The sequence below is a fragment of the Embleya sp. NPDC001921 genome (assembly GCF_053594475.1).
The window spans coordinates 1-48,515 of record NZ_JBSFEO010000064.1; the positions used below are offsets into that span (position 1 = coordinate 1).

Below are 48,515 nucleotides of genomic sequence, written 5' to 3' on the forward strand. Positions count from 1 at the left end.
CCTCGCTCGGGGCTTCGTGTCCCTCCGCTTCGCTCCGGGCCACGAAGCCCAAAGTCTGCGGCTCCGCCGCTCTCCGCGCTTCGCGCGTCGATCACTGGGGTGGGACCGGGTCGGGGGCGCTGACGCGCCGGGGGTGGGCGGTCGAGGCGGTGATCGACGCGGGCGGGGTGGGGTGGGTCGGGGGATTGCGCTTGGGGGACGGGGGGTGGACGCGGGCGGGGTGGGGGTGGGTTGGGGGTGGTGATGTGTCGGGGGATTGCGCTTGGGCCGTGGGTGATCGACGTGCGCGGGGGCGCTGGGGTGGCGCGGGTGGGGCGGGGTTATGTGTGGGTGCGGACTACCTCGACCATGGCGGTGGTGAGGGTGGTCAGGTCTTCGGGGGACATCACGTAGGGGGGCATCGTGTAGACGAGTTTGCCGAAGGGGCGGATCCAGACGCCTTGTTCGACGAAGGCCGGCTGGATGGTGGACATGTCCACGGGGGTGGAGAGTTCGATGACGCCGATGGCGCCCAGGACGCGGACGTCGACTACGCCGGGGAGGTCGCGGGCCGGGGCCAGGCCGGTGCGCAGGCCTTCGGACAGGGTGGCGACGCGTTCGCGCCAGGGGCCGGAGAGGAGCAGGTCCACGCTCGCGCCCGCGATCGCCGCGGCGAGCGGATTGGCCATGAAGGTCGGGCCGTGCATGAAGGCGCCGCCCTCGCCGCGGGAGATGGTGTCGGCCACCTCGTCGGTGCACAGGGTCGCGGCCATGGTCAGGTAGCCGCCGGTGAGGGCCTTGCCCAGGCACATGATGTCCGGTGCGATTCCCGCGTGTTCGCAGGCGAACAGCTCACCGGTCCGACCGAATCCGGTGGCGATCTCGTCCGCGATCAGCAACACCCCGTGTCGGGTGCACAGTTCGCGGATCCGGCGCAGGTACGCGGGGGAGTGGAAGCGCATCCCGCCCGCCCCCTGCACGATCGGCTCCAGGATCACCGCGGCGATGGTCGAGCCGTGTCGCTCCAGGAGGTCCTCGACCGCCGCGGTGTCCGCGGCGGCCGGCTCGGTGTCGAAGCCCGAGGGTGGGATCGGTGCGAACAGGTGGGCCGGCAGCACCTCGGAGAACAGGTGATGCATTCCGCCGACCGGGTCGCACACCGACATCGCGCCGAACGTGTCGCCGTGGTAACCGCCGCGCACGGTGAGCAGTCGGGTGCGCTCGGGGCGTCCGCGTCCGCGCTGGTATTGCAGCGCCATCTTGAGCGCCACCTCGACCGCGACCGAGCCGGAGTCGGCGAAGAAGACCTTGTTCAGCGGCTCGGGAGTGATCTCCACCAGCCGGCGGGCGAGTCGCACGGCCGGGGGGTGGGTCAGTCCGCCGAACATGACGTGCGCCATCGTGTCCACCTGCGCGTGCGCGGCGGCGTTCAGCACGGGGTGGTTGTAGCCGTGGATCGCGGCCCACCACGAGGACATCCCGTCGATCAGTTCGCGTCCGTCGGCGAGCCGGAGCCGGACCCCGTCGGCGCCGACCACGGGGAACAGCGGCGCGCTGCCGTCGGTGCTCGCGTACGGATGCCAGATGTGCCGCCGGTCGTGGGAAACCAGTTCGTCGCCGTAGGCCGCGTCGTAGTGCTCCATAGGCGCAGCACGCTATCGGAGCGCGGGAGGCGACCCGGAATCGGCCGCCTCCCGCGGGTACCCGCGACGCCCGCCCGACCGCCCCGCCGGTCCGGGCGCCGACGTTCGTTCAGATGCCGCTGACCGGTACCGATCCGGCGGCCAGCAGGTTGCGCCGGCCCGCCTCGCTCAGTGCGGCGGCCAGTTCGTCGTTGCCGGTGTGGATGCCGATCGTGCCGACCGGGGCGGCGAACAGCAGCACCACGCCGTGCGTCTTGGCCGCGTTCAGCCACGCCTCGGGAACCTCCGCCGGGGTCTGCGCCTGCCACCACGCCTCGGTCCGCCCGCCCGCGCCCGGGAACAGCACCGCGGTCAGGTAGCCGTCGGTCATCTGCACGGACCAGCCGCCGAGCAGCGGCGGCAGCGTCTCGTCCGGGGTGGCGATCGGCGCGAACCCGCGCTCGCCGAGCAGCGACAGGAACTCGTCCTGCGCGCCGGGAGTGCCGGGACGGGCCACGGCCGCGCCCGGCTCGACCACCAGCGCCGCGTACGTCACGCCCGCACACACCACCATGCTGCCGGTGATCGAGATCGGCACCGGACCACCCGGCACCACCGTCTGCACGGCGAGGCCGGGGTTGGCCTGCGCCGCGAGCAGCGGCTCGACCGCCGCCTCGGATACCGGGATCACCTGCGAGGGGATGCAGCGCGTGTGCGCGAACGCGAGTACGGCGGTCTCCTCGGCCAGGTACAACAGCGCGCTGGTCTCCACGGAAGTGGTGTCGCCCTCGCCGCGGCAGGAGGCACAGGCGTAGGTCTGGGGACCGGTCTCGCCGGCCACCAATCGGGCGGCCTCGTCGTCGCCGATCTCGGCGCGGACCTCGGGGCTGACGTCGAGCAAGCGTGACACGGAAGGCTCCATCGGTAGGGGTGCGTGCGACAGTGGGGGATCGCCGTCTGCGTTCTCGCGCCGGGACGTTACCGCCTGGTGACGTTGTGTCACCTGGAGAACGCGGTAACGTCACCCCTATGGGGCATGTGCGCCCCGGCCGCGCCACGGCCATTCGGGGGACGGCGCCGGAGTGCACGCCCGTGTGCGACGGTGGACGTCGACGTTTCGGCGTCGGGTACGCGTTCGATGACCGATCGATGACCGAGAGGTACGAGTATGTCGATGTGATCACGTCATGATCACCGTGCGATCACGGCCGAAAGGTTGTGTGGAATCGGGTGATCGGTGAATCAATTCGGACATATAAGAACGCGCTGATGAGATGAGAATCTCCATATGTTTCTCATCCGAATCAGTCGGGCAAGTCACGCCCGGTAACAAATGCGGGATACAACTTTTTCGGGCCTGCCCCTGAAAAAGGCGTTCGACCCCGGACGTGCGCCGCTGCCGTGACGTTTTTGCGGCGGCCGTACTCCCGCATCCACAGCCCGCGGCGCCGGTGCCCTCATCACGGCGGTGCTCCGGCCCGGAATCGAAGTCAACGATTCCGTTTCCCGCGGCCCTAATGACGAGGTATGTGTGTCCAGACTCAAGGCCGAAGGCCTGTACAAGATTTTCGGCCGACGTGCCGATGACGCGGTCAAACGGCTCCGTGCCGGCGAAAGCCGCGACGATGTACGCAAGAGCAATGCCACCCCGGCCGTGATCGACGTTTCGTTCGAGGTCGCCGAGGGCGAGATCTTCGTGGTGATGGGCCTGTCCGGTTCGGGCAAGTCGACCCTGCTGCGGATGCTCAACGGTCTCCTGGACGCCACCGCCGGCGCCGTCTACATCGACGACCGGGATCTGACCTCGCTGCCCGCCAAGGAATTGCGCGACGTGCGCGCCCGGCGCGTCAGCATGGTCTTCCAGCATTTCGCGCTGTTCCCGCACCGCACGGTGCTGGAGAACGCCGGCTACGGCCTGTCCGTACAGGGCGTGCCGGCGGCCGAGCGGGATCGGCGTGCCCGTGAGGCCCTGGCCCTGGTCGGCCTGGCCGGTTGGGAGGAGTCCGCGCCGGGCGAGTTGTCCGGCGGCATGCAGCAGCGGGTCGGTTTGGCCCGGGCGCTTGCCACGGACGCCGACATCCTGCTGATGGACGAGTCGTTCAGCGCACTCGACCCGCTGATCCGCCGGGAGATGCAGGACCAGCTCCTGGAGCTCCAGGAGAAGCTGCACAAGACCATCGTGTTCATCACGCACGATCTCAACGAGGCGATGCGCCTGGGTGACCGGATCGCGGTGATGCGCGACGGCCGGGTGGTCCAGATCGGCACCGCCGAGGACATCCTGACCGACCCGGCCAACGACTATGTGGCGTCCTTCGTCGCCGACGTGGACCGCACCCGGGTGCTGACCGCCGGCTCGATCATGGAGGACTCGCGCGCCACGGTGACCTGTGGCGAGGGGCCTCGGGTCGCGATGCGCACGATGCGCGAGGCGCAGACCACGGCCGCGTTCGTGGTGGACACCCGCGAGAACGGCCGCCGGCTGCTCGGCGCGGTCACCGACGCGGCGGTCACCGAGGCCGCGCGTATCGGCGATCGCAGCATCCGGCCGGATCCGTCGCTGGATGTGGTGACGGTGACCCCGCAGACGCCGGTCGCCGAGCTGTTCACGCCCTGCGCGGAGAGCAGATTGCCGCTCGCGGTGGTGGACGAGGCGATGCGGCTGGTCGGGGTGATCCCCCGGGTGAGCCTGTTGGCCGCGCTCGGCAACGCCGCGCCGAGCGGATCGGGCGGTGCCGAGGGGGGCACGCTCGGTGTGACCGACACCGGCAGCGTCAAGATGCTGGTGCCCGCGGGCCCGGCGGAAAAGTTGCTGCCGACGGGTACGGCGGGCGCGCCGGAGCGGTCCGCCCCGACCGCTTCGCTCGTCCCGGCACCGGCCGGCGAGCCGGTCCTGGGCGAGGGCGAGGTGCGTGACGATGCCTAGGATTCACGTGGGCGACTGGGCGGAGAGCCTGGTCGACTTCATGCGCGACCACTTCTCGTGGTTGTTCGACTTCATCCAGAACGTGGTGGGCGGCGCGATCACCCATCTCGCCGACTGGCTGACCGACTCGCCGCTGCCGGCCGTGGTCGTGTTGTTCGCGGCGATCGGCTGGGCCGTGCGCGGTCCGGTGTTCGGGCTGCTCGCGGCGGTCGGATTCCTGCTGATCGACGGCCTGGACATGTGGCAGCCGGCGATGTCCACGCTGGCCCTGGTGCTGGTCTCGGCGGCGGTCGCGCTGCTGATCGCGATCCCGCTGGGCATCCTGACCGCGCGCAGCAAGGCCGTGGGCACCGTGGTCAAACCGGTGCTGGACTTCATGCAGACGATGCCGGCCTTCGTGTACCTGATCCCGGCGATCACGTTCTTCGGTATCGGTGAGGTACCGGGCGCCGTGGCCACCGTGGTCTTCGCGCTGCCGCCGGGCGTACGGATGACCGAGCTCGGCATCCGCAGCGTGGACGCGGAGATGGTCGAGGCCGGTGAGGCGTTCGGCACCAGCGAGTGGAAGATCCTCAAGGACATCCAGTTCCCGCTCGCGCTGCCGACCATCATGGCCGGCGTCAACCAGGTCATCATGTTGTCGTTGTCGATGGTGGTCACCGCCGGCATCGTCGGCGCCGGCGGCCTGGGCAGCGAGGTGTTCGGCGCGTTGTCGAACAACAACGTGGGCCTGGGGGTCGAGGCCGGCGTCGCGGTGGTCGTGCTCGCGATCTACCTCGACCGTACGGTCAGCGCCGCCGGGCAGCGGGTCGAGGCCCGGGCCAAGCGCGCCGCGACCGTGCGCGACACCGACGGCTTCACGCCCAAGTGGCTGCTGGACTGGCGTCCGCGCCCGGTCGTCGCGGTCGGCGGCGTGGTCGCGGTCGCGCTGGTGGCGGGGCTGCTGGGCGGCTTCGGGCTGGGCGCCTCGGACAGCGGTCGGAAGAAGATCACGATCGGCTGGATCCCGTGGGAGGAGGACGTCGTGGTCACCCACGTGTACAAGCAGTTGTTGGAGAAGCGCGGCTACGACGTCACGCTCAAGCAGCTCGACGTGGGCCCGATGTTCCAGGGCATCGCGCGCGGGGACATCGACCTGTTCCTGGACGCGTGGCTGCCCACGCTGCACAAGAAGTACATGGACGAGTACGGGTCCAAGCTCGAGGAGATCGGGCAGTGGTACGACAACGTCGATCTGCAACTCGCGATCCCGAAGAACCTTCCGTACAACTCGGTCGAGGAACTCAAGGGACACGAGAAGGAGTTCGGCGGTCGGATCGTCGGCATCGAGCCGGGCGCGAACCTCATGGACCTGACCGAGAAGAAGCTGATCCCGGAGTACGGGCTCGACTTCGACCTGGTCAAGAGCAGCACGCCCGCGATGATCGCCGAACTGGACCGACAGACGGCGGCGGGCAAGCCGATCGTGGTGACGATGTGGCGTCCGCACTGGGCGTACACGAAGTACGACATCAAGCCGCTGGCCGACCCGAAGCAGTCCTACGGCGCGCCGGGCTGGATCAGCTCGGTCGGCCGCAAGGGCTTCGCGAAGGACTTCCCGGAGCTGAACACCTGGGTGAAGAACCTCAAACTCGACGACTCGGTACTCGGGCCGCTGGAGAAGAAGGTCTTCGTCGACTTCGAGGGCAAGCCGAACGCCGCCGCCGAGGGGGTCAAGGCCTACCTGAAGGAGAACCCGGACGTCGAGCGGAAGTTTCTCGGCGGGCTCCCGGCCGCGGGCGGGGAGCAGCCGAAGCAGGACAAGGACGGTGGGCAGGACAAGGGCGCGCAGCCCCAGTCGCTGCCGGCCGCGGCTCGGGAACCGGAGAGTGTGAGCTGACGGTCCGTCGCTCACCTGGGTGACGCGATCGGCCGAGGCGACGCGTTGACGCGATCCGAGTGATCAGCCGAGTGATCGGCCGAGGCGATCGGTTGACCCGTGAAGAGGGTGCCGCACGATATTCGTGCGGCACCCTCTTCTTTCGTCTTTTTCGTCTTTCGCGTCGTGTCGGCCGCGGCCTGCCCCGACGGGCGCGGCCGGAGGGCCGATGGTGGATTCGCCCGGATCGGGTCGGGCACGTCGTGGGCGTCTCGCCGGGCGCCCGGGCACGGTGGCGTGCCGGGGTCAGCGGCGGATCTTCCAATCGGCGTCGGGGGCGATCGGTTCGCACTTGAAGCCCCACTGGGAGGCCCCGTTGGCGAAGGACTTGAAGAAGGTCTCGGTGGGCTGACCCAGGGTCAGGCCGGGAGGGTCCTCGCCGTTGTGCCGGCTGAGTTGGTAGGCGACGGTGTGGCCGTCGCACATGCCGAGCACCTTGCCCTCGACGGTGCCCGCGAGCTGGGCGTCGTTGGGGACGCCGCCGGTGGGCAACCGCTCGGACAGGACGGCGCGTTCGCCCGGGATCTCGGCGCCGGGGGCGAGGTAGCCGTGCACTATGGCGAAGGACAACACGCGCGTGCCGTCCAGGAACAGGTCGCAGCCCTGGATCGCGCCGGGGCCTTCGGGAGTCGCGGCCGCGGTCCAGCGCGCGCGCTGCTCACCGGCCGCCTGCGGGCCGAGCGCGGCGGGGTCGAGCATGCCGCACACGCGCGCGTCGGTGATCGGCTTCGGATCGTTCGCGGGCTTGATCTCGCCGGGGCGAGGGGTCGGCTCGGAGCCGCACCCGGCCACCTTGGCCACGCCGTTGGCGAGTTCGACGGCCAGGTCGGCCAACTGCTGCCGCTGGTCGGGCGCGTCCGGCGCGCCGGCGGGCCCGATGGTGCGGGCGCGCACCAGCATCGGCACCGGGTCCTTGACGTTCTGCACCTTGCAGTTCTGCACCAGCCACGCGTCGTCCGCGCCGGCCATGCCGTACAGGTCGTGGTCCTTGTCGCCCAGCGGCGCCGACCCGGTCGTGGTCAGCCCCGGCAACTGCACACGTTCGGCGCCCGCCATGTTGAACAAGTAGGCCGAGCCGACGAAGGCCCGGTCGCCCGCCGAGACTCGGCAGCGCAGCACCGGATAGTGCTCCAGCGGCGGCTGGTCCTGGCTGGTGTACGCGGGTTCCGCGGGCAGCAGCGCGGTCACCGACGAGGTCGGCAGGAGGCCGGCGCACACGGTCTCGCCGACGGGCTGGGTGTCCGATCCGGTGGGAGTGCCCGCGGAGGGCTCGGCGGTCGGCGAACCGGGACTCGCGCAACCGGCCACGAGCAGACCGGCGGTCACCAGGCTCGCCACGGACACGGCAGGGCGCAGCCTGGAGCGAAGCATGCGGCCAGGATATCCGGCCGTTCAGCCGCGGTTTCCCCTCACCCACCACCCGGTCAGCGCGCCCGCCCCGAACGTGCCGCCCAGGACGATCCACATCGGTGCCTCCAGCGTGGGGATCCAGAAGCGGATCGTTGCCGAGGCGGTGTTGGCCAGCACGAACCAGACGGCCAGGACCACGATCACGGCGATGCCGATCGTGCGGTAGGACACGCCGCCGAGGTTGCCGCCCGCGGCGCCGGGTCGAGGGGTCTTCGCCATGCCGTGATGCTATTTGCGTGACGGTTCGATCACGTAGAGGCGCGCCGACTTGACCATCTCTTGAAAGTTGCTTGCAGCAACAAAGAACGCTATGGTTGTAACAAGCAACGAGTGTCGGGGGTGGGGAAGCCGCGTCCGGGCGCAGAGGATCCGAGAGGTGGAAGGGGAAGGCATGACCAACGCACCGGCCGCGGAGGCGTCGGCGGAACCGATGTCGCACCGGCAGATCATGGAGGCCCTGTCCGGGCTGCTGCTGGGCATGTTCGTGGCGATCCTGTCGTCCACGATCGTGTCCAACGCGCTGCCGCGGATCATCTCCGATCTGCACGGCAGCCAGACCTCCTACACGTGGGTGGTCACCGCGACGTTGCTCGCGATGACCGCGACCACCCCGATCTGGGGCAAGCTCGCGGACCTGACCAGCAAGAAGCTGCTGGTGCAGCTCGCGCTGGTGATCTACGTCGCGGGTTCGGCGCTGGCCGGCCTCTCGCAGAACACGAGCATGCTGATCGGCTGCCGGGTGATCCAGGGCATCGGCGTGGGCGGCCTGACCGCGCTCGCGCAGGTGATCATGGCCGCGATGATCTCGCCGCGGGAGCGCGGCCGGTACAGCGGCTACCTCGGCGCCACCTTCGCGCTGGCCACCGTCGGCGGCCCGCTGATCGGCGGCGTGATCGTGGACACCCCGTGGCTGGGCTGGCGCTGGTGCTTCTACGTCGGCGTGCCGTTCGCGGTGGTCGCGATCGTGATCCTGCAGAAGACGCTCAAGCTTCCGGTGGTCAAGCGTGAGGTCACCATCGACTACCTGGGCGCGACGCTGATCAGCGCGGGCGTCTCGGTGCTCCTGGTGTGGGTCTCGCTGGCGGGCAAGAACTACGACTGGGTCTCCTGGCAGAGCGCGGCGATGGTGCTCGGATCGTTGCTGCTGATCGCCCTGGCGATTCGGGTCGAGGGTCGGGCGGCCGAGCCGATCATCCCGCTGTGGTTGTTCAAGGAGCGGACCATCGTGCTCGCCGTGCTCGGCAGCCTCGCGGTGGGCCTGGCGATGATGGGCTCGTCGGTCTTCCTCAGCCAGTACTTCCAGATCGCGCGCGGCAAGTCGCCGACCGTCTCGGGCCTGATGACGCTGCCGATGATCGGCGGCCTGGTGATCGCCTCGACCGTGGTCGGCAAGCTGATCACCGCGACCGGATTCTGGAAGCGCTACCTGGTCGCGGGCGGCGTCTCGCTGACCATCGGCCTGGCCCTGATGAGCACGGCCCGCGCGGACACCAACCTGTGGGTGCTCGGCGTGTACATGTTCCTGCTGGGTGCGGGCGTCGGCGCGCTGCAGCAGAACCTGGTGCTCGCGGTGCAGAACGCGGTGCCGGTCCACCAGTTGGGCGCGGCCAGTTCGGTCGTCGCGTTCTTCCGCAGCCTGGGCGGCGCGGTCGGTGTCTCGGCGCTGGGCGCGGTGATGGCGACCAAGGTCACCGGCTACCTGTCCGACGCCGGGCTCGAGTCCGGTGCGGGCGGCGGGTCCGGCATCCCGAACGTGCACCACCTGCCGGAGCCGGCGCGCGGCATCGTCGAGGCCTCGTACGGCCACGCGGTGGGCGACATCTTCCTGTTCGCGGCCCCGTTCGGCCTGCTCGCGCTGATCGTGGTGCTGCTGATCAAGGAGGTCCCGCTGCAGACCTCCCAGGCGGTGGTGGTGGCCAAGGCCGACCCGCAGGCGCCCGCGGCGGGTGCCGCGGGCGCGGAGCCGGGTTCCCGCTCCGCTCCGGTACGGCTCGACAGGGTCGAGGCGCGCACGCCGTAGCCCGCCGACACACACTTCGGGGCGGCCCCACGCGGGGCCGCCCCGAGGCGCGTTTCGGGAGCCGGGCTCAGTACTGGTAGAACCCGCGCCCGCTCTTCTTGCCGAGCAGCCCCGCGTCGACCATGCGCAGCAGCAGCGGCGGCGAGCTGTAGAGCTGCTCCTTGAACTCGTCGTAGAGGCTGTCCGCGACCGCCTTGATCGTGTCCAGGCCGATCAGGTCGGTCAGCCGCAGCGGGCCCATCGGGTGCGCGCAGCCGAGCACCATGCCGTTGTCGATGTCCTCCGCCGACGCGAAACCGGACTCGAACATCCGGATGGCGGAGAGCAGATAGGGCACGAGCAGCGAGTTGACCACGAAGCCGGCGCGGTCTTGCGAGCGGATCACCGTCTTGCCCAGCACCTCGCCCGCGAACGCCTCCGCGCGGGCGGCCGTGCGCTCGTCGGTGAGCAGCGAGGGCACCAGCTCGACCAGCTTCTGCACCGGCACCGGGTTGAAGAAGTGGATCCCGACGACCTGCTGCGGCCGGGTCGTGGCCATGCCGAGTTTCATGATCGGGATCGAGGACGTGTTCGACGCCAGGATCGCGTCCTCGCGCACCACGACCTTGTCCAAGGTGGCGAAGATCTGCGTCTTGACCTCTTCGAGCTCGGCCACGGCCTCGATCACCATGTCCCGGTCGGCGAAGTCGCCCAGGTCGGTGGTGTAGGTGATCCGGGCCAGCGCCGCGTCCCGATCGGCCTCGGCGAGCTTGCCCGCCTTCACCCCACGATCGATCGACTTGGTCACCCGGGCCTGCCCGGCCTCCGCGGCGGCCTTGCCGGTCTCCGCCACCAACACGTCCAGCCCGGCCTTCGCACAGACCTCGACGATGCCGGACCCCATCAGCCCGGCCCCTACCACCCCTACACGCCGTACATCGGACACCGCGTACTCCTCGCTCCACTTGCTGCCGTCAGCCTCCTCGGCATCCTCTCAGGTGCGGGTCGGCGGGCGTCGGCGCGCGTGACGGGTCGGCCGGCGAGTCCGGCGACGACTTCCTCCCGCAGGGGCTCGGGCGTCGGTCGCCGGCCTCGTCCGGCGGGGTCCGGGGTGTCGGTCGTCAGTGCGGGGCCGTCTCCATGTCCGGGAGCGGGTAGGGGAACTTGGCGCCGACCGCGCCGTCCACGGTCAGGATCTGGCCGCTGACGTAGCGGGAGAGGTCGCCGGTGAGGAAGAGGAGGGGGCCGGCGATGTCGGCGGGCAGGGCCACGTCGCGCAGGGGGGCGTTGGCGGCGTTGGCGGCGCGGCCGGGTTCGCCGAGGTAGGCCGATACGCGGGGGGTCCAGACCACGCCGGGGGCGACCGCGTTGACCCGGACGCCGCGGGGGCCCAGTTCCACCGCGGCGGAGCGGACCAGCGAGATCAGGCCCGCCTTGGCCGCGCCGTAGGCCGCGTGCATCGGGGCGCCGGTCTGGCCGGAGACCGAGGCGACGAAGGTGATCGCGCCGCCGCCGCGCGCGGCCAGGTGCGCGCCGCCCAGTTGCAGCGCGAGCAGCGCGTGCCGGAGCACGATGTCCTGGTGCCAGGTCCAGTCCTCGTCGGTGGTGGAGAGCAGGTCGGCGTACCGGCTCATGCCGATGATGTCGACGATCGCGTGTGCCCGGCCCAGCCGTGCCTCGACGTCGGCCCACAGCCGGGTCACGTCCGCGCGCGCGGTGGCGTCGCCGGACCACGCGAGGCCGTCGACCTCCTCGGCGACGTCCTTGGCCAGGTCCGGCTCGCGGTCCACCGCGAACACCCGCGCGCCGGCCTGGGCGAGCGCGTGCGCGGTCTGCCGGCCGATGCCCTGGCCCGCGCCGAGCACGACCACGCCGCGTCCGTCGAGCCGGAGCCGGGCCGGGTAGTCGGGTACCTCGGAGTCGTCGGTTCGGGTCATGGCGCCGACGCTAGGCAGGACCTGACGCACTGTCAATCATGGTTCGGGAGTTGGCCCGGCCTGGAACTGACGGTCTGTCAATCATCCTCTCGGCGTGGCAATGTTTGACCCAGGCAATAAAAATCCCGGATGAACGAGAGCGAAGGGGTTCGGCATGGGCGAGCACATGGGACACGGCGTGAAGCAGCGCGACCGGGTCCGGATGACCGAGCGGGAGATCGCCGACTTCCTGGCCGAGCGGCACTCGATGACCATGTCCACGCTCAACGCCGACGGCAGCATCCACTCGGTCGGCATGTGGTACGGCTTCATCGAGGGCGAGGTCGGCCTGGAGAGCAAGGCCCGCGCGCAGAAGGTGCTCAACGTGCGCCGCAATCCGACCATCACGTGCCTGGTCGAGGCCGGCGAGTACTACGAGGAACTGCGCGGCGTGTCCATCGTCGGCAAGGCCGAGGTGGTCGAGGAGCCGGAGCGGATCTGGGAGCTCGGGGTGAGCGTGTTCGGCCGCTACGCGGCGCCGTACACCGAGGAGATGCGCCCGGCCGTGGAGATGATGCTGAACAAGCGCGTGGTGATCAAGGTCGTGCCGGATCGTGTCGTCTCCTGGGACCACCGCAAGCTCGGACTGCCGTCCACGCGCCCGAGCTGACCGGCGCGTCCGCGCCCCGGGCGGCGAAACGGCGGCCGAAGGGTCGACGGCGCGGCGGGTGCGGCGTGGTGCCCGAGCGCGGCGGGCGGTGCGGCCGTCGGTGCGGCCGGTGGTGCGGACGCCGGTGGACCGGCGACTCGGACGCGGATCTGGCGACGCCGGATCCAGTCAGGTAGCCTGTCCGCTTACTTGATCGAGACAAGTATTGGTGAGGGAGTACACAGTGCCGATCGGATTCGCCACCGAACACCGGGCGTTCGCGGAATCGGTCGCCGGTTTCGTCGCTCGCCACGCCTCGATCGAGGCCACCCGCCGGGCCGCCGACGACCTGTCCGCCGGCGCGCTCCCGAACTGCTGGGATGCCCTGGTCGGCCAGGGCCTGACCGCCGTCCACCTCGCCGAGGAGCACGGCGGCGCCGGCGCGGGCGTCCTCGAACTCGCCGTCGCCCTCGAGGAGGCCGGCCGCGGCCTGCTGCCCGGCCCGTACCTGTCCACCGTGCTGGCCGGCACCGTCCTGGCCCGGCACGCCGGGGCCGAGGTCGGCAAGGCCCTGCTGCCGCGATTCGCCGAGGGCGCCACCGGCGCGGTCGCCGTCGCACCGAGCCTGACCGCGCATCAGACCCAGGTCGGCTGGGAGATCAACGGCATCGCCGAACCGGTCCTGGGCGCGGCCGGCGCCGACTACCTGCTGCTCGGCGCGCGCACCGACACCAACCCCGGCCGGGACGAGCAGATCTGGTTCGTGGTCAAGCCCGACAACAAGGAGACCATCCGGGTCACCCCGCTGGACCCGGTCGACCTCGCCCGCGGCGTGGCCCGGGTGCGCACGCATAACCTGGAGATCACCGCGTCCCAGGTGCTGACCGGCATCAGTACCGCCCGGGTGCGCGACCTGGCCGCCGTGCTCGCCGCCGCCGAGGCGGTCGGCGTGGCCCGCTGGTGCTTCGAGACGGCGCTCGCCTACGTCAAGATCCGCGAGCAGTTCGGCGTCGCGGTCGGCTCGTTCCAGGCGATCAAGCACAAGGCCGCCACCTTGTTCACCCGGCTGGAACTGGCCACCGCCGCGGCGTGGGACGCGGCCCGGGCCGCCGACGACACCGCCGAGGACGCCGACGAGCAACTGCGCCTGGCCGCCGCCGAGGCCGCCGTGGTCTGCCTCCCGCTCGCCCGCGAGGTCGCGCTGGACTGCATCACCATGCTCGGCGGCATCGGCTTCACCTGGGAACACGACATCCACCTGTACTGGCGCCGCGCGGTCTTCCTGGCCCAGTGGCTGGGCCCGTCGGGGGAGTGGACCGCACGACTCGGCCGGGCCGCGCTGGAGAGCGTCGGCGGCGGCCCCACCCGGCGCTTCGACCTCGAACTCGACGAGGGCGCCATCGCCGCCTTCCGGACCGAGACGGCCGCGCACCTGACCGAGGCGAACGCCCTCGCCGAGCCTGCCCGTCGGCGGCGCCTGGCCGAACTCGGCTACGTCTCGCCGCACTACCCCAAGCCCTACGGGATCGCCGCGAGCCCCGCCCAACAGGTGGTCATCCAGCAGGAGTTCGCCCGGATCGGGCTGACCCCGCCGAGCACGATCATCGGCGAGTTCGCGCTGCCCACGATCATGGCGCACGGCACCGACGCGCAACGCGACGCCTACGTGCTGGCCACGCTGCGCGGCGACATCGTCTGGTGCCAGCTCTTCAGCGAGCCGGGCGCCGGCTCCGACCTGGCGTCGCTGAGCACCCGGGCGACCAAGGTCGACGGCGGCTGGCGGCTGAACGGCCAGAAGGTGTGGAACTCCAAGGCGCACGAGGCGCACTTCGGCATCTGCCTGGCCCGCACCGACTCGGACGCGCCCAAGCACAAGGGCATCACGTACTTCATCGTGGACATGGCCACGCCCGGGATCGACGTGCGCCCGCTCAAGCAGTCCAACGGGCAGTCGGAGTTCAACGAGGTCTATCTCGACGACGTGTTCGTGGCCGACGACCAGGTGGTCGGCGACGTGCACGCGGGTTGGCGGATCGCCCGCACCACGCTGGCCAACGAGCGGGTGATGATCGCCGGCGGGCCGGGTATGCAGGCGTTCGGCAAGCTGCTCGCCGACCTCGGCGAGACCGGCGCGGCGTGGGCGGACACCGCGGTGGCGAGCCGGCTGGGCGGCTTCGCGGCGGAGCACTTCGCGCTGCGCGCGTTGACCCTGCGCTCGACTTTGCAGCAGTTGTCCGGGCTCAACCCCGGTGCCGCCTCCAGCGTGCTCAAACTCGCGGTCACCGAACACCAGCGGGCCGTGGTCACCGCGCGCCTGGACCGGATCGGCGCGGGCGGCACCCATCACGACGACCTCGGGGGCGAACTGCTCACCGCCTACCTCTCGCTGCCGGCGGTCCTGCTCGGCGGCGGCACCCGGGAGATCCAGCTCAACGTCGTCGCCGAACGCATCCTGGGCCTGCCCAGAGGCTGATCCGACGGCGCCCCGCCCGCGCCGGGCCGGCCCCGGCGATCGGCTTTCCGTCCCGGCAACCGGCGATCGACCACCGGCTGTCAGTGCTTTCCACGGCTACCAGGGAGACCACGTGCACATCGCCTACACACCCGAGCAGGAGGACCTGCGGCGGGAACTGCGCGAGTACTTCGCGCGGATCATGACCCCGGAGATCCGGGCCGAGCAGGCCGCGGGCGAGACCAGCCTGATGGGCAAGGACGGCGCGTACTGCCGCGTCGTCAAGCGGATGGGCGAGGACGGCTGGCTGGGCATCGGCTGGCCCAAGGAATACGGCGGCCAGGACCGCACGATGCTGGAACAGCTGATCTTCACCGACGAGGCCACCCTGGCCGGCGCGGCGGTGCCGTTCCTGACCATCAACACCGTCGGTCCGACGCTGATGGAGTACGGCACGCGGGAGCAGCGCGACTTCTTCCTGCCCAAGATCCTCGCCGGCGACATGCACTTCTCGATCGGCTACTCCGAGCCGGGCGCGGGCACCGACCTGGCCGCCTTGACCACCAAGGCGGTTCGGGACGGCGACGACTGGATCATCAACGGCCAGAAGATGTGGACGTCGCTGATCCACGTCGCGGACTACGTGTGGCTGGCCGCGCGCACCGACCCCGACGCGCCCCGGCACAAGGGCCTGACCATGTTCCTGGTGCCCACGAACGCCGAGGGTTTCTCCTGGACCCCGATCAAGACGATGGGCGGCCAGACCACGTCCCAGACGTTCTACGAGAACGTCCGGGTGCCCGCCTCCGCGATGGTCGGCGAGCTCAACGGCGGCTGGAAGCTGATCACCGGCCAGCTCAACCGCGAGCGGGTGGCGCTGTGTTCGGCCGCGGGCATCCAGCTCGCGCTGCACGAGACCCGGCGCTGGGCCGAGCGGGCGCTGTTGCCGGACGGCTCGCGGGTGATCGACCGGGAGCACGTGCAGGCCAACCTCGGCCGGGTGCACGCCAAGGTCGAGTTCCTCAAGCTGGTCAACTGGAAGATCGCCTGGTCGGTCGACCACGGCACCAAGGTCGGCCCCGCCGACGCCTCGGCGACCAAGATCTTCGGCACCGAGTTCGCCACCGAGGCATACCGGCTGCTGATGGAGTGCATGGGCGAGGACGCCTACCTCCAGCAGGACTCACCCGGTGCTCTGCTGCGCGGCCGACTGGAGAAGATGCACCGCACCGCGCTCATCCTCACCTTCGGCGGCGGCACCAACGAGGTACAGCGCGACATGATCGCGATGCTGGGCCTCGGCCTGCCGCGCCCGCCCCGCTGACCCGCCGTCACCACGCTGACAAGGACAGGTGAAATGGACTTCGGTTACACGGAAGAACAGCAGGACCTGGTGGGCCTGGCGGGGCGGATCCTCGGCGAGCGGGTCACCCACGAGGCGCTCACCGCGCTGGACAAGCGGGTCGAGGAGGGCGGCGAGCCGCGCTTCGACCGCGACCTGTGGGCGGAGCTGGCCAAGGCCAACCTGCTCGGGATCGGGCTGCCCGAGGAGTTCGGCGGCTCGGGCTACGGCGTCTTCGAGCAGTGCCTGATCCTGGAGCAGATCGGCCGCACGCTGGCGCCGGTGCCGTTCGGGCCCTCGATCGCGGTCGCCGCCTCGATCCTGAACCAGATGGGTACGGACGAGCAGAAGGCGGCCTGGCTGCCGGGCGCCGTGGACGGCTCGCGGATCCTGACCTACGCGCTCGCCGAGCCGTTCGGTCGGGACGGCGCCGCGCCCGCCACCAAGGCGGTGCGCACGGACGGGGTCTGGCACCTGGACGGGGTCAAGACCGGGGTGCCGGTCGCGACCGTGGCCGACCTGATCCTGGTGTCCGCGGACGTGGCGGGTCACGGCGGGGTGTTCCTGGTCGACCCGAAGGCCGAGGGTGTGCGGATCGAGCCCCAGTTGACCACCGCCAAGGAGATCGCCGGTCTGGTCACCCTGGAGCACGCCGTGGGCACCCCGCTGGGCGGCCCCGACGCGGCCCGCAACCTGCGCGACCGGGCCACCCTGGCGTTGTGCGCGACCCAGCTCGGGGTGACCGAGAAGGCGATGCGCGAGACCGCGAAGTACGCGAGCGAGCGGGTGCAGTTCAAGCGCCCGATCGGCTCGTTCCAGGCGGTCGGACACCGCCTGGCCGACGCGTACATCGACGTCGAGGGCATCCGGCTGACCACGTGGCAGGCCGCGTGGCAGGAGGCCGAGGGGCTGGACGCGGCCGAGGCGATCGCGACCGCGAAGTTCTGGGCGGCGGACGGCGGACACCGGGTCGCGCACGCCGCGGTGCACGTGCACGGCGGCATGGGCGTGGCCGAGGAGCACTTCGTACACCGCTACTTCAACCACGCCAAGCAGCTCGAACTCTCGCTCGGCGGCGCGACCGAGCAGGCGCTGCGGATCGGCGCCGGCTTCGCCGCGACCGCCGCGGGCGAGTTCGCCTGACCCGGTTTTCCCGAGCACGCCTTCGGCGCCGCCACGCCGGCGCCGCACCCCTGTGATTCCTGGAGACGAACAGACATGAGCGAACCCCACGCCCTGGTCGAGCGGGACGGCCACGTCCTGATCATCACGATGAACCGGCCCGAGGCCCGCAACGCGGTCACCGGCGAGATGATCGAGATCCTGGAGGCCGCCTGGGACGAGGTCAACGACAACCCGGAGATCCGGGTCGCCATCCTCACCGGTGCCGGCGGCGCGTTCTGCGCGGGCGCCGACCTCAAGGCGATGAGCCGGCGCGCGCCCGGCGACGCGTTCAAGGGCGGCGAAGGCAAGCCGGCCATGGACATGTCCGTGATGAAGTGGGTCCTCAAGGGCTTCACCCTCACCAAGCCCCTGATCGCCGCGATCGAGGGCCCCGCCATCGCGGGCGGCACCGAGATCCTCCAGGCCACCGACATCCGGGTCGCCGGCGAGTCGGCGCGCTTCGGCGTTTCCGAGGTCCGCTGGGGCCTGTTCCCGCTCGGTGGGTCGGCGGTGCGCCTGCGCCGCCAGATTCCGTACACTGTCGCCGCCGACCTGCTGCTCACGGGCCGCCACATCAAGGCGCCCGAGGCCAAGGAGCTCGGTCTGATCGGACACGTCGTGCCGGACGGCGGCGCGCTGGAGAAGGCGAAGGAGATCGCCCACCAGATCGCCGCCAACGGTCCGATCGCCGTTCAGGCAGTCCTGCGCGTTCTGCGTGAAACCGACCAGTTGACCGAGGAAGATGCGTTCAAGCTGGAGTCGCAGATCGGAATGCGGGTATTCATGAGCGACGACGCCAAGATCGGTCCGCGAGCCTTCGCGGAGAAGAAGACTCCGGAGTTCAAGGGCACGTGATGTGCCATCGGAAGACTTCGGCATGAAACGGGCCCGCCGGGTCAGGGACGGCAATCCCCCGGCGGGTCCTCATCATGTTCACGCGCGCGAGGTCACCCGGGTTGCGTCGGATGACGGAGAAATCTCGGCGCCGATTCCGGGACCCGGCGGGCGCGGATGTCCCGGGCGAGTTCGACCGAGGCCAGGACGCCGAGCGCCGCGGCCAACACGGCGAGCGGTCCCCGGACCACCGGCACGGTCAGTCGGGCCGACCACGGCAGCACGGCGGCGCCGAGCACGGCCGCGGCCAGGCACAGGTAGGTGAAGCCCTTGAACCCGTCCGGGTCCACGCTCGGCCACGCGCCCGCCGGCAGCGCCCCGCCCGCGACGGCCGGCAGGCCGTCGCGGTTGCGTAGGCGCACGGAGACTTCCGTCGCGAGAAGCTACCGCCGGACGGGGACGTTCCGGGCGGTCCTTGCCGGATCGTGTCCGGATTCGGCCCGGCCGGCGGGGCCTGCGGTGCTGTCGGGCGAGGCCCTGCGCGGGTGGTGTCGGGCGGCCGCGCCGAACCTATTCTTTTGATCGAGTCAAGGGTAAGTTGGCCCATCCCTGCTTCGATCCGGATCGGATCCGTGCCTCGGATCCGGCTTCGGAAGCATCCGTTCATCCGCCGTGGGAGCCGACCATGACGCCCGTCAGCCCGTCGTTCAACCTCGCCGACCTCTTCGAGATCGTGGTGGACGCGATTCCCGACCGCACCGCTTTGATCGCGGGCGAGGTACGACTGACGTACCGTCAACTCGACGAGCGGGCGAATCGGTTCGCGCACCACCTGCTCGGGGTCGGGATCCGGCCGGGCGAGTTCGTCGGGATCCACGCGTGGAACCGCGCGGAGTGGGTCGAGGCGATGATCGGCTGCCACAAGGCGCGCGCCGTGCCGATCAACATCAACTACCGCTACGTCGAGGCGGAACTGCGCTACCTGTACGAGAACTCGGGCATGGTCGCGGTGGTCGCCGAGCGCTCGTTCGCCGGCCCGACCGCGGCGATCCGGGCGGACTTCCCGGCACTGCGGCATGTGCTGATCCTGGAGGACGGCTCGACCGAACCGGCCGAGGACACCGTCGGCTACGAGGACGCGCTCGCGGCGGCCTCGCCCGCCCGCGACTTCGACGCGCGCACCGCGGACGACCTGTACGGCCTGTACACGGGCGGCACCACCGGCATGCCCAAGTGTGTGCTGTGGCGCGGCGAGGACATCTTCTTCGCGGCCCTCCAGGCCGGTCGCGGCGGCCGGCCGAAGCTGGAGAAGCCCGACGAACTGGGGGACACGGTCCGGGAATCGGCCGGGCTGACCACGCTGGGCCTGGCGCCGATGATGCACGGCGGCGGGCAGTGGTCGATGTGGAACACCTTCTACATGGGCAACACGTACCTGATGTGGACCGGCCGGGCCTTCGACCCGGACGCCGTGATGGCCCTCGCGGCGCGCGAGCGGGCGTTGTCGATGGCGGTGGTCGGCGACGGCATGGGCCGGCCGCTGGCGGACTGGCTCGCGGCCAACCCGGACACCCACGACCTGTCCGCGCTCAAGGCGATCAGCAACGGCGGCGCGCCGATGAGCGCTTCGGTCCGCACCGCGCTGGAACAGACCGGCATCTTCGTGATCGACAGCTTCGGCGCGTCCGAGACCGGTGCCGCCATGCGGCAGACCGGCGCGGCCGGCGCGGCCACGCGGTTCGCCTCCTCGGACACCACGACCGTGCTCGACGACCGACTGGTGCCGGTGCGGCCGGGCTCGGGCGACGTCGGCCGACTGGCCGTCAGCGGACACATCCCGCTCGCCTACCACGGCGACGACGAGAAGACCCGGGCCACCTTCGTCCGGGACGCGGCCGGGCGCCGCTGGGTGCTGCCCGGCGACTTCGCGTTGCTGGAAGAGGACGGCGGCATCACCCTGCTCGGGCGTGGCAGCGCGACGATCAACACCGGTGGCGAGAAGGTCTACCCGGACGAGGTGGAGAACGTGCTGAAGTCGCACGCCGACGTGTTCGACGCGGTCGTGGTGGGCGTCCCGGACCCGCGCTTCGGCCAGGCGGTCACCGCGCTCGTGGTGGTGCGCGCGGGCACCGACCCGACGCCGGAGGCGATCACCGCGCACGCCCGGACCCGGATCGCCGGGTACAAGACGCCCAAGCGCATCCACTTCGTCGAGTCGATCCCGCGCACGGCGGCGGGCAAGGTGGACCTGCGGGCGGCGAAGGCGCGCGCGGAGGAACTGTCCCGGTAGGCGGGCGAGTCGGGCGCGGTGCGGTAGGCGGGGCGGGTCGGGCGCGGTGCCGCACGTGGAGCCCGGGGCCCGGGTCGGCCGGGTGGCCGGGTGCTCGGCCGACCCGGGCCCTCGGTCGAGCACTCCCGGTCAGCTCAACACCTCGGTCAGGGTGTGGATCAGCAAGCCGACGAGCGCGCCCACGACGGTGCCGTTGATCCGGATGAACTGGAGGTCGCGTCCGACGTTGATCTCGATCTTGCGGCTGGTCTCCTTCGGGTCCCAGGCGCCGACGGTGTCGGTGATCAGCGCGGTGATCTCGTCGCGGTAGGTGGTCACCACGTACGCGGCGGCCTGCTCGATCCACCGATCGGCCTTGCCGCGCACGCGCGCGTCCTCGGCGAGCCGACCGGCCAGCGAGCGCACGGCGTCGGTGACCCGGTTGCGCAGTTCGCTGTTCGGGTCCTCGGTGGCCTCGACGAGCATCGCGCGCGCGGCGCTCCACACCGACGCGATCAGCTCCTGCACCGCCGGGTGCGCGATGGTGCGGTCCCGCAGCCCCTCTATCTGGGCGATCATCCGCGGGTCGTGCTGGAGGTCGCGGGCCACCTCGGCGAGGAAGTTGTCCACCGCGAGTCGGGCCGGGTGCTCCGGGTCGTCCCGCACCGCGCCCGCGAACCGGACCAGTTCGCGGTGCACCTTGTTGGCGATCTGCCGGTCGAGGAAGCGCGGCGACCAGCCCGGCGACTCCTCGTTGACCACCCGCAGGACGGCCTCGCGATGTTGCTCCAGCCAGTCGTGCGCCTTGGCCGCGACCAGGTCGACCAGGCCCCGGTGCGCGCCGTCGCGGACCAGCCGGTCGAGCAGTTCGCCGATCGGCTGGGCGACGGCCTGCGCGGACACCCGACGGGTGATCGCCTGTCCGAACACGCTCTGCACGTCCTCGTCGCGCAGCACGGTCAGTGCCGCGCGGGCCAGCGCGCCCAGTTGGTCGGTCACCCGCTCGGCGTGCCCGGGAGCGGCCAGCCAGGCGCCGGCCCGCCGGGACACCTCCATCCGGCTCAGCCGTTGCCGCACCACCGTGTCGGAGAGGAAGTTCTCCCCGACGAACTCGCCGAGGTTGCGCCCCAGCGCGTCCTTGCGGGTCGGGATGATCGCGGTATGCGGGATCGGCAGTCCGAGCGGGCGGCGGAACAGCGCGGTCACCGCGAACCAGTCGGCCATCGCGCCGACCATCCCGGCCTCCGCCGCGGCCTGCACATATCCGGCCCACGCGCCCGCCCCGCGCGCCTCGGCCCATCGCGCGAGGATGTACAACACGGTCGCGAACACCAGGAACCCGGTGGCGATCACCTTCATCCGGCGCACACCCCGGAGCTTCTCCAGCTCCGAAGCGGTACGAACCACGCCGCCCGGATCCGGGCGGCGTGGAGCGGGCGACGAGGACTCGGCGAGATCGACCATGACGCCCATTGTGATCTCTCGGCGACGAGATGCGGCGGTGGGCCGAGTCGTGCCCGGCGTGTGTGAGGACGGCGCGGAGGTGGCGGCGGGGGCTGGGGAGTTCGTCGGTTGCTCGCGGCGCGGCGGGCGCCGCGCCGCGAGCGGGCCGCCGCACCGGGTGGTCGGTCAGTCGGGGGCGGGGGTGGAGAGGATGCCGTTCAGGAGGACCTCGGTCGCCCAGGTGTCGCGGTCGTCGCCGGAGACCCGGGTGAGGGTTTTGCGCATGGCGACCAGGTGGGGGTAGTCCGTCGCGGAGAGTCGCCCGAACGCCTCGTCCATCGCGGCGACCGCGCTCTCCTCGGTCTGCCCCTCGGCGCCCTTGTCGACGTACGCCGACTCCTCGGCCCCCGCGGCGGTGATGTGCAGGTTGATCAGGTCGAGCGCGAGTGAGCGGGTGAGGTCGTCGACGCCCGCGCCGGCCAGCAGACCCAGGATCGTCTCGGCGAGCGCGAGCGCGTTGGGGCCGGTCGGTACGTCGCCCAGGGCCACGGTCGCGATGCCGCGATGGGCGCCGAGCGCGGTGATCGCCTCCCGGATCAACGTGGCCAACTCCGCGCGCCAGTGCGGGAACGGCTCGCCGACCGGCGCGACGGCGGGCAGCGGGATCTCGCCGAGCACCCGGTCGTAGACCAACGCGAGCAGCTCGTCCCGGTTCGCCACGTACACGTACAGCGACGCGGCGCCGGTGTCCAGTGCCTGCGCGACCCGACGCATCGTCACCGCCTCCAGGCCGTCCGCGTCCAGGATCGCGAGCGCGGCGGACACGAGCGCGTCCGCACTGAGCGCGGCCTTCGCCGGACGGGTGCGCCGGCTGATCGGGGCGGCAGGGGTGGACGGTCGCGACTCGCCGGGTGATTTCGCCATGCCCCGAGTATACGCGTTGACGGAACACTGTTCGCTACGTACATTGTTCGCCACGAACGCCGTTCGTTACGAACAGTGCTCGCCAGGCGGCGCCCCGAAAGGCGCTGAGCCGCACCACCCACCCATCGAGGAGTACCGATGACCACCACCGTCGTCCCGTCCGCCCCCGTCGCCGAGACCCCGCTGCCCGCCGCGTACGCCTGGCGGTGGCGGATCCTGGCGATCGTGCTCGTCGCCGAGGTCATGGACCTGCTCGACAGCACCGTGACCAACGTCGCCGGCCCGTCCGTCCGGGGCGATCTCGGCGGCGGCGCGTCGCTGTTGCAGTGGCTCGCCTCCGGCTACACGCTCGCGTTCGGCGTGCTGCTCGTGGTCGGCGGCAGACTCGGCGACCGCTGGGGCCGACGCCGATTGTTCCTGCTGGGTGCCGGTGGCTTCGCCGTGGCGTCCCTGTTGTGCGCACTGGCCCCGGCGCCGGAAGCGCTGGTCGCCGCCCGCGTCGCCCAGGGTGCCTTCGGCGCCCTGCTCATCCCGCAGGGCTTCGGCATCCTCAAGTCGGTCTTCCCACCCGCCGAGACCGGCAAGGCGTTCGCCGCGTTCGGCCCGATCCTGGGCCTGTCCGCCGTCGGCGGTCCGATCCTGGCCGGCGCGCTGATCCACCTCGACCTGTTCGGCACCGGCTGGCGGTTGATCTTCCTGATGAACGTCCCGCTCGGCCTCGCCGCCGTGCTCGGCGGACTCCGCTACATCCCCAAGGACGCCCCGAACCCCGGTGTGCGGATCGACGTGCTCGCCGCCACCCTCCTGGCGGTCGCCTCGACGCTGGTCATCCTCCCGCTCATCCAGGGCCCCGAAGCCGACTGGCCCGCCTGGACGTTCGGCTGCCTCGGCGCCGGCCTGACCGTCTTCGCCGGCTTCATCCTGCGCGAACGCCGCAGCGCCCACTCGCTGATCGAGGCCACCCTGCTGCGCAACCGCGCCTACACCTCCGGCATGTTGTTCGGCCTCGTCTTCTTCGCCGGCACCGCCGGCTTCATGCTGATCACCTCGCTGTTCGTGCAACTGCACCTGAACTTCGACCCGCTCGCCGCCGGCCTCACCCTCGCCCCGATCGCGGTCGGCATCGTGGTCGCCTCCATCGCGGGCTTCCCACTGATCCCCAGGCTCGGCCGCAACCTGCTCCTGATCGGCGCCGGCGTCAACGTCAGCGGCCTGATCGCCCTCGCCGCCGTGGTCACCCACTACGGCTCGGACACGACCGGCGTGCACCTGATCGCCCCGCTGTTCGTCTCCGGGCTCGGCATGGGCGCCGTGTTCGCCCCGCTGTTCGACGTGATCCTGGCCGGTGTCGCCGACCACGAACTGGGCAGCGCCTCAGGGTCGTTGTCCGCGATGCAACAGCTCGCCGGCGCACTCGGCGTGGCCGGCATCACCACGTTGTTCCTCCAACTCGCCGAACACCACAGCGCCTCCACCGCGATGGCCGTCGGCGCACTCGCGGTGGCCGGCCTCGGCCTGCTCGCCGCCGGCCTGGTCTTCCGGCTCCCGCGGCACGCCAGGCCGCACGAGGACTAGCCCCCACGCCGAGTCGCCTTCCCGGCGGCCCGACGGCCACCGCGTCCACGAAGAACCGATGGGCGGCCGGTCCACGACCGCGAGCGCGCCCACGACCACCGCGAGGACTTCGCGGGCGGCCTGCCGCAGCGTGGCTGAATCGCCGACAACCGCTCGGATACCCGCACTTCGGACCGGCCGGACCGGCACAATCCGGCCGGCCGGTCCATGCTTTGGTGGAGTTCTCGCTCCCTCGCTCCCCAAGGGGTTGTCGCGCTGTCTACGCTGCTGTTCGGACCGGCCGTTTTCCGAACTCTGGACGCACATGACCGTCGCGCTTCACACCGTCGCGGGTGCCGCAATCGAAGTACGCCGCGCGCTCCAGGCTGATGAAGCCAGGGACGTTCCCGAACACACGTGGGTGGGCCCGATCGTCCGGATCCGCCCGCAGGGCGAACGGCACTACGAGGACATCGCGTACATCGACGCGGCGCCCACCGACGGAATGGGCACCTCCCCCTCCAGGCACCTGATCCTGTGGGCGGACCGGGCCCGCCGACAGCGGATCGCCGCGGTGGGTACGTACTCGGCCGCCGCCGACTACGCGGTCTACAGCGTCACCGGCCCGGCCGGCGAGCACCTGGCGACGGTGCATCGCGAACAGGGCAGCATCCGCCGGCTGCGCCGCACGTCCTGGACGATCCGCCCGGCCGAGGGCCCCACGCTGCACGCGGCGAAGGGCACCACGTTCGGCTGGATCGCGTGGTGGGCGTTGTCCCCGCTGTGGGGCCTGATGATGGCCGTGGCCGTACTCGGCGGCAAGGCGCCGAGGTTGCCGCTGCGCACGATCTGGCGCCACGACGGCACGCGCGTCTTCGAATACCTGGGCAGCGTCGGTACCACCGACTCCTACGAACTGCCGCCGGGCCACGTGGACGCCCGCATAGTCCTGGCCCTGGCGGCCCTGCACAACAGCCATCCCGGCTGGTACGACCGCCTGTAACGGCGCGACCGGCTCCGGTGGGCTACCGGAGGCCGCCGGGCGGCACCGTCGTCTCGCAGGCGTCGCACAGGGTCAGGCGCAGTCGACGCGTGCCGCGGAGCGTGCCCGGGCGGCCGCAGTGCTCGCAGACCGTTCGGGAGATTCGGTCGAACTCGTGTGTCACGGCGTGGAGTCGGGTCGATTCGGCCGGGGTCCGGGCGGAGCCGTTCGGGGTCCACGGGTGGGGGTTGGCCTGGAAGGCGAGTGCCGCCCACTTCTGCTTGACGGCGAGGAGTTCGTAGTCGGGGAACTCCGCCTCCACCGCCTCGTGGCAGCGCAGCGCGAGCTGATACCACCCCGGTCCGATCCAGAACCCGGCGGACGGGTCCCTGAAATGGCGCCGCAACGGCTCCAGGACGTCCTCGGACGCCCATTCCGACCGACCGGTGGTCGTTGCCATCGCGGGCTGCCTCCCCTTCGGCGGGTCGCGGTGGACCCTCGAGGATCGTAGTCGAGAGCCGGCGTCCGTCCGCGGGTCCCCGCTCCCTGCCGCCGCGGTGCCGGCCGACGGGTTCATCCGTCCGTCGGCGGCGTCCAGCCGGCGACCAGGTCCAGCAGGCCCGGGAAGCGCGCGTCCAGGTCCCGGATCCGGACGTGGCTGCGGCGCTCGAGGCCGTACTGCCGTTGCCGGATCAGGCCCGCCTCGCGCAGGGCTCGGAAGTGGTGGGTGAGCGAGGACTTGGGTTGGCCGAGGCCGAACCACCCGCACGTGTGGTCGAACTCGGTCGACTCCAGGAGCAGCGTGCGCACGATGCCCATCCGCAGCGGCGTGCTCAGCGCGCCCAGCACCACTTCCAGGCGCAACTCGTCGACGGACGGCTCCGGCAGCGGTTCCGGGGCGTCGGCGGGGACCGGGCGAACGGCCGCGTCGTGTGCCACTGGACATCTCTCCTCGCCGAGCCGGGCTGCTGTACGAGTTGCATCGTACTGCACTTCATGTTCGACTCGACTCGTACAGCAAGTACGAGTCAAGTCGTACAACCATGTTCTGGGGGTTCCATGACCACGACCGACCTCGACCGCACACCCACCGGTGCCGCCGCGACCGCGACCGGCCCCGTGCCCACCGCCGGTGCCGTGTGGCTCGCCGCGTGGCCGGTGACCGCCGTCTTCGTGCTCTCCAACGCCGCGACCCCGCTCTACCTCGTGTGGCAGCGCGAACTCGGCTTCTCCTCCGGCACGCTGACCGTGATCTTCGCGACCTACATCGTCGGCCTGCTCGGCGCGCTCGTCGTCGCCGGCGCGCTGTCCGACCGGATCGGCCGCAAACCCGTCCTGCTTCCGGCGCTGGGCCTGGCCGCGCTCGCGTGCCTGGTCTTCGCACTCGCCGGGTCGGTGCTCGCGCTCGGTATCGCGCGCCTGCTCACCGGTATCGCGGTCGGCGCGACCGTGGCGGCCGGCATGGCGGCGGTCGCCGACGTCGCCGGGCCCGCGCGCAAGCGGCTCGCGGCGCTGTCGGCGTCCTGCGCGATGGTGCTGGGCGCGGGGCTCGGGCCGATGCTCGCGGGCGTGTTGTCCGAGACCGTCGCCGGCCCGACCACCACCGTGTTCATCGTCGAGGCCGCGCTGTTGGCGACCGCGTTCGTGGTCGTGTACCGGATGCCGCTCGCCCGCCCCCGGCGCGCCGCCGGCTCCGCCGGGGGATGGCTTCGAGTGCCCTCGGTCCCGGCCGCCAACCGCAGGCAACTCCTGCTCGGGGTCGCGGTGTTCGCGCCCGGGATCACCGCCACCTCGTTCGTGTTGTCGCTGGGCCCCTCGCTCCTGGCCGGGTTGCTCGACACGTCGAGTCGGATCGTGGCGGGCTCCACCGCGTTCGTGATGTTCGCCGCCGCCACCGGTGTGCAGTTCGCGGTGCGGCGCCTGCCCGTGCGGACCGTACTGCCGGCCGGGGCCGGATCCGTCGTGGTGGCGATGACCGCGCTGATCGCGGCCGAGTACCTCGCGTCCGCCTCCCTGCTGATCTCGGCCGCGATCCTGGCCGGAGCCGGTCAGGGGCTGGGCCAACTCGGCGGCCTGACCCTGCTCGGCGCGAGCGTCCCGCGCGAGCGGGCCGCCGAGGCCAACGCGGCCCTGAACGTGGGCGGCTACCTGCCCGCGGGCCTGCTCCCGATCTCGATCGGCTACCTGAGCGACGCGGCCGGCCTGCGCGTCGCCACGACGTCGTTCGCCGTCGTGCTGATCTGCTCGGCCGCGGTCGCGGTGGCGCTGATCGCGCTGAACCGCACGGTCTGCGAGTCGGTGTGAGGACCCCGCTCCGACCCGGCCGGTCGGGCCCCGCGGCGGATCGAGAACTTTCCTCACCTCGGGCGTCACACTTTCCCGCCGGGCTCCGTCAGTGCTGTGTCGGACCGAAAAACAAGGGCCGGCAGCCGGAGGCGAGGACACCGCCGCCGGTGAGACCACCTCTCGAGGAGCACAGTCATGGAAGCACGCATGGGCAACCCCGCGATGGTCGTTCCCGGCGCGATGAAGGCGCTGATGGCCCTCGGTGCCGCCGCCGCACAGACCGGCGTTCCCAAGGTCACCCTGGAACTGGCCAACCTGCGGGCGAGCCAGATCAACGGCTGCAGCGTCTGTGTGCACATGCACGCCCGCGACCTGCGCAAGGCCGGCGAGGCGGACGAGCGCATCGACACCGTCGCCGGTTGGCGGGACGCCCCGTACTTCACCGACGCGGAGCGCGCGGCCCTCGCGCTGACCGAGGCGGTCACCCGGGTCGCCGACGTCGGCGACCCGATCCCGGACGCGATCTACGACGAGGCCGCCAAGCACTTTGACGAGCAGGAACTCGGCGCCCTGCTGCTGTCCATCGCCGCGGTCAACGTCTGGAACCGGATCAACCTCGCCACCCGCCAGGTCGCGGGCGGCGCCTGGTAGGGGCACCGCGGCCCGAGACGTCGCGGACCCGGAGCCGGGAGCACCTCCCGGCCCTCCGGGCCGCGGGCGCGGCGCAGCCTCCCGCCGCCCATGTGCTCGAACGCGAGTACGGCGTCTTGACTTCGGGCCGTCGCGTCGGGATCCTGCCGGCGAGACGGCACGGTCACCCGGTGCCGCGACCGGACTACCGGGAGGAACCGCGGATGAGCCGCGACACTGGCGGGGCGTACGAGTCGGCCCATCGGCGCAGCCTGACCGATCCGGACGGCTTCTGGCTGGAGGCCGCCGCCGCGATCGACTGGGTGACGCCGCCCACCCGGGCCCTGGACGCCTCCGCCGCACCGCTGTACCGCTGGTTCCCCGACGGTGTGTTGAACACGTGTTTCAACGCGCTGGACCGACATGTCGCGGGTGGGCGCGCCGAACAGGCCGCGATCGTCTACGACTCGCCGGTCACCGGGACGCGGCGCACCCTGAGCTACGCCGAACTGCTCGACCTGACCGCGCGGTTCGCCGGTGTGCTGCGCGGACTGGGGGTGGGCCGGGGCGATCGGGTGGTGTTGTACCTGCCGATGGTGCCCGAGGCCGTGGTGGCGATGCTGGCCTGCGCCCGACTCGGCGCGGTGCACTCGGTCGTGTTCGGCGGCTTCGCCGCACACGAGTTGGCGGTGCGGATCGACGACGCCCGGCCCAAGGTCGTGGTGGCCGCGTCCTGCGGGATCGAGCCCACCCGCACGATCGCCTACAAGCCGCTCGTGGACGCGGCGCTGGCCGAGGCGACGCACCGGCCCGACAAGGTGGTGGTGCTGCAACGTCCGCAGCTCATGGCCGAGACGACCGAACGCGACCTGGACTGGGACACCGCGATGGCGACGGCCGAACCCGTCGAGTGTGTGCCCGTCGCGGCCGGCGACCCGCTGTACATCCTCTACACCTCCGGCACCACCGGCCCGCCCAAGGGCATCGTGCGCGACAACGGCGGACACGCGGTCGCGCTGCGCTGGTCGATGGAGAACGTGTACGGCGTGCGGCCCGGCGAGGTGAGCTGGACCGCGTCCGACGTCGGCTGGGTGGTCGGCCACTCGTACATCGTCTACGCGCCGCTGCTCACCGGCTGCACCTCCGTGCTGTACGAGGGCAAGCCGGTCGGCACGCCGGACGCGGGCGCGTTCTGGCGGGTGGCCGCCGAGCACCGGGCCACCATGTTGTTCACCGCGCCGACCGCGTTCCGGGCGATCAAGAAGGAGGACCCGGACGGGAAACTGCTCGCCGGACACGATCTGTCCGCGCTGCGCGCGCTGTTCCTGGCGGGTGAGCGGCTCGATCCGGAGACCTACCGCTGGGCGGGCGACCTGCTCGGGATCCCCGTGGTGGACAACTGGTGGCAGACCGAGACCGGTTGGCCGATCGTGGCCGACCCGATGGGCCTGGAACCGCATCCCACCAAGCCCGGTTCGCCGACCCTGCCGGTGCCCGGCTACGACGTACGGATCCTGGACCCGCGGGGCGTCGAGGTGCCGCCCGGCGTGGACGGCGCGGTGGTGCTCAAGCTGCCCATGCCGCCCGGCACGCTGAGCACGCTGTGGGGCGACGACGAGCGCTACGTCGCGTCCTATCTGACCACCTTTCCCGGCTACTACCTCAGCGGCGACGGCGGGCGCAAGGACGAGGACGGCTACGTCTACGTGATGGGCCGCACCGACGACGTGATCAACGTCGCCGGGCACCGGCTCTCCACCGGCTCGATGGAGGAGGTGCTGGCCGCGCACCCGGACGTCGCGGAGTGCGCGGTGATCGGGGTGGCCGACGAGCTCAAGGGCCAGGTGCCGCGCGGTCTGGTCGTGCTCAAGGCCGGTGTCGATCGCGAACCCGCGGAGGTCGCCGCCGAGTTGGTGCTCCGGGTGCGGGACACGATCGGCGCGGTGGCCGCCCTGCGTCGGGTGGACGTGGTCGCGGCGCTGCCCAAGACCCGGTCGGGCAAGATCCTGCGCCGCACGATGCGCGACATCGCGGACGGCAAGCGGCCCGTACTGCCCTCCACCATCGAGGACCCGACCGTCATCGAGACACTGCGCCCGACCCTGACCGGAGAACGTCCCGACTAGGGATCGCCCGAAGGAACTCGGCGCAGCCGCCGGGACCTTCCGGAGGGTCCCGGCGGCGGGACGGCCCCCGGCTTCCCGGATCGTTCAGCCGACGTAGGAGGCGCGCGGCGGGGACTGCGGCCCCAGCGGCCCGGCCAGCCACGCGTCGTACAACTTCTGCCACGAGCCGTCCCGCTTCATCCGCTCCAGCAGCCCGTTGGCGAATCGCACGAAGTCCTGGTGCGCCAACGGGAAGGCCATGCCGTGCGGTTCGTCGCTGAAGGTCGGACCGACCACGTCGGTGTCGGAGTCCTGTGCCTGAAGTCCCCTGAGCAGCGCGGACGTCGTCGAGATCGCGTCCACCTCGCCCTGCTGCAACGCGACCAGGCAGTCCGTCCAGTTCTCCACGGCGTACGGCAGCACGCCCGCCGGGTTGTCCCGCAGGAACACGATCGACGTGGTGGCGCGGACCGTGCACACCCGCCTGCCGCGCAGATCCGCGAGGGCGCGCACGCCCGAGTCGGAGCGCACCAGGACCCGTTGGCCGTCGGTGTAGTAGTCGCTGCTGAAGGCCACTTGGAGTTTGCGGTCGCACGTGATGGTCATCGTGTCGATCACCACGTCCACATACCCGTTCCGGAGCACGTCGGTGCGCTGGGCCTGGGTGATCACCTTGTAGCGCAGCCGCGCGGGGTCGTCGGGGCCGGCGAAGATCGCCCGGGCGAGGGCCTTGGCCATCTCGATGTCGAAGCCCTTGATCAGCCCGCTGCGTCGGTCCAACTCGCCGAAGAATCGGGTGTTCTGGTCGACGCCGACGATCAGGTACCCGCGTCGGTGCACGCGCTCCATCGTCGAACCGGCGGGCATCGCCCCGGGAGCGGGCAGCGACCCGGGCGGGGTGAGGCTCTCGCGCGGATCGCAGGGCGGCGCGACGGACGGCTTGGGGTAGTCCTCCGGGGTCGCCGGGCGGGCCCCGGAGATCACCGGATCGAGGACCCGCACGGCGGCGGGTCCATCGGTCGACGAGGCGGAGCACGCGGCGAGGGTCGCGGCCAGCACGAATGCCGGGGCCGAGTTCGCGATTCGACGGGTTCTCCGATGCATGGCGCTCCCTGGTGCCGGTGTGCGCACCGGCGAGTCGTGGCCGCTGCGGGTCGCCGAACCGGCCGGGACCCGTTCGCGTCGAGGCTTGTGCGGTCGAATTGCTCCGATTATCGACCGGCTCGTGCGGATTCCCGGGCCGCTTGGCCAAACAATGGGGGGTTCCCTCGACGGAGTGGACCAGGACTGGAGTACGCGTGACGAGCTACGGCATCACCGGCCACATCAACCTGGCGCCCGACACCGTGCCGCTGGTCGACCGGGCCGTTCGGGACCTGCTCGCCCGGGTCGCGCCGGACGAACTCGTGGGCTATAGCTGCCTCGCGGCAGGTGCGGACGCGATCTTCGCGCACGCCGTCCTGGAACTGGGCGGCCGACTCGTGGTGTTGCTGCCGTCGGCCGACTACGGCGCGACCAAGGTCGGTCCGGACTACCGCGCGAGCTTCGAGCACCTGATCGCGCGGGCCGACGAGGTCCGGGTGATGCCGTTCCGCCGGGCGTCCGTGGACGCGTACGCGGCGGCCAACGACGCGCTGCTCGCGGCGGTCGACGTGGTGTTCGCGGTCTGGGACGGCCGACCCGGCGGCGCGCGCGGCGGCACCGCCGAGGTGGTCGCCAAGGCCCGCGCGGCGGGCACGCGGGTACGCGTGGTCTGGCCCCCCGGCGCCGCCCGCGGCTGAGCACGACCTGCGGCGCGGCACGCAACGACTTGGCCGGGTACGGGAGTTGCCCGGAATCCGAGCCCGGTGGTGTGGTGCGCGGTGGCCTTCGAGCCCGGCGCCGCGATCGTGGTCGGGTGCGGGCGTGGGAGGAACGAGCGGGCCCGCCGGTGGTCGAGGGACGACCGGCGGGCCCGCCGCGGGTGTTCGGGTACGGCTACCGCGCCGAGTCCGCCTCGGTCGGCCTCGATTCGGCGGCGGGCGCGGTGCCCGGCGGGTACGACGGGCCCGCGGCGGCCTTGCGCCGCGAATCGAGCACGGCCAGCACCAGCGTGGCCAGGCCGGCCAGGCCCGCCAGCACCGAGATGCCGGGCAGGACCAAGCCCATGACGGCGTTCTGCGCTTCGCGCCACGCGGAGTCGGTGATGCGGAACAGCCCTATGCCGACCGCGGTCACCCCGAGCAGCGCGATCACCGCGTGCCAGATCACCGGATTGGCCGGCCGCGCGGCGCGGGCCGGCGCGGGGGTGAGCGGGAAGGGTGAACCGTTCGGGAAGGGCGGCACCTCGGTCGCGGCGACGGCGGGCGCATCGGCCGGCAACTGCGGCGCGGGCACCACCCGAGTCGGCGCGTCCGGTCGCGGCGGCGCCGCCGACTCGGGTTCCCGGGCGACCTTGACGGTCTCGGCACCGGCGTCGGCGGGCGCGGGGGACTCGGAGTCCCGGGCGACCTTGACCGTTTCGGCGTCGGTGCCCCGGCGGATGGCCGGCACCTTGACCGGCGCGCCACCGTCGTAGGGCGCCTTGGCCGCCGGCTTGTCCGCCTCGGGCGCGGGAGCCGCCGGGGTCGCGATCGGTGTCGTGACGTCGTCGTCCCCGCCGACGCGAACGGCCGGTGTCACCACGGGAGTCGTGGCGTCGGCCGCCGGGTCGGCGGCGGGCTTCTCGGCGGCGGGCTTTTTGGCGCCGTTCCGGTCGGCCCGTACCGCCGGCGACGCCACCGGAGTCGCGTCGTCCTCGTCGTTCACCTCGTCGGTGTCGGTGTCGGTGTCGGTGTCGGTATCGGTGTCGCCCTTGTCCCGGCCCGCGCCGTTCTTCGCGGCACCACCACCGGCGGCGGGCTTCCCGGCGCCCTTCTTGCCCGTGCGTACGGCGGGCGTGGCCACGGGGGTAGCGTCGGACTCGGACTCGGACTCGGACTCGGACTCGTCCTCGGCTTCGGTCTCGGCGGTTCGCGGGGTCGGCTTCGCGCCCTTCCCGGCCGCGGCCGATGCCGGTGTCGCCACCGGAGTCTCGTCGCCCGCCTCGTCGGCATCGGACCCGGCGGCGGGACCGCGGGTCGTCTTCGCGGCGCCCTTCTTGCCGGTCCGTACCGCGGGCGTGGCCACGGGAGTCGCGTCGTCTTCGTCCGTGCCGGCCTTCGCGGCACCACCACCGGCGGCGGGCTTCCCGGCGCCCTTCTTGCCCGTGCGTACGGCGGGCGTGGCCACGGGAGTCGCGTCGGCCTCGGCCTCGTCCTCGGCGGCTCGCGCGGTCGGCTTCGCGCCGTTCCTCGCGGCGGCACCACCGGCGGCGGGCTTCCCGGTGCTCTTCCCGCCCGCGCGTACCGCCGGAGTCGCCACGGGCGTCTCGTCCGTGTCGGTCGGCGTCGCGGCGGCGAGTGCGGCGGCCGCCGGGATCTCGGTGGTCTCCGGCTCCTCCTCTTCCTCCTCCGCTTCCCCGTCCGCGCCCTCGGCGTCCTTCGGGGGCGGGGCATCGCCCACGGCCGCGGTCGCCGCGGCGACCAGCGCCCTCAGTTCCTCGGGAAGCCAGTCCGCACTCGGCTCCGCCGCCGCGAAGCGCGCCACCAGGTCGGCCGCCGAGGGCCGTGCGGTGGGCCGCTTCTTCAGGCAGTCGGCGACGATCTCGCGGAGCCAGTCCGGGAGTTCCGTCAGGTCCGGCATCTCGCGCACGACCTTCTGCGCGATCTCGGCGACCGACCCCGCGCCGAACGGCGCCACGCCGGCCGCGTGGCACAGCACACCGCCCAGCGCGAACACGTCGATCGCCGGGCCTATGGAGCCGCCGGTGACCTGCTCCGGCGCGGGCAGCCCCGGGACGTCCACGACACCCGTCCGGGTCATCCCGGCCGAGCCGAGGGCCCGGGCCAGCGAGTAGTCCGACACACGCGGTCCGTCGGCCGCGAGCAGGACGTTGGCCGGCTTGAGGTCACGGTGCGTCAGATCGACCTCGTGGACGGCCGCGAGTCCCTCGGCCAATCCCGCGCCCAGCGCGCGCAGCGAATGCTCGGGCAGCGGACCGTGCGCCGCGACGGCCGCCTCCAGGGACGGGCCGGCCACGTGCTCGACGACCAGCCACGGCGGCGTGCCGTCCGGGTCCGCGTCCAGGACGTGCGCGACGTGTGTACCGCCGACCTCCCGGGCGGTGGTGACGTCCTTGCGGAAGCGTTCGAGGAACGTCTTGTCGGACGCCAGGTCGGGCCGCACCAGCTTGACCGTGACGTGGTCACCACCGGGTGCGCGACCGAGGAAGACCGTCCCCAGGCCGCCCTGTCCCAACCGGGCCGACAGTCGGTACCGCCCGACAACCCCGGGATCGCCCGGCTTCAGCGGATCCATGACTGCCGCCCCCTCTATGTACGTGCTGCGCCAAGGCAGGGAGGGGCCCCAGGGCTTTTCGCCGGCCCTGTCTGTCTCGCCTCCCCGCGGACTTTGCCGCAGCCTACCCTCCGGGCCGAGGCCCCACCGAGGGCCCGGACCGGCTCGTCGACGACTCGTGAACGTCTCGTCACCGACCCGACGACCGCGGCGAATCGCCGGGACATGTCCCGATTCGCGCCTTTGACCGGGCTCCGTACGCGCCGCTAGCTTCGCGACAACACCCGGCAACACCCGGCAACATCAGCCCGCGCGGCGAGGGAGCTGAACCGATGGCGATCGTTCTGGGGCCGAATCGATACGGCAAGGCACAGGTGCGACTGGTCCGGGTCACCCGGACCACCGCGACCGAGCACGAGTTGTGCGACCTGAACGTGTCCGTGTCGCTGTCCGGCGACCTCGCGGACACCCATCTGCGCGGCGACAACGCCCACGTCATCCCGACCGACACGATGCGCGCCGTGGTGTACGCGTTCGCGCGGGACCGACCGCTGCCCGCGATCGAGGCGTTCGGGCTGCGTCTGGCCCGGCACTTCGTCGACGCGTACGCCCCGATCGACACCGCGCGCGTGCGCGTCCTGGAGTACCCCTGGATCCGGATCCCCGGTACACACGGGCCGCACCCGCACGCGTGGACCCGGGCGGCCGGCGCCCGATACGCGGGCGTGCTGCACGGGTCGGCCGGCACCGAGGTCTGCGCCGGCCTGGAGGACGTGACCGTGCTCAAGTCCACCGGGTCGGAATTCCACGGCTTCATGACGGACCGCTACACGACGCTGGCCCCGACCCGGGACCGGATCCTGGCCACGAGCGTGCACGCGCGCTGGCGTCATCGGCGGATCGACGTCGCGTCGGCGGACTGGGACACGTCCTTCCGCGCGGCCCGCGACACGCTGCTGCGCACCTTCGCCGACACCCACAGCCTGTCCCTGCAACAGACCCTGTACGCGATGGGCGAGGCGGTGCTGACCGAACAGGAGGATCTGGCCGAGGTGCGGCTGACGCTGCCGAACAGGCACCACGTCCCGGTCGACCTCGACGCGTTCGGTCTGCACAACACGGGTGAGGTGTACCAGGTGACGGATCGGCCGTACGGCCTGATCGAGGGCACGGTGCTGCGCGACGACGCGGCACCCGCGCTCGCCGAACTGCCCTGGCGATAGCGCCGGACGCCGCCGACCGGACCGGGACACACCGCGGGGGCGAGGCGCCGTCCGGCACCTCGCCCCCGCGACCCCACCCCTCATCCCCCCGGATGAAAGTTCGTCGCCCGCGTATTTCCGTCGCGCGCGTGTTCGTCGTCCCCCGGACGCCGACCCGGACGCCGACCCGCCGCCCCCGGACGTCGCCCCCGACGTCGCCCCGGACCGGGCGTCGGTCAGCCCAGGTTCTCGATCCCGGCCGTGCCCTTCTCGACGTCGAGGACCTCGACGGAGGAGACCTTGCGGGTGGTGTTGTTCTCGGCCCACTGCTTGGCCTCGGTGGCGAGCTTGCCGCCCTTGTCCATCCGGGCGCTCTCGGCGGCGAGGTTCTCCGTGAGCGAGACCTCGGCGGGCAGCGAGGTGAGCACCACGACGTCGTAGCCGGAATAGGTCTTCGAGATCCGGACCTTGGTGACCAGGCCGCCGTGGGTGGTGGTCTTGAGCTTGGCGAGCAGGTCGGCGGCGTACTTCTCGGAACCGGCCTTGTCGGTGTCCTTCTCCGCGCCGTTCTCGATGCCGGCGGTGCCCTTCTCCTTGTCGAGCACGGAGACGGAGCCGATCGTCAGGCTCGACGAGTCCTGCGTCCACTGCATCGCCTCGACGGCGAGCTTCTTCCCCTTGTCCATCCGGGCGTTGGCACCCTTGATGTCCTCGGTGATGGAGACCTCGGCGGGCAGCGTGGTGTTGACGGTCACCTCGTAGCGTTCGTACTGCTTCACGATCCGGACCTCGGACACCACGCCGCCGTGCTTGGTGGTCTTGAGGTGGGCCAGCAGGTCCTGGGCGACCTTGTCGGTGCCACCCTTGTCGCCGGCCTTGGGCGCGTCCGACTTGGGCGTGCCGGTCTTGGGCTCGTCGGCGCCGGGCGCCGCGCTCGCGTCGGCCGCGCCGGTGGTCCTCGGCGACTCCACCGAGGCGCTCGACGCCTTGCCCTCTTCCTTCCTGTCGGGTCCGCAGGCGGCGAGCGATCCGGTCATGGCGATCGTCGCGGCGACGGCCACGGTGGTGATCAGGCCCCGGCGACGTCCCCGCGGGGGCGCGGTCGAAGCGGACTGCTGCACAACGGTCTGCCGGGGAGCGAGCGCGGACATGAGGTTTCCCTTCGGAGGCACTGCGTCTCGGCCGTCTACTGCGCCGATCGGTCCGCCGGCCGAGCGGCCGGTGGTCAAGTGACAGCGCGGTGCGGGTGTTTCCGGGGTTGCTCCGTGCTGCCGTGGTCAATAGAAGCAGTGCCTGTGAACGCTGTCAACAAGAATTTTGCTCGCGCATGAAGTCGCCTCGATATGGTTGACTCCGGAAGGTTCACAATCGGCCCATGAGGAGGAGACGGTGCCCAGCAGCCCCCAGGTCACCGCTGCCGAGATCGCCCGCATCGCGGGCGTCGGGCGCGCCGCCGTGAGCAACTGGCGGCGGCGCTTCGACGACTTCCCGCGGCCCGTGGGCGGCAGCGACGCGAGCCCCACCTTCGCGCTGTCCGACGTGGAGAGCTGGCTGCGCGACCAGGGCAAGATCGCCGAGGTCGCCCCGGAGGAACACCTGTGGCGCCTGGTCGCCGCCTCCGACGACATCCCCGGCCGGCTTGCCGACATCGGCGACCACCTGGCGGCCGGCTCAGCCGAGCCGGTCGGGCCGCACGCCGCCCTGTTGCGCGCCGCGAGCGACCTCGCCGGCACCCGCGGGGCGTCGGCCGTGTTCGCCGCCCTGTACTCCCGATTCGCCGAGTCCGCGGCCGGCCCGGGCGGTGTCACCCCCTCGGCCACCGTCGCGCTGATCGCCGAACTCGCGAGCGTGGGACGGGAATCCGTGACATCCGTGCTGAATCCGGCGACCACGCACGGCGATCTGCTGCTCGGTTTCGTGCGATCCGCGCGCACCCTGCGCGGGCAGGCCGAGGCACCGGCCCTGGCCCGACTGATCCGGGCCCGCATCGCGCTGCACCCCGATGCCGGAGCGGACACCGCGATCGCCGTCGCCGAGGGCGACGCGCTGCGCGCGGACGCGTGGCCCGACGAGCTGTTCGACACCGTCGTGGGCAACCCGCCGTTCAACGACCGCAATTGGGGCCACGACGAACTGGCCTACGACCGGCGCTGGGAGTACGGCCTGCCGCCCCGGACCGAGTCCGAACTCGCGTGGGTCCAGCACGCGCTGGCGCACACCGAGGTCGGCGGGCGGGTCGTGCTGCTGATGCCGCCCGCCGTCGCGGCCCGGGGCTCGGGCCGGCGGATCCGGGCCGAACTGCTGCGCCGGGGCGCACTGCGCGCGGTGTTCGCGCTGCCCGCGGGCGCCGCGCCGCCGTTCGGCGTCGCGCTGCACCTGTGGATCCTGGAACGGCCCTCGGGCGAACCGATGCCCTCGCACGTGCTGTTCGCCGCGCTGGAGGACCCGGCCGCGGCACAGGCCACGGTGCGGGCCTGGCACGACTTCGGCACCGACCCCGGCGGCCTGGCCGAGGTGCCCGGCCGGCACCGCGCCGTGCCGCTGATCGAACTCCTCGACGACAACGTCGACCTGACCCCGTCGCACAACCTGCCCGAGCGCACCGACCTGCACGTGGCCGAGCGGGTGCACGACACCCGCCGGCGGCTGCTCGACCTGCTGGACCGGCTCCCGGAACTGGTGCCCGACGTACCCGCCGCCGACCCGGGGGCGGCGACCTGGCGCTCGGTCGCGCTCGCCGACCTGGCCCGCACCGGCGCGGTCACGCTGTACCGCAGCGCGACCCGCTCCGGCCGGAGCGGCCGGGAGACGCCGACCGGGCCGACCGTGCCGATGCTCACCACCACCGACCTCGCCGCCGCCGTGCCGCCGAGCGCGCGCCTGTCGGTCGCCGACGCGGACGAGGCGCAACATCCGCGCATCCGGGCGGGCGACGTGATCGTGCCGACCCTGCTGGGCAGCGGCGAGAACGGGTGGGCGGGCGCGGTCCGGGTGGCCGGACCCGCCGAGCGGGACGCGGTGCTCGGACCCAACCTGCACCTGTTGCGCCCCGATCCGGCCACCCTCGATCCGTGGTTCCTGGCCGGGTTCCTGACCGACCCGGCCCAGGCCAGGCGGGCCGGCTACGGGTCCAGCATCGTGCGGGTCGACGTGCGCCGGATCGAGATCCCGCTGCTGCCGCCGGACCGGCAGCGCGCCTATGGCGAGACCTTCCGGGCGCTGCGCGCGTTCGTGACCGACCTGCGCGGCGCGGCGGCCCTGGGCGAGGACCTGGGCCGGGGCCTGCTGGAGGGCCTGACCGCCGGCCTGCTCCAGCCGCCGCGGTAGCGGCGCTCGCCCGGCTCCGCCCTAGCGGCCCTCCAAGGCGCGCAGGACGGCCTGCGAGCGGGCCGTCGGCGCGGCGGAGCGGAACGGGCCCGGCGGGGCCAGGGCGGCCGCTCCGGCGGCCCGGTCGGGGCCGGTGTAGCTGCGCACCAGGGCCTCGGCGGCGGCGCGGTGCACGTCGCCCATCGAGTACAGCTCCTCGCCGGGGACGATCCGATGCCGCCGGGCGCGCGCGTCGTGGGCCGGCCACTGTCGGTGCACCACCAGCCGCGGCTCGTCCTCCGGCTCGGCCGCGGTCAGCGTGGAGAAGGACAGCGTGTACGGGAGCAGCGGGCCGACCAGCTCGCACAGGCCCCACAACACCGCCTCGGGGTCCGGCACGGCGTCCGCCTCGGACAGCGCGAAGGTGGCCTCCGGCCGGGTGAGCACCGCCGAGATCACGTCCGTCAGCACCTCGGGATGCCGCGTGGCGCGCAGCCGCAGCCCGGCCTCGCGGCGGGTCAGCTCCGCGTTCAGCACCGCCGGGTCGAGCCGGGGCACGTGCCGGTGGCCCGGGGGATCCAGATCCGGCAGGTCCACCGGCGCCGCGCCCAGCGCGAGCGCGTGCCGGGGACCGGCGAGCGAGACCGCGCCGGGCTCGGGTCGGGCCGGGGCGATCAGCACCAGAGCGTGGGCGGCGGTGCGCCGGATCAGCGTCGGCCGGCCGCCGAGCATGCCGAAGCGGACCGCGGACCGACGCGGCCCGTAGTACCCGGCGCCCAGCGCGGGCCCGAGCATCGGCCCCAGTACGGAGTGCCAGCGCCCCAGGCCCGGTTCGGACAGCGACGAGGTCGTCACGCTGATCGTCCCCGAGTCGCTCACCCGGTAGCCGATCCGGTCGAGCATCGGCGCACGCGTCGGGTACGGATCCTCGGTGTAGCGCTTGGTCGGGGCGGGCGCGGGTCGGGCCGCGGTCGGTTCGGCGGCCCGTCGGCGCGCGGGCCGGGCCGGGCGCGGGCGCTCGGCCGAGGGAGCGCGCACCGCCTCCGGCTCGGCTGCCGGTCGCGCCGCGGGCGGGCCGGCCGGTTCGACGGCGGGGCGGATCCGGCGCTCGTGCTCGTAGAGCAGTTCGAGGACGGGGCGGGGCAACCACGAGGCCGCCTCGTGCGGGCGCCGGCGGCGGGTCAGCAGGGCGGCGAAGTCGGCGACCACGTCGTGCGGCGAGGGGCGCCGGTCGGCGCGGCGGCGCAGACACGACTCCACCAACGGCAGCAGTTCCTCGGGCAGTCCGGTCAGATCCGGGTCGCGGTTGCGCACGGCGCTCATCACCCGCATCGCGCTGCCCTCGTACGGCGCGTGACCGGTGCCCGCGAACAGCAGCGTGGCGCCCATCGCGTACACGTCGGAGCGGACCGTGCCGGATTCGCCCTCGATCTGCTCGGGTGCCATGTAGGCGATCGTGCCGACCAGGTTGACGGTGTCCTGGTCCTCGGCCAGCGCGAGCCCGAAGTCGATCACCTTGGGGCCGTCCAGGGTGACCAGGATGTTGCCCGGGGCCAGGTCGCGGTGCACCAGGCCGGCGCCGTGGATCGCGCCGAGCGCCTCGGCCACCCCGGCGGCCAGCCAGCGCACCGCGTCCGGCGGCAGTGGACCGCACTCGTCGACCACCTCGCGCAGCGACGGCGCGGGCACGTACGCGGTGGCCAGCCAGGGCCGCTCGGCCTCCGGGTCGGCGTTCACCACGGCGGCCGTGAACACCCCGCTGACCAGTCGCGCGGCGTGCACCTCGCGGGCGAACCGGCGGCGGAAGTCCGCGTCGTGGTCCAGCTCGGCCAGGATGGTCTTGATCGCCACCAGCCGGCCCGCCGGGGACAGTCCCAGGAAGACCCGGGCCATGCCGCCCCGGCCGAGTCGGGAGAGCACCCGATAGGGCCCGATCCGGCGCGGATCGTACGCGTCCAGGGGGGCCGGACCCCGCCTGTCGACATCGGTCACGCAACGTCCCCCCGGGCCACCCGATCGTGTGCCCTCATCATGACGCCGCATGGGTGACACTCGTAACGGGAAGCCGAAACACGTGCACTGTTGTGCCGATGACTCTGGGCATCTCGACCCGCCACCCTGGGTCAGGTGACGCGGCTCACGGTTTGTCGCCCAGGTGGGAGGTGGCTGCGAGGTCGCCTCGCGCGCCTGCTATTCGTACTGATGCACACATGTCACAAAGACCGGAACCGCACGGACACGATCCGGGTGGCTGCCGGAGCCTGAGCCGAGAAGTAGGGGACCCCCATGAGCGAGGACTCGGTAGTACTGCGCCACCAAGGAAACGAGCACACCCTTCCGCTGGTCGAGGGCACCATCGGCGACACCGCCGTGGACATCTCGACACTTCGCGCCAAGACGGGGCTGGTGACCTACGACGGAGGGTTCGTCAACACCGCCGCGTGTAAATCGGCGATCACCTTCATCGACGGCGAGGAGGGCATCCTTCGCTACCGCGGCTACCCGATCGAGCAGATCGCCGAGCAGGGGACCTTCCTGGAGACGGCGTACCTGCTGATCTACGGCGAGTTGCCGTCCGCGAGCGCGCTGGACAACTTCCGCGACGAGATCACCCAGCACACCCTGCTGCACGAGGACGTCAAGCGCTTCTACGACGGCTTCCCGCGCGACGCGCACCCGATGGCGATGTTGTCGTCCGTGGTGTCCGCGCTGTCCACGTTCTACCAGGACAGCCACAACCCGTTCGACGAGGAGCAGGTCCGGCTCTCGGCGATAAGGCTGTTGGCGAAGTTGCCGACGATCGCGGCCTACGCGTTCAAGAAGTCCGTCGGGCAGCCGATGCTCTACCCGGACAACTCGCTCGGCTACGTCGAGAACTTCCTGCGGATGACCTTCGCGGTCCCGGCCGAGTCGTACAAGGCCGACCCGGTGGTGGTGGACGCGCTGGACAAGCTGCTCATCCTGCACGGCGACCACGAGCAGAACTGCTCGACCTCGACGGTGCGGCTGGTCGGCTCCAGCCAGGCGAACATGTTCGCGTCCATCTCGGCCGGCATCAACGCGCTGTGGGGTCCGCTGCACGGCGGCGCGAACCAGCAGGTCCTCGAGATGCTCGAGCAGATCAAGAACGACGGTGGCGACATCGACTCGTTCGTGAACAAGGTGAAGAACAAGGAAGACGGCGTGCGCCTGATGGGCTTCGGCCACCGGGTGTACAAGAGCCGCGACCCGCGCGCGACGATCATCAAGAAGGCGGCCGACGACGTCCTGTCCCGGATGGGCAAGAAGGACGAACTGTTGGACCTCGCGATGCAGTTGGAGGAGCGCGCGCTCGCGGACGACTACTTCGTCGAGCGCAAGCTGTACCCGAACGTGGACTTCTACACCGGGCTGATCTACCGGGCGATGGGCTTCCCCACCGAGATGTTCACGGTGTTGTTCGCGATCGGCCGGCTGCCGGGCTGGATCGCGCACTGGCAGGAGATGATCGCCGACCCGAAGGCGAAGATCGGCCGCCCGCGCCAGGTGTACACCGGCGTCGCGCTGCGCGACTACACCCCCATCGGTGCTCGCTGACCGTAGGGAACACGCGAAAACGATCTTGGAGTCGAAGGTCCCGAACCACGGTTCGAGGTACTCGGCTCCAAGATCGTTTTGTTTTCCGCCATCGCGTTTCGCGCCGAGGTCGCTCGCGGGCGGTGCAGCGCACTCGATCGACCCCGGTGCGGGAGAACTGTACTGACAACTCCTGATTGATCGGTAGTTTTGTGACCTGAACGTGATCAGCGACTCGGACCCGTCCCAAAGGTCGGGAGTCGAACGAGCCGGCGAGGGTCGAGGGTCGAGCCGGGACGCGCCGGGATCAGCCGGTGGGCGTCGCCTCCGCGGGGCCCTTCCCGGTGGCCGCGTCGAGCACGTACAGGTGCCGATCGGCGCTGCCCACGAAGAGCAGCCCGTCGGCCACGACCGGCGAGGTCACCCGGCCCCCGGTGGTGAAGCGCCAGCGCGGCTCGCCGCCCATGCCCACCGCTATCACCGAGCCGTTGCTGCTGCCCGCGTACACGATGTCGTCCGCGACCACCGGCGAGGTGACCCAGCCCTCGGCCCCGAACCGCCACACGCAGCGTGTGGTGTTGACGTCGACCGCGTACAGGCCGCCGTCGCCGCTGCCGAAGAACGACAGGTTGCCCGCCGTGGCCGGCTGCGCGACCGGACCGCCCGCGCCGAACCACCCGCGCATCGCGCCGTCGGTGGCGTTGAGCAGGTACAGGTACTGGTCGGTGCTGCCGACGTGCACGATGCCGTTCGCCACGGTCGGCGAGGACACCCAGCCGCCGGTGGCGAAGCGCCACCGGCACCAGCCGGTCGCCGCGTCCAGCGCGTACACGCAGCGGTCGCTGGAGCCGAAGTACACCGTGCCGTCCACGACGGTGGGCGAGGTGGCCCAGCCGCCGGTGGGGAAGCGCCAGCGACATCGACCGGTGGCCGCGTCCACGGCGTACAGCGCGTTGTCGCTGGAGCCGAAGTACACGGTGCCGTCGGCGACCACGGGGGCGGCCACGACCTCGCCGCCGGTGGGGAAGCTCCAGCGCCACTGACGTGACGTCAGCTCCAGCGCGTAGACATGGTTGTCCTGGCTGCTGAGGTACATCAGCTCGCCGTCCACGGCGGGCGGGTGCGACCAGCCCGACGAGTCGAACCGCCATTCGCGGGTGGCCAGGTGCAGGGTGTGCAGCCCGTTGTCGTTGCTGTGCACGTGCACGCGCGCGGTCCGACCCGAGCCCGCGCGGACCGGCGGGGTGAGGATCTCGCCGGTCGCGGTGAACCGCCACACCGGCGAGGTCTCCAGACCGCCGGTGGGGGTGCGCGGCGGAGTGGGGTGCTGGCGTGGCACGTCGGGCCCGCTCTCCGGCCACGTGACCGGAGAGTTGGGTATGGGCGCGGGCGGCCTGGCCACCCGCTCGGTCGGCAGGGCCGGCGACGGGGACGACGTGGACACCTGACGGCCCGCGACCGGTCGCGAGCCGCCCGGCTGCCCGGTGTTCGTCGGCGGGGTCGGCGGGCGCGGCGGCGGCTTGCGGGTCGGGTTGGTCGGCGGGCGTTGCGGCGGAGGGGGCCGGTGCGTTTCGGGGCGCGGCGCCGGGCGCGGCTCCTCGCGTACCTGGTTGGGCAGCTTGCCCATGTTGTTCGGGTCCGGGCGCACGTTCTCCGGCAGCTCGGGCTGCTCGGGTTCGGCCGGCTCGCGCACGGGCGGCGTGCGCGGGCCCATCGTCGGCCGGTACTGGCTCTCGAACCGCTGCACCATCGCCGACGCGTTGTCCGGCAGTTGGCTGTCCGCGTCGCTGTCGTCCAGCATCGGGGCGAGCTGGTTGAGCAACTGGGTCGGGCTCGGCCGATGTTCGGCCGCGCGCTGCATGCACAGGTTGACCAGGCCGGTCAGCTCCGGCGGCAGCCCTTCCAGATCGGGAGAGCCGGTGACCAGGCGCAACAGCGCCTCGGCCGGCTTACGGTCGGGGTAGGGGGAGTGCCCGGTGGCCGCGTACACGAGCGTCGCGCCGAGCGAGAACATGTCGCTCGCCGGAGTGATGTCCCGAACGCCCTGCGCCTGTTCCGGCGACATGTACGCGGGGGTGCCCACCGCGACGCCGGTCATGGTCAGCGAACCGAAGTCGGCGGCGCGCGAGATGCCGAAGTCGATCACCTTGGGGCCGTCGCTGGCCACCAGCACGTTGGACGGCTTCAGGTCGCGGTGCACGAGTCCGGCGGCGTGCACGGACTCCAGCGCCTCGGCGATGCCCGCGGCCATCCAGCGCACCGCGCGCGGCGGCAGCGGACCGCACGCGCGGACCAAGGATTCGAGCGAGGGCGCGGGCACGTACGCGGTGGCCAGCCACGGCACCGCGGCGTCGGGATCGGCGTTGACCACGGCGGCGGTGAACACGCCGCTGACCCGGCGGGCCGCGGCCACCTCCTGCGCGAAGCGCGCGCGGAAACCGGGATCGCCGCCCAGCTCCGAACGGATCGTCTTGATCGCGACGAGCCGCCCGAAGGGCGAACGACCCAGATAGATACGGCCCATGCCGCCGGCACCGAGTCGGCCGAGCACCGCATAGGGGCCGATCCGTTCCGGATCCCCCTTGGCCGGTGGCTCACCCGGCCATCCGTGTTCCGTCACAATCCCCCCGAAGTCGCCCCACCGCCCATCATCCCCGCCGAGCGGCCGTTTCGACAGGAACAGGCGGGAGGAGTGCCACGGCGCCGGTCGTCCCGTCGTCGCGATTTAGGTGCCCCGGGGTGGAGCACCCGCTGCCTGTCGCAGGGTACCCGCCTGCCCGGTCTGCCGCCCACGCCGCGTCCCGCTTCGACCGAAACACAGGGGATTCCCCCGGTCATCGATCACGAAGAGTGGCCGAGGAAGCGGAAATTTGATCGCCGATCGGTCCGAAACGGACGCGACACGCCCGTGGACCACGAACACCCGGACTCGGTTCGACGTGAACCGGGCCCGGGTGTCGAGGCAACCGACGATTTATCGGTATGTCCGCGAGTCCGCCCGACGCGGTCCCGCCCGGTGTGCTGCCACCCGCGCGGTCCCGTCCGTGCGGCCCCGCCTAGTGCAGTCCGGCGGGGGCGTCCTTGGACAGCTCCGACTTGTCGACCCGCAGGACCGCGACCGCGATCACGGCGGCGATGCCGAGCAGGATCGCGGCGGTCAGGAAGCCGGCCGTGTAGCCCTCGGTGAGCGCGAGCTTGATCGAGCCCGGATCGATCAGGGCCTTCTCGCCCAGCTTGGCGATCTGGTCCTCCATCTTGCTGTCCTTGGTGCTGGAGTAGATCGTGGTCAGCACCGCGATCGCCACCGCTCCGCCCACCTGCTGGGTGACGTTGAGCATCGCGGAGCCGATACCCGCGTCCTCCGGGGCGATCCCGGCCACCGCGGTGGCCATGATCGCGACGAAGATCAGACCCATGCCCAGACCGAACACGACCATCGCGGGCAGCAGGCCCACGACATAGTTCGAGTCGACCTCGAGCAGGGACAGGTAGAACAACCCCAGGGCGGCCAGGATCGGACCCGCGGTCAGCAGCACTCGCGGCCCGATCTTGGGCAGCATCACGCTGGTGAACTGGGCCGAGACCATCACGCCCGCGCACAGCGGGAGATAGGCCAAGCCGGCCTTGATCGGCGTGTAGCCCGCGACGATCTGCATGTAGAGCGTGATGAAGAAGAACGCGCCCATCATGCCGCCGGCGGCGAGCGCCATCACCACGTAGCTCGCCGAGCGGTTGCGGTTGCGGAACAGCCGCATCGGCATCAGCGGCCGCTCGACCCGCAGTTCGATCACGACGAAGGCCCCGAGCAGCACGGCCGACAGGACCAGCGAACCCACGGTCAGCCCGTCGGTCCAGCTCTTCTCCGCGGCGCGGATGACGCCGTAGACCAGCGCGGTCACACCGAGCGTGGAGGTCAGCGCGCCGGGTATGTCCAACCGGCCGCGCCAGATCGCCTTCTCGCCGGTCTTGGCGTCGTCCGGGATGGCCAGGGGCAGCGCCGCCACGAGCGCGATGCCGATCGGCACGTTGACGAACATGACCCAGCGCCAGGAGATGTACTCGACGAGCACACCACCCAGGAGCAGGCCGACCGCGGATCCCATGCCCGACACCGCCGCGTACACGCCGAACGCCTTGTTGCGTTCCGGTCCTTCCTCGAAGGTGGTGGTCACCAACGACAGGACCGCGGGGGCCACCATCGCGCCGCCGACACCCTGCAGGGCTCGTGCGGCGAGCAACAGCGCCTCGTTGGTGGCGAACCCGCCGAGCAGGCTCGCGACGGTGAACACGATCAGGCCGAGCGCCAACAGGCGGCGTCGGCCGAAGAGGTCACCGAGCCGACCACCCAGCAGCAGCAGGCCGCCGAAGGTCAGCATGTAGGCGTTCATCACCCACGAGAGTGATGTTTCGCTTATGTCGAGCGCCTTGCCCATGTCGGGCAGGGCGATGTTCACGATGGTCGCGTCGAGCACGATCATCAACTGGGCCCCTGCGAGCAGGGCCAAGGCCAATCCGCGACGCGCGTGGGGCGCGTCCGCGGACGGGGATCCGGTCGAGCCGGCGACCTCGGAAGGTGCCGTCGTCATGGATTGCCTCGCATTACTAGTGGACGTGAGCGTTCTCTAGGGGAATCTAGAGGTTATGCATTAGAGAACGCAAACGTTTTCTGTACCATGGCGATCGGAGGCGAGAGTGAGCACAGGAGTACGCGCGGGTCAAGTCGAGACAGCCCTGCTGGTCACCGACTACAGGCAGCGCCCCCGTAAGCGCGGCGTCACGCTGGAGCGCGCGATCACCGAGGCGGTGGTCGCGGAGCTGGGTGAACGCGGCTACGGCGCGCTGACCTTCGAAGGTGTCGCGACCCGGGCCGGGACCGGCAAGTCGGCCCTGTACCGCCGCTGGCCGGACAAGATGAGCATGGTCGCCGACGCGCTCTCCGCCGCTCTGCCGAACCCGGAATCGTTGTCCCTGCCCGGCGAGTTGCGCGCCGATCTGATCGTCTACCTGGAAACCGTCGCGCAGGGCATGCTCGGCCCGCTCGGCCTGGGCATGCGGTTGTTGTGCGGCGAGATCAGCCGGCACCGCGAGTTCGCCGAGATGTGGGAGCACCGCGTGATCGGCCCGTGGCAGTCCCTCCTCGCCGAGGTGCTCGCCGACGCGATCGCCCGCGGCGAGGCCCGCCCCGGCGCGCTCGCCCCGGAATGCGTCCTGGCCGGCCCCTCGGTCCTGTGCCAGCGCTTCACCATCACCGGGGTCCCGATGTCGCGCGCCGAGATCGAGTCCCTGGTCGACAACGCGCTCATGCCGATGCTGACGGCGCGCTGAATCGTCGGGTGACGGTGTTGGCCCGGCTCGTGGGTGGGGTGGGTTGTGGGCGGGGGCGTGGCGGGGCGGGTCGGGGTCGTGGGTGGGGTGGGGCGGGCTGGGTCGTGAGCAGGGCGGGGCGGGCGGAGTCGCGGTGGCGGCGTTGCTTCTTGTTGGGCGACTTCGTCGCCGGCTCGCGGGTGGGGGTGGGTCGTGGGCGTGGCGTGCCGGGCCGGGGTCGTGGGTGCGGCGTTGCTTCTTGTTGGGCGACTTCGTCGCCGGCTCGCGAGGCACCGCTTTTTCTTTCCCCCGCAAGCTCCTCCAAGAAAAAGCGGCGCCTCGCTCGGGGCTTCGTGTCCCTCCGCTTCGCTCCGGGCCACGAAGCCCA

General features: G+C 71.7%; 36 protein-coding genes. 19 read left to right on the plus strand and 17 right to left on the minus strand.

Going from position 1 to position 48,515, the window contains the following annotated elements; all coding sequences use genetic code 11:
- Positions 1-320: 320 nt before the first annotated feature.
- Together bioA and ACWCPW_RS45645 are read right to left on the minus strand one after the other, a co-directional pair.
- The gene (bioA, locus tag ACWCPW_RS45640) at positions 321-1,622 is read right to left on the minus strand and encodes an adenosylmethionine--8-amino-7-oxononanoate transaminase (protein ID WP_449767539.1); all 1,302 of its coding nucleotides are present in this window, start codon (positions 1,620-1,622) and stop codon (positions 321-323) included.
- 109 nt (positions 1,623-1,731) lie between these two features.
- Positions 1,732-2,511 carry a hypothetical protein gene (locus ACWCPW_RS45645; protein WP_391586929.1) on the minus strand — a complete coding sequence of 260 codons (780 nt, stop codon included), beginning with the start codon at positions 2,509-2,511 and terminating at the stop codon, positions 1,732-1,734.
- 621 nt (positions 2,512-3,132) lie between these two features.
- On the opposite strand from ACWCPW_RS45645, the gene ACWCPW_RS45650 reads away from it, so the two are divergent.
- Together ACWCPW_RS45650 and ACWCPW_RS45655 are read left to right on the plus strand one after the other, a co-directional pair.
- Positions 3,133-4,527, plus strand: a complete 1,395-nt coding sequence (locus ACWCPW_RS45650) for a quaternary amine ABC transporter ATP-binding protein (RefSeq protein ID WP_449767540.1) — start codon at positions 3,133-3,135, stop codon at positions 4,525-4,527.
- Positions 4,520-6,406, plus strand: coding sequence for an ABC transporter permease/substrate binding protein (locus ACWCPW_RS45655; protein ID WP_449767541.1), 1,887 nt, complete (start codon positions 4,520-4,522; stop codon positions 6,404-6,406). The genes ACWCPW_RS45650 and ACWCPW_RS45655 overlap by 8 nt, the downstream gene beginning before the upstream one ends.
- Before the next feature lie 285 nt (positions 6,407-6,691).
- Here ACWCPW_RS45655 and ACWCPW_RS45660 read toward each other — a convergent pair whose 3' ends face one another.
- Positions 6,692-7,816, minus strand: coding sequence for a hypothetical protein (locus ACWCPW_RS45660; RefSeq protein ID WP_449767542.1), 1,125 nt, complete (start codon positions 7,814-7,816; stop codon positions 6,692-6,694).
- Positions 7,817-7,837: 21 nt separating this feature from the next.
- Complete coding sequence (locus ACWCPW_RS45665) at positions 7,838-8,074, minus strand: LapA family protein (RefSeq protein WP_449767543.1); 237 nt, start codon at positions 8,072-8,074, stop codon at positions 7,838-7,840.
- A 172-nt stretch (positions 8,075-8,246) separates the two neighbouring features.
- Between ACWCPW_RS45665 and ACWCPW_RS45670 the strand changes: the two genes are divergently transcribed.
- A complete protein-coding gene (locus ACWCPW_RS45670; RefSeq protein WP_449767544.1) occupies positions 8,247-9,875 on the plus strand; it encodes an MDR family MFS transporter in 1,629 nt (542 codons plus the stop codon).
- 67 nt (positions 9,876-9,942) lie between these two features.
- Here ACWCPW_RS45670 and ACWCPW_RS45675 read toward each other — a convergent pair whose 3' ends face one another.
- Both ACWCPW_RS45675 and ACWCPW_RS45680 read right to left on the minus strand, forming a co-directional pair.
- Entirely contained in the window at positions 9,943-10,800 is an 858-nt protein-coding gene (locus ACWCPW_RS45675) for a 3-hydroxybutyryl-CoA dehydrogenase (RefSeq protein WP_449767545.1), read from the minus strand.
- Between the two features lie 175 nt (positions 10,801-10,975).
- Entirely contained in the window at positions 10,976-11,791 is an 816-nt protein-coding gene (locus ACWCPW_RS45680; RefSeq protein ID WP_449767546.1) for an SDR family NAD(P)-dependent oxidoreductase, read from the minus strand.
- Between the two features lie 154 nt (positions 11,792-11,945).
- Here ACWCPW_RS45680 and ACWCPW_RS45685 point away from each other — a divergent pair, with 154 nt between their 5' ends.
- From ACWCPW_RS45685 to ACWCPW_RS45705, 5 genes are all read left to right on the plus strand, one after another.
- Positions 11,946-12,440 (plus strand): pyridoxamine 5'-phosphate oxidase family protein, encoded by a 495-nt coding sequence (locus ACWCPW_RS45685; RefSeq protein WP_449767547.1) that lies wholly within the window; start codon positions 11,946-11,948, stop codon positions 12,438-12,440.
- 223 nt (positions 12,441-12,663) lie between these two features.
- Positions 12,664-14,892: an acyl-CoA dehydrogenase gene (locus tag ACWCPW_RS45690; protein ID WP_449767548.1), complete on the plus strand. Its 2,229-nt coding sequence runs from the start codon at positions 12,664-12,666 to the stop codon at positions 14,890-14,892.
- A 112-nt stretch (positions 14,893-15,004) separates the two neighbouring features.
- Complete coding sequence (locus ACWCPW_RS45695; RefSeq protein ID WP_449767549.1) at positions 15,005-16,195, plus strand: acyl-CoA dehydrogenase family protein; 1,191 nt, start codon at positions 15,005-15,007, stop codon at positions 16,193-16,195.
- 33 nt (positions 16,196-16,228) lie between these two features.
- Positions 16,229-17,356 (plus strand): acyl-CoA dehydrogenase family protein, encoded by a 1,128-nt coding sequence (locus ACWCPW_RS45700; RefSeq protein ID WP_449767550.1) that lies wholly within the window; start codon positions 16,229-16,231, stop codon positions 17,354-17,356.
- Positions 17,357-17,431: 75 nt separating this feature from the next.
- The gene (locus ACWCPW_RS45705) at positions 17,432-18,232 is read left to right on the plus strand and encodes a crotonase/enoyl-CoA hydratase family protein (protein ID WP_395874056.1); all 801 of its coding nucleotides are present in this window, start codon (positions 17,432-17,434) and stop codon (positions 18,230-18,232) included.
- A 92-nt stretch (positions 18,233-18,324) separates the two neighbouring features.
- On the opposite strand, the gene ACWCPW_RS45710 is transcribed toward ACWCPW_RS45705, so the two are convergent.
- Positions 18,325-18,633 carry a hypothetical protein gene (locus ACWCPW_RS45710; RefSeq protein WP_449767551.1) on the minus strand — a complete coding sequence of 103 codons (309 nt, stop codon included), beginning with the start codon at positions 18,631-18,633 and terminating at the stop codon, positions 18,325-18,327.
- A gap of 263 nt (positions 18,634-18,896) precedes the next feature.
- On the opposite strand from ACWCPW_RS45710, the gene ACWCPW_RS45715 reads away from it, so the two are divergent.
- A complete protein-coding gene (locus ACWCPW_RS45715) occupies positions 18,897-20,501 on the plus strand; it encodes an acyl-CoA synthetase (protein ID WP_449767552.1) in 1,605 nt (534 codons plus the stop codon).
- Positions 20,502-20,630: 129 nt separating this feature from the next.
- On the opposite strand, the gene ACWCPW_RS45720 is transcribed toward ACWCPW_RS45715, so the two are convergent.
- Both ACWCPW_RS45720 and ACWCPW_RS45725 read right to left on the minus strand, forming a co-directional pair.
- On the minus strand, positions 20,631-21,944 hold the full coding sequence (locus ACWCPW_RS45720; RefSeq protein ID WP_449767553.1) for a DUF445 domain-containing protein: 1,314 nt from the start codon (positions 21,942-21,944) through the stop codon (positions 20,631-20,633).
- Between the two features lie 165 nt (positions 21,945-22,109).
- Positions 22,110-22,847, minus strand: coding sequence for a TetR/AcrR family transcriptional regulator (locus ACWCPW_RS45725; protein WP_449767554.1), 738 nt, complete (start codon positions 22,845-22,847; stop codon positions 22,110-22,112).
- Positions 22,848-22,985: 138 nt separating this feature from the next.
- Between ACWCPW_RS45725 and ACWCPW_RS45730 the strand changes: the two genes are divergently transcribed.
- Positions 22,986-24,422: an MFS transporter gene (locus tag ACWCPW_RS45730; protein ID WP_449767555.1), complete on the plus strand. Its 1,437-nt coding sequence runs from the start codon at positions 22,986-22,988 to the stop codon at positions 24,420-24,422.
- A 304-nt stretch (positions 24,423-24,726) separates the two neighbouring features.
- Positions 24,727-25,404, plus strand: coding sequence for a hypothetical protein (locus ACWCPW_RS45735; RefSeq protein ID WP_449767556.1), 678 nt, complete (start codon positions 24,727-24,729; stop codon positions 25,402-25,404).
- 22 nt (positions 25,405-25,426) lie between these two features.
- Here ACWCPW_RS45735 and ACWCPW_RS45740 read toward each other — a convergent pair whose 3' ends face one another.
- Positions 25,427-25,843: a hypothetical protein gene (locus ACWCPW_RS45740; RefSeq protein ID WP_449767557.1), complete on the minus strand. Its 417-nt coding sequence runs from the start codon at positions 25,841-25,843 to the stop codon at positions 25,427-25,429.
- A gap of 113 nt (positions 25,844-25,956) precedes the next feature.
- Positions 25,957-26,322, minus strand: coding sequence for an ArsR/SmtB family transcription factor (locus tag ACWCPW_RS45745; RefSeq protein ID WP_449767558.1), 366 nt, complete (start codon positions 26,320-26,322; stop codon positions 25,957-25,959).
- A 120-nt stretch (positions 26,323-26,442) separates the two neighbouring features.
- On the opposite strand from ACWCPW_RS45745, the gene ACWCPW_RS45750 reads away from it, so the two are divergent.
- The 3 genes from ACWCPW_RS45750 to ACWCPW_RS45760 all read left to right on the plus strand — a co-directional run bounded on the left by ACWCPW_RS45750 (position 26,443) and on the right by ACWCPW_RS45760 (position 30,425).
- A complete protein-coding gene (locus ACWCPW_RS45750) occupies positions 26,443-27,687 on the plus strand; it encodes an MFS transporter (RefSeq protein ID WP_449767559.1) in 1,245 nt (414 codons plus the stop codon).
- 177 nt (positions 27,688-27,864) lie between these two features.
- Complete coding sequence (locus tag ACWCPW_RS45755; RefSeq protein WP_449767560.1) at positions 27,865-28,320, plus strand: carboxymuconolactone decarboxylase family protein; 456 nt, start codon at positions 27,865-27,867, stop codon at positions 28,318-28,320.
- 203 nt (positions 28,321-28,523) lie between these two features.
- The gene (locus ACWCPW_RS45760) at positions 28,524-30,425 is read left to right on the plus strand and encodes a propionyl-CoA synthetase (protein ID WP_449767561.1); all 1,902 of its coding nucleotides are present in this window, start codon (positions 28,524-28,526) and stop codon (positions 30,423-30,425) included.
- 84 nt (positions 30,426-30,509) lie between these two features.
- On the opposite strand, the gene ACWCPW_RS45765 is transcribed toward ACWCPW_RS45760, so the two are convergent.
- On the minus strand, positions 30,510-31,508 hold the full coding sequence (locus ACWCPW_RS45765) for a glutamate ABC transporter substrate-binding protein (RefSeq protein ID WP_449767562.1): 999 nt from the start codon (positions 31,506-31,508) through the stop codon (positions 30,510-30,512).
- 194 nt (positions 31,509-31,702) lie between these two features.
- Here ACWCPW_RS45765 and ACWCPW_RS45770 point away from each other — a divergent pair, with 194 nt between their 5' ends.
- Complete coding sequence (locus ACWCPW_RS45770) at positions 31,703-32,185, plus strand: hypothetical protein (protein ID WP_449767563.1); 483 nt, start codon at positions 31,703-31,705, stop codon at positions 32,183-32,185.
- Between the two features lie 196 nt (positions 32,186-32,381).
- Here ACWCPW_RS45770 and ACWCPW_RS45775 read toward each other — a convergent pair whose 3' ends face one another.
- Complete coding sequence (locus ACWCPW_RS45775; RefSeq protein ID WP_449767564.1) at positions 32,382-34,781, minus strand: serine/threonine-protein kinase; 2,400 nt, start codon at positions 34,779-34,781, stop codon at positions 32,382-32,384.
- A gap of 311 nt (positions 34,782-35,092) precedes the next feature.
- On the opposite strand from ACWCPW_RS45775, the gene pucL reads away from it, so the two are divergent.
- Positions 35,093-35,983 (plus strand): factor-independent urate hydroxylase, encoded by an 891-nt coding sequence (gene pucL / locus ACWCPW_RS45780; protein WP_449767565.1) that lies wholly within the window; start codon positions 35,093-35,095, stop codon positions 35,981-35,983.
- A gap of 215 nt (positions 35,984-36,198) precedes the next feature.
- Here the strand turns inward: pucL and ACWCPW_RS45785 are convergent, their stop codons facing one another.
- Positions 36,199-37,113, minus strand: coding sequence for a hypothetical protein (locus ACWCPW_RS45785; protein ID WP_449767566.1), 915 nt, complete (start codon positions 37,111-37,113; stop codon positions 36,199-36,201).
- A gap of 238 nt (positions 37,114-37,351) precedes the next feature.
- Between ACWCPW_RS45785 and ACWCPW_RS45790 the strand changes: the two genes are divergently transcribed.
- Positions 37,352-39,289: an N-6 DNA methylase gene (locus tag ACWCPW_RS45790; protein WP_449767567.1), complete on the plus strand. Its 1,938-nt coding sequence runs from the start codon at positions 37,352-37,354 to the stop codon at positions 39,287-39,289.
- A 21-nt stretch (positions 39,290-39,310) separates the two neighbouring features.
- Here the strand turns inward: ACWCPW_RS45790 and ACWCPW_RS45795 are convergent, their stop codons facing one another.
- A complete protein-coding gene (locus ACWCPW_RS45795) occupies positions 39,311-41,260 on the minus strand; it encodes a protein kinase domain-containing protein (RefSeq protein WP_449767568.1) in 1,950 nt (649 codons plus the stop codon).
- A gap of 294 nt (positions 41,261-41,554) precedes the next feature.
- On the opposite strand from ACWCPW_RS45795, the gene ACWCPW_RS45800 reads away from it, so the two are divergent.
- Positions 41,555-42,844 (plus strand): citrate synthase, encoded by a 1,290-nt coding sequence (locus ACWCPW_RS45800; protein WP_020555562.1) that lies wholly within the window; start codon positions 41,555-41,557, stop codon positions 42,842-42,844.
- Positions 42,845-43,130: 286 nt separating this feature from the next.
- Here the strand turns inward: ACWCPW_RS45800 and ACWCPW_RS45805 are convergent, their stop codons facing one another.
- Together ACWCPW_RS45805 and ACWCPW_RS45810 are read right to left on the minus strand one after the other, a co-directional pair.
- Entirely contained in the window at positions 43,131-45,443 is a 2,313-nt protein-coding gene (locus ACWCPW_RS45805) for a protein kinase domain-containing protein (RefSeq protein WP_449767569.1), read from the minus strand.
- A 436-nt stretch (positions 45,444-45,879) separates the two neighbouring features.
- Positions 45,880-47,409 (minus strand): MFS transporter, encoded by a 1,530-nt coding sequence (locus ACWCPW_RS45810; RefSeq protein ID WP_449767570.1) that lies wholly within the window; start codon positions 47,407-47,409, stop codon positions 45,880-45,882.
- Positions 47,410-47,515: 106 nt separating this feature from the next.
- On the opposite strand from ACWCPW_RS45810, the gene ACWCPW_RS45815 reads away from it, so the two are divergent.
- Positions 47,516-48,148, plus strand: coding sequence for a TetR/AcrR family transcriptional regulator (locus ACWCPW_RS45815; protein WP_449767571.1), 633 nt, complete (start codon positions 47,516-47,518; stop codon positions 48,146-48,148).
- Positions 48,149-48,515: the final 367 nt, after the last annotated feature.

Coding starts and splice junctions, on each gene's coding strand:
- ACWCPW_RS45765 (WP_449767562.1), bottom strand. CDS start 31,508: ATGCATCGGAGAACCCGTCGAATCGCGAACTCGGCCCCGGCATTCGTG.
- ACWCPW_RS45705 (WP_395874056.1), top strand. CDS start 17,432: ATGAGCGAACCCCACGCCCTGGTCGAGCGGGACGGCCACGTCCTGATC.
- ACWCPW_RS45715 (WP_449767552.1), top strand. CDS start 18,897: ATGACGCCCGTCAGCCCGTCGTTCAACCTCGCCGACCTCTTCGAGATC.
- ACWCPW_RS45730 (WP_449767555.1), top strand. CDS start 22,986: ATGACCACCACCGTCGTCCCGTCCGCCCCCGTCGCCGAGACCCCGCTG.
- ACWCPW_RS45735 (WP_449767556.1), top strand. CDS start 24,727: ATGACCGTCGCGCTTCACACCGTCGCGGGTGCCGCAATCGAAGTACGC.
- ACWCPW_RS45785 (WP_449767566.1), bottom strand. CDS start 37,113: ATGTCCGCGCTCGCTCCCCGGCAGACCGTTGTGCAGCAGTCCGCTTCG.
- ACWCPW_RS45740 (WP_449767557.1), bottom strand. CDS start 25,843: ATGGCAACGACCACCGGTCGGTCGGAATGGGCGTCCGAGGACGTCCTG.
- ACWCPW_RS45685 (WP_449767547.1), top strand. CDS start 11,946: ATGGGCGAGCACATGGGACACGGCGTGAAGCAGCGCGACCGGGTCCGG.
- ACWCPW_RS45700 (WP_449767550.1), top strand. CDS start 16,229: ATGGACTTCGGTTACACGGAAGAACAGCAGGACCTGGTGGGCCTGGCG.
- pucL (WP_449767565.1), top strand. CDS start 35,093: ATGGCGATCGTTCTGGGGCCGAATCGATACGGCAAGGCACAGGTGCGA.
- bioA (WP_449767539.1), bottom strand. CDS start 1,622: ATGGAGCACTACGACGCGGCCTACGGCGACGAACTGGTTTCCCACGAC.
- ACWCPW_RS45750 (WP_449767559.1), top strand. CDS start 26,443: ATGACCACGACCGACCTCGACCGCACACCCACCGGTGCCGCCGCGACC.
- ACWCPW_RS45800 (WP_020555562.1), top strand. CDS start 41,555: ATGAGCGAGGACTCGGTAGTACTGCGCCACCAAGGAAACGAGCACACC.
- ACWCPW_RS45665 (WP_449767543.1), bottom strand. CDS start 8,074: ATGGCGAAGACCCCTCGACCCGGCGCCGCGGGCGGCAACCTCGGCGGC.
- ACWCPW_RS45760 (WP_449767561.1), top strand. CDS start 28,524: ATGAGCCGCGACACTGGCGGGGCGTACGAGTCGGCCCATCGGCGCAGC.
- ACWCPW_RS45775 (WP_449767564.1), bottom strand. CDS start 34,781: ATGGATCCGCTGAAGCCGGGCGATCCCGGGGTTGTCGGGCGGTACCGA.
- ACWCPW_RS45810 (WP_449767570.1), bottom strand. CDS start 47,409: ATGACGACGGCACCTTCCGAGGTCGCCGGCTCGACCGGATCCCCGTCC.
- ACWCPW_RS45670 (WP_449767544.1), top strand. CDS start 8,247: ATGACCAACGCACCGGCCGCGGAGGCGTCGGCGGAACCGATGTCGCAC.
- ACWCPW_RS45655 (WP_449767541.1), top strand. CDS start 4,520: ATGCCTAGGATTCACGTGGGCGACTGGGCGGAGAGCCTGGTCGACTTC.
- ACWCPW_RS45755 (WP_449767560.1), top strand. CDS start 27,865: ATGGAAGCACGCATGGGCAACCCCGCGATGGTCGTTCCCGGCGCGATG.
- ACWCPW_RS45660 (WP_449767542.1), bottom strand. CDS start 7,816: ATGCTTCGCTCCAGGCTGCGCCCTGCCGTGTCCGTGGCGAGCCTGGTG.
- ACWCPW_RS45680 (WP_449767546.1), bottom strand. CDS start 11,791: ATGACCCGAACCGACGACTCCGAGGTACCCGACTACCCGGCCCGGCTC.
- ACWCPW_RS45725 (WP_449767554.1), bottom strand. CDS start 22,847: ATGGCGAAATCACCCGGCGAGTCGCGACCGTCCACCCCTGCCGCCCCG.
- ACWCPW_RS45720 (WP_449767553.1), bottom strand. CDS start 21,944: ATGGTCGATCTCGCCGAGTCCTCGTCGCCCGCTCCACGCCGCCCGGAT.